Source organism: Klebsiella sp. S69 (assembly GCF_016516145.1).
GTDB classification, from domain to species: Bacteria; Pseudomonadota; Gammaproteobacteria; order Enterobacterales; family Enterobacteriaceae; genus Klebsiella; species Klebsiella oxytoca.
On record NZ_JACVUU010000012.1, the window covers coordinates 1 to 57,671 of the forward strand.

Genomic DNA, 57,671 nt, shown 5'->3' on the forward strand with positions numbered 1-57,671 from the left:
TTAAAGAGCAGTGCAACGCGGCTTTCGCTCACCGTTGCGAGGTGGCGTATATTACGCTTTCCTCTTTCAGAGTCAACCCTGTTTTTCAGGATTTTTTCTCTTCAACCAACCGGCTGTTTGTGTGAAGTGATTCACATCTGCCGTGTCAGTGGGAGCGCATTATAGGGAGCTGCCGGGATATAGCAACCCTAAAAATACAAAAAACTTATCAAGCGCTCATAATTTAAACTTTTCACGATTAACCTTTGCTACGAAAAACCGTAAGAACCCAGGAACTACAAGGCCTGCAGCGCATTTTAGCCAAAAATGAGATTTTGCAAAAAACGGCGTTACCCACTTCAGGTTTTCCCTCTTTTATGGTGCCGTTAGTTCAGATGATGAATTAAGCATCAGCCTTGACCCATGACAAAGCGGCTTGAGGGTGCATATTTCTATAATCAGGCCCGTTTCTTCTTATTGGTATAAACCTATGGCTTATCAACTCAACATTAACTGGCCCGAGTTTTTAGAAAAGTACTGGCAAAAGCAGCCGGTGGTATTAAAGAAGGCTTTCGCGAATTTCGTCGATCCGATTACCCCGGATGAACTGGCCGGGCTGGCCATGGAACCGGAAGTCGATAGTCGACTGGTGAGCCTTAAGAATGGTCAATGGCAGGCCAGCAACGGGCCGTTTGAACATTTTGATGGCCTGGGCGAAACCGGCTGGTCGCTATTGGCTCAGGCGGTAAACCACTGGCACATGCCCGCCGCTGAGCTGGTGCGCCCTTTCCGCGTACTGCCGGACTGGCGTTTAGACGACCTGATGATCTCCTTTTCCGTACCGGGCGGCGGCGTGGGCCCGCACATCGACCAGTACGATGTCTTTATTATTCAGGGCATGGGTAGCCGCCGCTGGCGCGTGGGCGATAAGCTGCCGATGCGTCAGTTCTGCCCGCATCCCGCGCTGCTGCACGTCGACCCGTTCCCGCCGATTATTGATGAGGATCTGGAGCCCGGCGATATTTTGTACATTCCGCCGGGATTCCCGCACGACGGAATCACTCACGAAACGGCGCTGAACTACTCCGTTGGCTTCCGCGGGCCAAACGGCCGCGATTTGATCAGCAGCTTTGCCGATTACGCGCTGGAAAACGATCTCGGCGGCGAGCACTACAGCGATCCGGATTTAACCTGCCGTGAACATCCAGGCCGGGTTGAAGAGTATGAACTGGAACGTCTGCGCGGCATGATGATCGAGATGATTAGCCAGCCGGAAGATTTCCGCCAGTGGTTTGGACGTTTTGCTACCACGCCGCGCCACGAGCTGGATATTGCGCCAGCTGAACCGCCTTATGCAGAAGAAGAGATTGTCGACGCACTCGAGGGAGGCGAAATGCTGACTCGCCTGAGCGGCCTGCGGGTACTGCACATTGGCGATGACTTTTTTGTGAATAGTGAACAGCTTGAGCCAACCGAGCCTGCGGCACTGGACGCGCTTTGCCGCTATACCCTGCTGGGTAAAGATGAGTTAGGTGAGGCCGCACTGCGCAATCCGGCCTTTATCGCCGAGCTGACCCGTTTGATTAACCAGGGCTATTGGTTCTTCGACGAATAGCGCTTCATCATCTGTTCATATAAAGAAGGCGCGAATAGCGCCTTCTTCTTTTATATCACTACGACGTTATTTTCCGAGCAGCGTCTCATACTGCGCCTGGAACTGCGGCGCGTTCCATGAACCATCAAACAGGGTGTAAGTAATATATCCTTTGTTGAGCCAGCCCGAGTCATTATCCCCTTCCGCCGGTTTTATCGCTTCCGGATTCATCGTCTGTTTTGCAGTGCCGTCCGCCAGCAGTTCATAACCAATCTGCGGCGCGGGGAACTGTTCATTCTCAATATAATGAACGCCCTTAATTTCAGCCGACGGCAGCGGCGGATAGTTAATGCTCAAACCGGACCCTTGCGGCAAAATCGGGCTTCCCGGTTTATGCGCGGCGTTAAGTTTATCAACCAGCGAGACAACGTAATCCACCGAGTCAGGCCAGTACTTATGCGTGCTCGGCCATTTGTTCTTCATCTCTTCTTCCGTGAATCGGTAGCCAATACTGGCGGCAATCGCCGGGAAGCCATAGCGAATGGCGCGGGCTGCAGCGCTAACGGTACCGGAGTTAACCTGCGCCATACCGGTATTGGGGCCGTCGTTAACGCCCGAGATCACCAGATCCGGCGGCGCGTCTTTCAGCACGCCCCACAGGTCGAAATCCAGCGCGTCGGCCGGCGTTCCCGGGAAGCAGTAGCGTTTGTCAGCGGCTTTTTTGACATCAAAGACCTTACCCGTCTTAAAGGTGATTGCCGACCCGATCCCGCTCTGATTCGTTGCCGGCGCCACCATCCAGACGTCATATCCTTTGGCCGCCAGTTTTTCCTGCAGCGATGTGGTTCCCACAGACTGGCAGCCATCGTCGTTAACCAACAGTATTTTCAGCGGTTTTTCAGCAGCCTGTACGCCAGCGGCAGATAACGCCAGAATGGCGGCAGTCAGAATTTTCGTTCTCATCATCACTCCTTGTTAGGTAGCAGAGGTATTTATCAGGCGCAAAAAAAAACCTAAGACTCCTGCCGCACGCCAAATTGGCGGACAGGAGTCTTAGGTTTTGCCTGTGGTCAGTAACAATCCCAGAGTGAAGCGAAAATAACGCCAGTGCGCGGCAGAGTCCAGAGCGGACATCATTATTTTGTGACGGAGATCAATCCCCAATAATTATTTAAGTCAAAAACTGCCAATTATTCTGAAAATTAAACTTAAGATACATCTCAACCAGCAAAATTACCTTCATGAAGACGATCACATTTATTGACAATAACAATAAATAGAGGGTGTCTTTTTGCATAATTAGTGCTAACGTCACCGCTGTTGGATTGTTACTGTCAAGAACAGGCGAAACCTACGTCATAGAGTTCGAGCGAACATAACTTTATTTATGCTTCGCGTCGAATATCTGACGTAGGTTTTTTTTTGCTTATAAAAAGACCATTCAGGTGGAGCGTTATATGAAGAAGTGGCTAATAGCATTAATGATGGCGGCAGGTGCGGCAACCTGCTCGGCAGCGGAAGTTAAAAACGACGATGGCGTGAATATCTATTTCGCTCGTCACGGCAAAACGCTGCTGAATACGTTTGACCGCGTACAGGGTTGGGCTGACTCCCCGCTTACTGAAGACGGCATTTGCGTCGCACGTTATCTCGGCGAGGGACTAAAAGGCATTCCATTTGATAGCTTCTATTCCAGCGATGCCGGACGTCAGCGTGAAACCATGCAGGTGATACTTAAGCAAGCCGGAGTAAGTGATTACAAACTTACTGAGCTAAGCGGCCTGCGGGAAGCCTTCTTCGGCGGTTTTGAAGGCGGCTATAACAAAGATATGGCCGACGCCGGCGCCAAACAGCTGGGGCTTAAAGATGGCGCTGCGCTGTTCAGCCAAATGAAAGCGGGCACCCTGGCCGTTGATACCAACCAGAATGCGCTGGCTGCAGCCGATCCCAAAGGCATGGCGGAAAACTATCAGCAGGTAAAAACCCGCACCCAGGCAGCGCTGCATACCATCATTGAAAACGCGCAGGCCCGGGGCGATAAAAACGTGCTGGCGATTTCATCCGGTACCGCAATGCAGATCATGATTTCCGACTTAACGGACGATAACGCGAAAAACAAACCGCTTGCCAATGCCGCGGTGGTTAAAATTGTTTATAAAGACGGCAAATATACCGTTCCTGAAATCGGCACTATGAAATATGTCGAAGCCGGAAAACAGGCTCTCGATAAAAAATAATACCCACGCTTAATTATTTATTACGGCAGACTTCATGCGAAAACACCTCGCCTGGATCGCTGCGTCCCTACTCTGGGGTTTATTATGAAAATCAATACTACAACAGTCGCCATTATGCTGCTGGCTATTCCCGCCAGCGCCTGGTCAGCTTCGACCACTAACAGCCTGAAGGAGCGCGATTATATCGATACCGTGCTCGACGATCCGTTATTCAGCCAGTCTCATCTGAATTTATCCTTTAAAAACTACTGGAAATATCTTAAGGAAGAAGAGACCGAGCCGAAGAAAGTCCATAATGCCTGGGGTCAGGGCGTCGCCGTCGATTATCAGTCCGGCTATTTTGCCGATATTATTGGCTTTGATGCCACATACTACGGGGCGGTAAAGCTCGGCGCCAGCGATTACTTTAACTCCCGCGGCGTACTCTATAACAACGGCAGCGGAAATAACAAAAGCAACGCTGAAGGCTTTTCCAAATTTGGTCAACGCAATATCAAGCTGCAGTATCGCCTGGCGGACACTCATCTGAACGCCCGCTGGGGCTGGCAGACGATGAAAAACTTTGGCGTCATCTCCAACTCGACCCGCCTCTCTCCAACCACCTACCTGGGCTGGACCGGCGCGGTGAACTACGGTCCCTTCACGCTGCGCGGCGCGTACATCGAAAGCGCGATGGATCGTAACTCGCCGGATAAGAAACGCTTCCAGACCAACAGCGGACAGTACATTAACCATATCGCCAGCGGCGATATTCTGTGGCAAAGCGAGCACCTGAACATGCAGTACGGCTATGGTGAAAGCGACAACTATCTGCGCCGCCATATTCTGTTTACCAATATTAAGCCGATAAAAGCGCTGAACATCGGTACTCAGGTCTACGCCACTCACGCGCTGGACGAGTATAAAGCGATGCCGGCAAATAAGCGTGACTTTGACGATGATGCCTGGCACATCGCCATGGATGTGAAGTGGCAGGCGGACAACTGGAGCACCAAGTGGGGTCTGGGCTATACCGATGCGAATAAGGCCAATGAAGTGGGCTTCTACCCGCGCCATATGAGTAAAAACTCGCGCGGGACCTTTATCTCAATGGCTTACGCCGGCAACGACTATATGCGCGACGGTGAACTGGTTCTCTCTAATATGTCGGACTATAACCTGACGCCGGAGCTGGCTATCGGTCTCGCCGGCAACATCGCCCAGTTTAACTACCGCGGCAACCACGTCCGTACCGGGGAAATTAACGCCTTCAGCCGCTGGGTGCCGACGCACCCGAGACTGAAAAATCTCACCGTCTGGGCGATGTTCGGGCCGGGCTGGTCCTATAAGATGAATGGCAAAACGCCGGTGCTTACCGACGGCCATTACAGCCGGGCCAACTCGCTCTCTTCGGAAGTGATTATCGAATATAAATTTAATCTGTTCTGATACGCCCGCCCCGCCGGTCATGGCGGGGCAACCCTCCCCGGCTACTTCTTCACCTCATTAAGCTCATCGTTATAGCTTTCCCGCGTCACGCAGACGCACAGGATGGTAATTAGCGCCATGCAGGCGAGAAACAGCGAGATGGGCCACGATGCGCCACCGGACCACACCAGCAGTAAGGTACCGATCATCGGCGTTAAGCCGCCGACGATATTCGCCAACTGGAAGCCGAGCGACACGCCGGTGTAGCGCACGCTGGTGTCAAAAAGCTCCGAAAAGAAGGCGGGCTGGACGCTGAACATCATGCCCAGCCCCACGGAATAGCAGAAGGTGGTGGCGAACATAAACATCTTCACCGAGCCGGAGTCGATCATCCAGAACAGCGGGAAGGCAAAGATCAGCGTGATCGCGGCGCCGGCCAGATAGACCGGTCGGCGGCCAATTTTATCGGACAGCCAGCCGAAGAAAGGAAAGGTAAAAATGCCGACAAAACTGGCCAGCAGCAGCCCGTTCAGCGCCGTTTCGCGAGTAAAGTTGAGTTCCCGGGTCACGTAGGACATAAAGAACGCCACCGTCAGCCAGCCCAGAACAATCTCCCCCATGCGCATACCCATCGCCAGGAATACCGCTTTACGGTGATGTTTGAGCACGGTGAGAACAGGAAACTTCTGCTCGGCCGTTTTCGGCGCGTTCTGCTGCTGCTTCTGATTCTCCTGAAACACCGGCGTCTCTTCGATCCTTGAGCGGATAAACATCCCGACGAACAGCAGCGCGATGCTTAACAGGAAAGGCACGCGCCAGCCCCAGGACATCAGGTCATCCTCCGGCAGCATCACCACCAGCGCAAAAACGCCGGTGGCGATAAACAGGCCAAGCACGTTGCCCAACTGAACAAAGGTGCCAAAAAAGCCCCGGCGATGGCGCGGCGCATACTCGGTGATGAGCGTCGTCGCCCCGCCCCATTCGCCGCCGATGGCAAAGCCCTGGCAGAGGCGCAAAAAGATAAGTATCAACGGCGCGGCGTTGCCTATGGTGTCGTAGCTGGGGATTAACCCTATGAAAAACGTCGAAATCCCCATAATCATCAGCGACAGAACCAGCGATTTCTTGCGGCCGATCTTATCGCCATAGTGACCAAATACGATGGCACCGATGGGCCGGCTAACGAAGGTAATCGACAGCGTCAGGAAGGATACCAGCAGCGCCATCAGCGGCGAGAGGTTAGGAAAAAACAGCGACGGAAACACCAGCGCGGCGGCGGTGCCGTAGATAAAAAAGTCATAGAACTCAATCGTTGTGCCAGAAAGACCGGAGCCCAGCACGGTGAGCAGCTTTCTTCTTTCATGGGTTTGTTGCGATGTTTGTTCATTTTTTGCAGGGGCAATGGCGGGCGAGGTAAGCAGGGTCATCATTAAATCCTCTGTCCTGAATCATTATTGTTTAGTCGGGCAGCGCCTGGCTAACATCGTTGGCGAGGGAAAATCACCAACAAGCTAACTCGAATTAGCTAATTATAACAAGATACAGAAATTCACAACGTAAATGCTAAAAGAGTGTGACCAGGATCGGTTAAATTTTAACACTCCTGTCAATCACCCCAGACAAAATGCTCAAACGGAAAAATAAATAATTCAATAATTTCAATTCATTAAATATCAAACCTGAATTTACCGTCCTCGCTGCGCTTCCCGCCCGCCTTTCTGCCCGCCTTTAAACCGCCTCAGCAAACTTTCCTCGTCACTTCACCCCACCTTTTAAAATAATGTTTTTAAAATTAATTAGTTAAAAATTTCACATTGATAGCCATCACAAATCCCCGGCAAAGGGTTTGTCCCTGTCTTTTTTTTATCCTAATTTGCTAATTCGAGTTAGCCATAGAAATCAGTCTGCCTGAAGCGGCTGATGCGGCGCTAATCCCTGCGCAGAACGATCAACGATAACTAAGCGACCTACCCCCTACAGGAGAAATTCACATGTTGAATTTAACGTTACCCGCCGAAGCCGGGCTTATTACCCCACAGCCAGGCGAAGTCTTGATGGTCACCAATGCGGATCTCCGCGAACCGGCTAACGTCACCTGCTGGCCCACGCAGAAGCTGTTTGAACAGCGTCTGGAAACGGCGCTGGAAACATTAGGCTACCGCCTGCGCCGCGCCCATCCGGTCAACGAACGCCGCGGCCACGGGTTTATCAGCAGCCAGAAAGAGGGTAGCGAGCTGTTCGCCGGGATCGATCCGGATGCGCCGATTATTGTCCTGCTTACCGCCTGGCAATACTCCCATCACCTTGCGCCTTCGCTGGTACATCATCGCGGCCCTATTTTGCTGCTCGCCAATTTTGACGGCACCTGGCCGGGCCTCGTCGGCATGCTCTGTATGGCAGGCTGCCTCACCAGCCTGGAGCGCAACTACTCGCGGCTGTGGTCGGAAACCTTCGCCGACGAGGCGTTTATTCGTGGCCTGGACACCTGGCTGCGCGACGGCCATCTCAGCCATAAGCTCGGCTATCTGCATCCGGTTGCGCCCAGCGCGCCGCTGCTGGCCAGCGAAGCCGGACAGATCGGCGTGAAGGTTGGGCAGTCGATCCTCAAACACAAGGCCATTGTCGGCCTGTTCGATACCTTCTGTATGGGGATGATCAACGGCGTGTTCCCGCAAAAAGCGATGATCGACGTAGGGATTCCGGTGGAGTCGCTGTCGCAATCGGCGCTGCTGGTTGAAATGAACAAAGTGCCGACCGACCTGCGCGAAGCCTGTCTCGACTGGTATGAGACCCGCGGCATGCGCTTCCGGTTCGGCGCCGACGGGACGAAGGAACTGACCCGGGAGCAGGTGCTGGAACAGTGCGCGATGATGATCGCCATGGCGCGCTTCGTGAAGCGCTTCGGCCTGACGGCGGTGGGCGTGCAGTATCAGCAGGGGCTCAAAGACAGCTGCGCCGCCTCGGATTTTGCCGAAGGCGCCATCGGCAACGCGGAACGTTTCCCGATCCCGGATGAGAACGGCGAGATCGTCTGCCCGGACGCGCCGATCCCCTGCATCAACGAGGTGGATATGGGCAGCGCCATCCCACAGGTGATGCTGGCGAAGCTGCTCGGCGCACTGGGCATGGCGAGCGAAACCACCCTTCACGATATCCGCTGGGGTAGCGAATACAACGGCACGTTCTACTGGGATCTGGAGATCTCCGGCGCGGTGCCGTTCGCCCATCTGAAGGGCGGGATCGCCGGGGCCACCGGCTATCGCCAGCCGGCGATGTTCTTCCCCTACGGCGGCTCGACCATTGCCGGTCAGGGCAAAGCCGGACGCTTTATCTGGGCGCGAGCGCATTACGAAGGTACCCAGGTGATCCTGCATATCGGCACCGGCACCGCCGTCGAACTGCCGCATGACGAATTCGAACGCCGCCGCCGGGCAACCAACTACGAGTGGCCATTACTCAACGCCGTTCTCGACGGGGTTTCGCGCGACGATTTAATGGCGGGCCACCAGAGCAACCATCTCAGTCTGGCTTATGTAGAAGAGGAGGTATTATCCGAAGTGCTGAACGCCTTTATTGCCCAGGCGCTGACGCAAAATATGAAAGTCTTTATCGCAGGCGATGCGCATTTATTAATGAAATAACAACTGATTCGCTTATGTAATTTTTACGTTGTTAGCGATCCTGGCAAACATCCGCTTCATTCGTCTCTTTATCGCCCATAAAGAGCGGATTAACGCGCATCTGTCCGGGCGGGCCCTCCGCCTGCCCGGATAAGAGAGGATTATATGTATCAGCAGCAACATATTGAATTTATTATCCAGAAGGCAAAGAAACGGCTCGATCAGCAGGAGGCCCCCGGCTGCACCAAAGCGGGATGGCTAATGATCACCGCATTATTAATTGAGTCATGGGATATTTATTCCATGGCGTTTATTTTATTCGCCCTGAAAGATATTTATGAGCCCAGCAGCTGGCTGCTTGGTTTTACCGCCGCCGGCACCCAGCTTGGCGCGGTGGTCGGCGCGCTGCTCGGCGGCTGGCTGACCGATAAGCTCGGACGGCGTAAAATTTTCCTCTGGTCGATGATCCTGTTCGCGATCTTCGCCGTTCTTCAGGGCCTGGCGCCCAATATGTACTGGCTGGCGATTATTCGCTGCCTCGCCGGGATCCCGGTGGGCGCGGACGTGGCTAACGGCTTTACCTACATCATGGAGGTGATGCCGAAGGGCAAGCGCGAAGTGATGGCTAACCGCTGGCAGTTTATGTTCGCGCTGGGGATTATCGCCGCCATTCTGCTGGTCACCACGCTGGTGGCGCTTGATGTTCACCCGGATATGATTTGGCGCATCGTGCTGGCGGTCCCGGCGATCCCGGCCTGCCTGCTGCTGTTTATGCGTCGGGAGCTGCCGGAGACGCCGGCGTGGTTCGTCGAACGCGGCCGCTTTATCGAAGCGAAACAAGCCTCCCGTGACTATTACGGCGAACAGGATGGCCGTCTGCTGGACGACATTCTGCCCAACGAAAACGTCACCATCGCCGACCCGACGCTCAAAGAGACGCTGCACGATCTGTTCCGTCGTCCCTTTACCCGCCGCACCACCCTGTTCGGCTGGTTCTCCTGCGCCGTACAGTCGTTTGAAAACTACGCCTTCTCCTTCTTCCTGCCGCTGATCCTCGTCACCATCGGGATTTCCGGGCAGATCCAGAATAACCTCGCCCTGCTGGCGGTGAACTGTATCGCCGCGCTCTCGGCGTTTGTCGGCCCGCTGCTGTTGCCGAAGCTCGGGCATAAGGGGCTGAGCAAATACGGCTTCCTGCTGGTCACCATCGGCATCTCAATTTCGGCGTGGGGCGTCTACAGCAGCAGCTTTGGTTTTATCATTTTCGGCGCGGCGCTGATGCTGTGGGGCCATTACTGGGATTCCGAAAGCGGCATGACGGTGATCTCGCTGGTGGCAAAACCGCGCTATCGCGGCGTGGCCTCCGGTATCGGCTACACCATCGTCAAGGTCACCGCCTTCGTCACCACCCTGGTCTTCCCTGCCCTGTTTGAAGCGGTCGGCGTACCGGTCGCCTCAATGATTATCGCGATCGCGCCGTTCTGCGCCTTCCTCGCCTCGATCTTCCTGCTGCCGGAAGTCTTCGGTCATGCGGTGGGCGACGAGAACGATCGAGAACATGATGCCAGCCCGGCAATCGCCCTGGAGGGGCATGAATCCCCGGCCTCCAAACATTAACCGCCCGGGCCGCAGGGGCGGCCCCCGCTGAACCCATAAAGGAAGGAATCAGATGAACAGCACAAAAATGCCCGTGATTGAAAATATCGAACTGATGACCGCCCGCGTTCCGCTGCCGGAAGGCCCGTGGGGAGATCAAATTCACCACGTCACCGATATCGAAGTGGCGATAGTTGACGTCTACGGTTCTAACGGCCACGTCGGCACCGGCTTTAGTCACACTTCCGGCTGGTGCGGGAAAACCATCTCTGCGTTGATTGCCGAGATTATCCCGGACGTTATTGGCCAGCCGCTCTCCCCGCGCGGCCTGTGGCATCGCTCGTATAAACACGTACACGACGTCGGCGGCGCGGGCGTCACCACCCATGCCCTGGCGGCGCTGGATATTGCCTACTGGGATCTGTTAGGTAAAACCCTCAACGCGCCGATTATCGACATTCTTGGCCGCGTGCGCGATCGCGTTCCGCTGTACGGCAGCGGCATCAACCTACATCTGTCCATTGAGGAAGTGATCGACCAGGTCAAGCGCTGGAAAAGCACCGGCTATCTGGCGGCGAAAGTGAAAGTGGGCAAACCGACGCTGGAAGAGGACGTGGAGCGGCTGCGTAAGATTCAGGAGGCGGTGCCGGGCTTCCCGCTGGCGGTGGACGCCAACCAGGGCTGGAACTTCCCGCAGGCGCTGCGCGCGTTCAAGCTGTTCGAACCGCTTAACCTGCTGTGGATTGAGGAGCCGCTGCCCTCCGACGATATCGCCGGCCACCTGCGGCTGCGCGAACGCAGCGCCACGCCTATCGCGCTGGGAGAAAACGTCTATAACTTAAACCAGTTTACGCAGTACATCGAGAGCGGCAGCGCGGATTACATCCAGGCAGATCTCGGCCGCGTCGGCGGGATCACCGGCTATCTGGATATCGCCGCCGTCGCCCGCGCGCACAACCTGCCGATGACGCCGCATTTTGTCATGGAGCTCAGCGCCAGCCTGCTGGCTACGGTGCCGAATATCTCATACGCCGAGATGACCGACGGCGGGCGCTGGAAAGATCTGCGCATCATCGCCGAAGCGGGCGAAGAGGTGGACGGCTACTACGTGCCGAGCGAAAGGCCGGGCCACGGCATTATTCTCGATCGTGATTACCTCGCAACCCACAAAATCTAACCACGCAGTGAGGGGAAAGGACAATGGAAGACACGTTATTCTCGGTTAAAGACAAGGTCATCATTGTGACCGGCGGCCTTGGACAGCTGGGGGCGCAGTACGTGAAGACGTTACACGAACGCGGCGCGAAGGTGGCGGCGCTGGCTACCCGCGTCGATGCCGCGCGCGTCGACCGCGTGCTGGGGGCGATTAAGGACTCCGACCGCCTGCTGTGCGCGGAAGTGAATATTACCGATAAAGCCAGCATTAACCGGGTGCTGGACAGCATTGAAGCGAAGTGGGGCGTGCCGGATGGCCTGGTCAACAACGCGGGCGTCGATACCCAGCCCAGCGCGCCGCCGGAAGTCTCCGGGCCGTTTGAGGAGTTCCCGGAAGAGGTGTTCCGCGAGGTGGTGGAAGTGAACCTGGTCGGCACCTTCCTGATGACCCAGCAGGTCGGCAAACGCATGAAGCAGGCCGGCAAAGGCGGCTCGATCATCAACGTCGGTTCGATCTACGGCGTGGTCTCTCCGGTGCAGGATATCTACAGCTACAAAAAAGAGGACACCGGCATTCCGTTCGTCAAACCGGTGGCCTATTCGGCGGCAAAGTCCGGGCTGTATAACTTTACCCGCTACTGCGCCACCTACTGGGGGCGCGACGGCATTCGCGTCAATACCCTGACCCTCTCCGGCGTCGAGCGCAGCGATCAGGACCCGCGCTTTCAGAAAAACTACACCCACCGTATTCCCATCGGGCGGATGGCGAAAGCCCACGAGTACAACGGCGCGGTGGTGTTTTTGCTCTCCGACGCCTCGGTCTATATGACCGGTTCCAACGTGGTGGTGGATGGAGGCTGGACCGCATGGTAAGCGATAAATGGCAGCGTTTTCGCGGCATTATCTCCGCGGTGGTGACGCCGATGCACGCCGATGAGTCGGTGAACTACGCGGCGCTGGACGCGCTCGCCCGCGCCCAGCTGGCGCGCGGGGTTGAAGGCTTTTACTGCTGCGGCTCCTCCGGGGAGGGACCGTTGCTGCGTTTCGATGAGCGCAGGCAGGTGCTGGCGACGCTGGTGCAGTCGGCGGGCGGTCAGGTGCCGGTGATCGCCCACGTCGGGACGCCACGCACCCGGGACGCCGTCGAGCTGGCGAAGCACGCCGAGCAGGACGGCGCCAGCGCGGTGTCGCTGGTGCCGCCCTACTACTACAAATATAGCCGCGAGGAGATTATCGCCTACTACCGTCGGGTGCTGGACGCCATTTCGATTCCGGTGATTTTGTATAATATTCCGCAGTTTACCGGCGTCGAGCTGGATGCCCAGAGCGCCGACGCGCTGCTCGGCGAAGAGCAGGTTCTGGGGGTGAAGCATACTTCGCATAACCTCTATTCGCTGGAACGCATGATCGCCCGCTACCCGGAGAAAGTCTTTTTTAACGGTTTCGATGAGATCTTCCTTTCCAGCCTCGCGGCGGGCGCGACGGCCACGGTTGGCACCACGGTTAACCTGCAGCCGGAGCTGTTTCTCGCCCTGCGCAGCGCTTTTCAGCAGGGCGACATCGCCCGGGCGCAGCGCCTGCAGCAGCAGATCAACGAGGTGGTGGAGCAACTGGTCGCGCGCGGCGTGTTCCAGTCGGCGAAGTATCTTACCGCGAAAGAGACCGTCGATACCGGCCCCACCCGCGAGCCGTTTGTGGCGCTGACGGCGGCGCAGAAAGGCGAGCTGGATGACCTCTATCTGCGCTTACGGAGGTATATCGCCGATGCCGGACAATGACGCGTTCTGTCCCCAGGTCCGTCTGAACGATAGCGTTATATGCCAGCAGGTCGCGCGGTTTTTACAAGAGACGGAAAGCGATGCGCGAACCCGGGGGCTGGCAGTGGCGGTTGTCGGGCCGGAGGGCGAGCTCATCGCCTTTGGCGCGCACGCTCGCTGCCCGCCGCTACCGCGCCAGCTGGCGCAGCGCAAGGCCTGGAGCGCCCTGCGCTTTCGCCGTCCGACGGCAACGCTGGCGCAAGAGGTCAGCGACGGCGCCCTGCAGCTGGCGGTATTTAACGACCCGCAGCTGCTGGCGATGCCGGGCGGTGAGCCTGTGATAGTTGAAGGGCTGGCTATTGGCGGCGTCGGGATCAGCGGCCTGCCACCGGAGCTGGACGCCGGGCTGGCGGCGCGGTTTGTTCAGCGATTGACTTGATGAGGGATCGTTAAGGGTTCCCGGATTGCGGCGCCCGCGCCTTATCCGGGCTACCTGCGCGCGCAGGATGCGGTATTTGTAGCCCCGGCCAGCATAGCGCGGCCGGGGATTGACGTGTTCACACAAGCCGTGTCATTTACTGGCTCCGCTGCTTCTCTACCGACAGCGGGCGATGAATCAGGGTCATCGGCACAGTGATCTTCACATCGGCATTTTCCCCCTGCAGCTTCTGCTGCATCAGATGAAACGCGTGCTGCGCCCAGGCGTCCTCATCCTGGCGCATCGACCACACCGCGTTCGGCAGAAATCCCAGCATCTGGTGTTCATCGAAGGTGCCGATGGGAATATCCGACGGAATAAAGCCGTAGGTTTCCCGCAGCGCGCTCAGCGTCCCTTCCAGAATGGGCAGGGAGGAGGCGATAAACGCCTTCGGCGGCTCGCGATGCTGACGGAGAAAATCGAGCATCAGCTGCTTGCCCTCTTCCTGGCGGTTATGGCTGGCGGACAATATCCACTCCTTCCCCGCGGGCAGCTCGCTCAGGTAGCCCTGCAGACGACGCTGGATCGACGGCTGCTGGGTATCTCCGGCGATAAAAAAAATCGGCGAGACGTCCACCGCCTGGGTCATCGCCTGCACCAGCTTTTTGCTGCCGTTATAGTTATCACTCACCACCAGCGACACGTCGCTCTCGCCAAAATCGCGGTCGAGCAGCACCAGCGGCCGCTTGCGCGCCACCTTCTGGTGATGCAGCTGCGTTTCCCGGGTAGAGGGCACCACGAAGAGCCCGTCAACGTTGCGCGCCAGCAGTCCTTCAACCAGACTGTTTTCATGCTCGCTGTCGCTGTAGGTGCAGGCAATCATTAGCTGATACCCCGCCTGACGGCAGCAGGCTTCGAGCTTTTCCGCCAGGGTGGAGAAAAACAGGTTGGATAAACGCGGGATCACCAGCCCTAAGGTCTCGGTTTTATTGAGCTTCAGGCTGCGGGCGATATGGTTAACGACCAGCCCGTTTTCGGCGATGTAATCATTAATACGCTGCTGCGTTTTGGCGCTGATGCGATACTGCTCAGCTTTGCCACCCAGCACCAGGCGCACGGTGGTAATCGAGATTTCCAGCGCCCTGGCGACTTGCTCAACGGTTTTGGCCATAAACTCATTTTCCATAACGAACAGAACGGCTTAATCATAAACTAATTCGAGTTAGCAATACATTAGCCGCGCTGTTATTTTGAACAAGGCGTCAGTTTTCTGCCGCCTCTGCCGCTCTCGATCGCGATCCTGCTACGCTGACGATCGTTAAGATCCTTCTCCGCCCTCTCTGTCGACGTCTGTGCCGGGAGAGATTCTGGCCGTGCTATTTCACTTTACCGGTTTAACCTCGGTCACCCAGGTGGGGAGATCCCATGTCCCGCCGAGGCGAAGATAGCGGCACATCCCGGTGGTCGCTTCACGGCTTTTGCGGAACGTTGTGCCATCCCAGAGCCAGCTTGCCGTCCCCCAGCAATCGCCGAGCCCTCGCCCTTTCTGGCTCATAAAAATCTCGCCGTCACCATACTCAGAACCGGAGACCGTGATAAGCGTCGGATTGCCCTCAAGTTTGCTATCCACAACCCAATAGCCATATCCCTCGTTATAGGCCGCCCGCCAGCACAAGGTCGAAGTCAGGGAATGGGCGTGATCCAGCGGCGTCAGGCTAATAGTTTCAGCCTTCTCACCCTCCTCAGGCTGGAGGCGATCGCACCAATCATCGTTCTTTAGCGTGGCCAGAAGCTTCGGCTTGAGCACCGCCAGCTCAGGCGCGGTTAACGCTCTCTCCTGCGTTTTCTCAGGAATGACCCGGTGAATAACCGGGGCGGGAATCGCTGCCCGGACGCTGCTTTCCGGCCTGTCGCCTTTTTTGGTCAACGCCCCTGGCGTGCCGATTCGCCCCTGAACATCGTCCATTTTCAGCAGTACCGCGTAAGCGCCTTCGCCGGAAAGCACAAACGGCGCCTCCGCGCCTGTAAATTCGACCTTCCCGCTGCCTTTGATAGCGTTAACGATCGCCCGGGCCTGTTTCTCCGACAGCGGCCAGCTCTCTTTTACGGGCTTCACATCGCCTGCCGGCTGGCCGTTGATCCACAGCGTCAGTTTGCCCGGCAGAACGTCGCCGTCGGTCACCTCCGCCAGCATCAGCTCTCCCGAGACGGCAGTGCCCGCTCCGGCCTGGCGGGTCAGCAGCACCGAACCTCCGCTTCCTTCTTCAGCGCTGTATCCCGCCGCCCGGCAGGTCAGCGTGTTATCACACACCACTTCCCAGTCTTTGTGGCTGAATGAAACGCCTGTTTCCGCCAGCGCAGGGAGACTAAGTATGGCCAGTGCCAGCACGCCTCTCCAGCGTTCCTTTTTCATAACTTCTCTCCTTAATCGGTCATTCGTGTAGTCTGAGTAATCCACCTCGCCGAGAGAAGCGTTTTCCCTTGCCACGACTTTTTTTCAGACAACGACATGGATGCCGCACCGCTTTACGCTTCGCTGGACATATTCCCGCCCGTTCAGCTCGGCTGAAAATAGCGGGCAGCGAGTCTGATTACCTCATTCAACATCATTTCTGAGATCACAAAATAACATCCGCCGTGATGTTAAATCATCTTGTGATATTCCGCGCGGCTGCGACCGGCTAACTCTTTTTACGCTCTCACTTCATCTTTGCGATTCATAGGTGAATTCCGCTCTGATTATTCAGGGGGTTCTTTTATGCATCGATTCATCTTCTCTGTGACGTCATCAACAACATGAAGCTATTCAGAATATTCAGCGTATTACCGTCGTTATTTTTTACCGCCGCGTGCGCTGCCGGGTTATCCCACGTAGATAATTGTGAAGTGGGCTGTCCGACCGGTGGAAGCGACCAGACGCTGGTTCGCGAAGCCTATACGCTCAATAACAACAGCCACCGCAAATTCGCCAATTGGGTGGCGTATAAAATCACCAAAGCCAGCCTGGCCAGCGGGCGTTCGCGCAGCTGGAAGCGCGATCCGGATTTACCCGCGGCGGATACCCTTGCCCCCGCGGCATACAAAGGGGCCAGCGCAGCATTGGCGGTCGATCGCGGGCATCAGGCGCCGCTCGCCGGGCTCGGCGCCAGCGCAGACTGGCAGGCGTTAAACTATCTTTCCAATATCACCCCGCAGGCCTCCGCCCTGAATCAGGGGGCGTGGGCGCGGCTGGAGGATAAGGAGCGCGCCCTCGCCGAGCGCAGCGACGTGGCGGCGGTGTGGTCCGTTACCGGGCCGCTGTTCGAACGGCATATCGCCACCCTGCCCGCCGCGCCCGAGGTGGAGCTTCCCAGCGGCTACTGGAAGATTATTTTTATCGGCTCCAGTCCGGATAAGGGCGAATACGCGGCGTTTTTGCTGGATCAGGCGACGCCCAAAAGCGCCAGTTTTTGTGATTATCAAGTGACGGTGGAGGAGATTGAGCGGCGGACTCATCCGGCGCTCTCGTTCTGGTCCACCCTGCCGGCAGGTATCGCCCGCCGCCTGAAGTCCCGGAAGGGGACGCTGGCAAAAGAGATGGGGTGCCCGTAATTAGGTATGGGCATCCTGTTGCGCGCATTATCTCGCTTTTATTTTTTTGAATCTGCTTTGCGGTTATTTCAGCAATATCAGGAAAGTCATTTTCAACAGGCGCTAATTAATAGCATCACGTATTCTGTTAATTCTTAATTTGCGGTTAAAGGCGTTTATTATGTCCGATTAAAGTCTGGACTTTATTTTTATTACTGGTTAGGTTTACAGGTGTTATTTAGCGCGGTGCGAATGTGCGCCAACACACCCGCACCGCTGATCACAATTACTATTTCGCGAGAATAGCAACCATGACTAGTGCTGATTGTATTGTAGATTCTTTTGATCCAGAAGTGTCGCCGAAAAATAAGCGTCAGTTGACGGTGAGTTATGTGAGACATTTGCCAGATCGTCGTCTTATTCCGGCGCTGATCATGAAGGGCGAGTGGCTGGCGGCGGCAGGGTTTTCGACCGGCACCCGGGTGGAGGTGCGGGTGATGGAGGGCTGTATTGTGCTGGCGGCGGTTGAGCCGGAACCGGAGCTGGAAGCCGCGATGCGTAGGGTGGTGAAGCTGTCGGCCAGGAAGCAGAAGCAGGTCAGAGAGTTTATCGGGGTGATTGGGGGACGAGGTTGAGAGGTCAGGATTGCGGTGACAGACTGGATTTGTATGTCATGCTCTGTTGACTGAGATTCATCGTCATCCCGGGCCTGTACTCATCCATCAAATCCGTACAACGTTCCTTTTAGATAACGGATAAATACCTGTTAATACGACTGAATGAGGAAACCATCATGGAGACTTACCGATTACATCGCGGCAGGCTTATCGACCATATCCAGCTTGTGGTAAATGATTTCGAGGCCAGCAAAGCGTTTTATACAGCCGTGCTGGCGGTCCTTGAGATCCCTGTCGTGAATACCTACGATGATTATTTTTGGGCTGATGAGCTTGTTGTTTCATCCATTAATAGCCCCGGTTCCACAGGTAAGCCGACAGGACGGCATCACCTGGCTTTCCAGGCCAGGGATCGTGAGACGGTGGATGCTTTTTACCAGGCGGCGCTGGCACACGGCGGCAGTGATAACGGCGCCCCCGGTGAGCGAACTTATCACCCGGGGTACTACGCGGCCTTTGTACTCGATCCCGATGGTAACAACATCGAAGCGGTTTACCATGGCGAGGGGGAACGCAGTGCGGCATCGGTGGAGATTGGCTTCAGTCTTTAAGTATAACGGCCTCCGGGCAGGGGCCGTATTGGGCGGTTGGCATTAAGTCAGACCAGGAATTAGCCATATCGAAGCCCTCATAATAATGAGGGCTACATAAAATAAATTCAGTGTTGTAAATTCATTGCGTATTCATTTTATAAAGGAATAACGATGGGAGCTATTAACGAGATAGATATTGCAAAGCTGGTTTTGCTACCCGCGATTTTATATGTGGCTAAAAAGATCATCGACTGGGCGGGAAAAGTGATGTCCAGCCCGCAAACGAAGCGAAAAATTCGCTTTGAAAAGGTACCTATTGAAACCAAAATAGAGGTGCTGAATAAAATCGCTGAGATAGCGAACGCTGACATACCCGACACCAAACTCTCGAGGACGCATCAGACCGTACAAATAAAGTTTTTGTATGAGCAGATCGGGATTACCCTCCCTGTCTGGCACGCCCATCAGTTGATCGCGTTTATCGCTGATAAAAATATCGGCTCATATGATGTACGATTAATAAGTTTCCTTAAAAACCCATCCTTATATCGTTGTGAAGAAAATCATTTTTCTGTAGATGCTAAAAAAATTAAAACTTTTCACCTCGTTAGCGGGGGTTTCTGGCTATTTTCAATAGTTATTTTCGCTTGCGCCTGGTGGACGACAATACAATCGTTACTGGCCAGCGGGGGCGTAAATTCAGCTATCGCATTTTCACTGTTTTACTTTATTTCCGCTATTGTAGTCACTGGCTTTATCTTGAGCCAGGTTGGAGAAACCTGGCAAAGCGCCAGATTCGCCAGGCTGTTTGAAAGGTGGTGTGAGGATGAAGCGGGGGTGGAAAGTGGGGAGAGTGCTGTGCTAGCCGCATCGGAGCCAGAAGAACAGAGGCCTCAATAGGAGGTTTTCAAATGATGAAATGCAGATACAAAAAAGTATTTTAGTGGACTGATTGGGGGATTTGGTGCGAAGGCCGGACTCATGGTTTGAGGCAAACCGGCTGATAATTATAGATTTCCTGGTTGGCTTTGTTCAGCGATATACGATAAAAGTCCGTGATTTTCGAAAAAGCTTTCATCTATCTCAATCACAGTGATGCCGGTATAGGCTGTCCAGCCATGCAAGTGTTTCACATACTGCATCACCTCCGCCGGAACTTTGGGAGAGAAATTAAGCACAATTTCTTCTTCCTCACCATGCCAGAGCGGCAGCGTGGTCACTTCCACATCCGGGTGAATGTGCTGCCAATCAGTTATTTTTAAACCGCAGATTTGCAGCAGGCTGAGTATATCGCCATTGTCGTCATCGAATGGCAAAGTCTCAGGGATTATGTCCACTTCAATATATTCTGGCTTAATCTCAGGTAGCTGTTTTTTTACTAACCGCTGCACACCAGAAAGTAACTTACCGGAATTAAATATAGGTTTAAACCAGTGTAACACTTCACGCCGAAAATTATCGAGACTAAAATCGTAATATTCTACTGATATTTCCAAACCAACACTCCCTTCATCAAGAAGATCATTAGAAGAATGCATTTCATTTACTGAAGGAGAGAAAATGAATTCAGTTTTTTTATTTGACATAATTAACCTCAGAGTGGTTTAAGAGTACAAATGCCGACCAATTAAATATAACCTATTATTCGTAAGATTAGAATATAGTCAATAAAAAAACAATTGGTTATCGAACTTCACGCTTTATAAGTTCGATGCCATAATAAAAATAGTAAATCTTAATAGAGAAGAGAGCACCATGCCGGTTCCTACCTACGATAACTTTATTGAGCCCGTATTACGGGTATTACAGCAATCACCTGCGGGAGTCGCCGCAAAAGAGGTTTATGAGGGAGCAGCCAACTTACTGCATCTCGATGATAGCCAGCGCAATGAACTTATCCCCAGCGGCCAATCGGTTTACAAAAATCGGGCCGGATGGGCTCACGACCGGCTCAAACGTGCAGGCCTATCCCAAAGCCTGTCACGTGGTAAATGGTGCTTAACGGAAGCAGGCTTCAACTGGCTTAAGCAGCACCCTTTTCCCCTGAGTAAAGCGCAGGTTGATCATCTGGCGTTTGATTTTATGAACGTCCGACTGACCACTCCTACGGATGCGGTTATGCTGGACGATGATGGTGCACCAGACACGGCTATATCTCCCCAAACCAGCAGCCCGGATGACCGCTTAGCGGAAGCTCTGGCAGAGATCCGTAGCGCTGTCGCCAGCGAATTACTGGAAAATTTACTGCAGGTTTCACCGAATCGCTTTGAAGTGATTGTCTTAGATGTGTTGCATAAGCTTGGTTACGGCGGCCATAGGGACGATCTCCAGCGTGTCGGCGGCACCGGTGACGGCGGTATCGATGGCATTATTTCTCTGGATAAACTTGGGCTAGAAAAGGTCTATGTCCAGGCGAAGCGTTGGCAAGGCACTGTTGGTCGCCCGGAACTGCAGGCTTTCTATGGCGCACTGGCGGGGCAAAAAGCCAAACGCGGTATCTTTATCACCACCTCAGGCTTTACCGCCCATGCGGTGGAATTTTCCCGATCCGTTGAAGGTTTAGTGCTAATTGATGGCAACCGGCTGGTTAACTTGATGATGGATAATGAAGTGGGGGTTACCTCACAACAGATTAAACTGCCCAAAATCGATATGGATTATTTTGAGCAGTAATATTCACCGCTGGATTATGTTATTACAGCCCACCAACGTGGGCTTATTTTAGTGAGAAGTCTTTTTAGCGCGTTTTTTTATCGTACCAGCCGCCAGTTTTTCAGCGGTGATTTTTTCCAGCAACGCTTCCGCACTATTAAGCCCGCTAATCAGCTCGGGATTTTCCTCGCGCCATTGGGCGGTTAATTCACCGCGGAAAGCTTTGGCTAGGATCGATTGAGTTAGATTATTTACTCGTGATAATGAATCAACAATCTCATTTTCAAGAGAGTTAATAAATGAAAGAATATTATCTACTTTATGAGCTATTTTTTCTTGCTCATCTAACGAAGGAAGATTTATATCTATAGATAAGATATGTTTAGAACCAACATTTCCTTGATTCACCCCCCCAGTTTCCCCTTTGAAAAACTCATTCCTGAATAATTCAGATCGGATAAACAAGTATAAAAAACTTGGTGAAACAATATTTTTCAATGGAATAAACCTACCGACCCGCTGGTTTATTACAAAATTATTGACAGAGTCCTTTATAAGACATGCAAATCCATAATCTTTTTTAAATCTCGTTCCAGTCATACTAATAAGTATGTCACCTTCATCAGGCACATAGGAATCATATTCATTAAATAAGTCTGAGCTTATATATGATGGCGAGTTTTGAAGAAATAAATACCCATCCCTAATATTTGCAAGCTTAATAACCTGATGAACCCCATCCTTAGAGAAACAATCACTTTTAAATGCATACCCATTTTGAAATCTGCATATATCAGACAATTTTACTTTAGAAAATGATTTATTTTCCGCCCCATAATTCAGCGCAGAACTCAACACCGACTGCCTAAATTTTTTCAAAATTTCAGGGATATTTTCCAGCCGGGTTTTAATACTCTCCACGCGAGCCAAAAGGTCATCGAGTTTATCAGCGATGATTTTTTGCTCAGCTAAAGGTGGTAGCGCGATCATATAAGACTGAACATCACTGGATTTTGCAGCAGGATATAATGCCCCCTGAACTGCTCCAGTGATTGATTCAATGAAATGCCGAGAACGAACAGTTGAAAAAATATAACGGCTTTCAATCATTATTGGTCTAATCACTTCAAAACCAGTAGATGCAATTTGCCCATCATATTTACCATCAACTAGCGCAACTGCATTCAAGTTCGGCCTCGTTAATGAAACGAGTACATCACCTGTTTTTAAGGATTTTCTCGCCCTACTGGGTGCATTTCCACCATTAATATGCTGTGGACTGTCAATTCTTTTAAGTTCTCTGTCGATACTGCCAATATCGATATAAATAAATTCTTCATTATCTCTTGGTACTCGCTGGGCACATTTAACAGAGATATCTTCTATCGTTGTCTCAGTCCAGCCTTCAGGCAATTCCCTTGTACTCATGCCTTTACCTCACCAAATACTTCATTCAGCAATTGGCGCTGCACATCCGCCTCTTCCCCTGCTCCTAACTCCCGCATCAACGCATCCAGCTCACCAATAGCCTGTACCAGTTCACTCATGGCTTCTCCGGCTAATACGGCGGGCTCTGGCAGGCTGGCAGCATCCACGCTGCTATTATCCCGTAGCCAGGAGATATCCAGTGAGTCGCCTTTGGTATCGCGGATCCACTCTCTGGTAAAGACTCGCCAGCGGCTGGTTGTGAGGCGCTCGGCCACATTGTTATTTTCAGCCGTATCAGGGGCCTCAATTTCTTCAGCGTTAAAGCTCCACTCTCCTTCTTGGCGCGGGCTGCTGCCGGTAGGCGAGTCACCGAAAACGCCTTCAAAAGGTTTTAAATGGTTTTCATTGAAAGGGGTACGCTTGCCAAAGCTTGGCATATTGGTACGCAGGTCATAGACCCAGATATTTTGCGTACAGTTTTCTTCCTGGTATTTATCCGCTTCAGTACCTTTGGTGAAAAACAGTACGTTAGTTTTCACGCCCTGGGCATAAAAAATCCCGGTAGGTAAGCGCAGGATGGTATGCAGATTACATTTATTCATCAGGTCCCGGCGCACATCAGTCCCGACCCCAGCCTCAAATAATACGTTATCTGGCAAGACCACGGCCGCGCGGCCACCCGGTTTTAGATTGCGGTAAATATGCTGCAAAAAGGCCAGCTGCTTATTACTGGTAGGATAGGTAAGGTCGTCCCGGGTAATACTGGCTTCGCCCCCTTTCGCGGTGCCAAAAGGCGGGTTAGCCAGAATAATATCGGCTTTCGCCAGAGACTGCCCGGCCATCCCTAAGGCATTACCTTGATGAACCACACCTTCATCATCCCCCTCCATACCGTGCAGCAGGCAGTTCATCAGCGCCAGACGGCGGGTTGAGGGCACCAGTTCAACACCGACAAAGGCTTTATTTTTCTGAAACTGATGCTCTTTGGCCGTTAAGTCATAGAGATCATCGGTGTGAGACTTAATATACTGGTCGGCAGCGATTAAAAAACCGGCGGTGCCTGCCGCTGGGTCTTGCACCACTTCCCCCGGCTGGGGTTTGATGCAGTTAACCATGCTATTAATCAGTACCCGCGGGGTAAAGTACTGCCCGGCCCCGGATTTGGTTTCACCGGCGTTCTTTTCCAGTAAACCTTCATATAAATCACCCAAGCCGTCTTTCTGGACACTAAACCAGTCGATTTGATCCAGAGAGCGGATCAGCTGTTCCAGATGGCGCGGTTCACGCAGGCGGGTTTGTGCATCGGCATAGATAGCGGTAATCAGCGGATCGGCATGCACCAGGTTGCCTTCCGCATCTTTACCGGTAGAGAGTTTCAGCAGAATTTGTTTGTAGTCATTCAGCAGGTTAATACCGGATTTCGCGTTTAAATCGGTCCAGCGACAGCCCTCTGGCAAGGTATGTTTATCCAGCGTTTCAGCTTCAGTGTTCTCATGCACCATCTTGATAAACAAAAGTAATACCAGCTCAGTGACATAGTCGCTGTAGTTAATGCCGTCATCACGCAGCACATCACACAGGTTCCAGAGTTTCTGGACGATTTCGTTATTATTGCTCATAGGTATTCCGAAGAAGGCCGGTAACCCGGCCTGTTTGCTGAAAAATTACGGGAAAGGGTAGCACGATCAGGCGGTTTTTGGAGCCCACAAGGTGTCGTTTATCTGCTCGAGAATACTGTCTAACTGGTCATCCAGTAACACATTGATTCTCTTCGCGCCACCGGCATCAGAAAAGCACTGATTCACGAAGTGCTTATCCAGCACCACTTCATGTACCAGCTGTTTAGCCAGACGCTCCAGCCACTTTTTCTGCACAGTGGTCCAGCGATGCTGGGAATAAATGCCATCCAGTGCCTGCTTAACGCGCTCTTCAAACGGCACCAGGGATTCCCCCAGGGCCGCCTGGCGAATATGGCCGATAATGGTGGCGGCAATATCCTGGTTGCTCTCCGTGCGAATAGCAGACCGCAGGCTAGCCTCACTGTAGCCCGCCTCATCCAGTAATAGGCGGATCTCTTTGAGCTGCTCTCGCGTCAGATCGCGCGGGCGATTTACCACCACCGATAAGGCTGCGGACTGGTTGAGGTTATTTTTAATAAACTCGGTAAAACTCTGCAGATAGTCTGCCGGTTTTTGATAGCGCCCGTAGTTTTGCTCTCTACTGATCAGCTCATCTTTGTGGTCAGAGATCACCGGGCGATATTCACTGCCCAGCAGTGCCCCCACATCTTCCAACTGCGTAATCAGATTGCGGTGCTGTTTCAGAAAGACTGAGGCTTGCTGAGGGCCAATTTTATGCAGATGCTGATGCAGGTTTTTCGGTTCCACGCCCCATAAGGCTTCCAGCTCGTTTAATTTTTCACGTACCTCCGGCTGCCTGTCGGCTTTGCTTTCGGCTTTACGTAGCACCCGCATCACTTTCTGGCTCAGCTGATTAAGCAAGCTATCTGCTTGTGTTTCCGTGGCGCTATCCCCCGGCGTGTTGAGGGCGGTGGCCAGTACATCATCATTGGCGAGCTCTTGCACAAGCTGTTCAATACTAACCCCGGCATTTTTGACCAGCGGTTTCATGGTGTTGACTTCTTCCAGCGTGGCATAGAGATCCACCGGATCGTGGATCCAGAATACGGTTTTCCCGATCTCATCGCAGCGCCGTGTCGCCCGGCCAATCATCTGTTCATAGAGGATGCGGGACTTCACACGCCGCAGGAACACCAGATGCGTGATAGGCGGGACATCAATCCCGGTGGTCAAAAGGTCAACCGTAATGGCAATACTCGGATAACGTTCATTTTTAAAGCATTTAATCAGCTTGCTCACCTGATCGCTTTTACCAGTGATTTTTTGTATCGCGGCCTGGTTAAAATCAGGGTGGACATTGGCCATGGCAGTATCCAGCAGACGTTTGACCATATCCGCATGGGCATCGGTAGCGCAGAAAATCAGCGTCTTTTCATTCCCGGCAGGATCGATCTCTTTCGCCAGCTCTTCACAAATCACCCGATTAAACTCTTCGGTAATTACCCGGCGGTTAAAGGCCTCAATATCAAAATCGAGTTCATCTTCCAGTTCACTGATATCCACTTCACCGGTTTCGGTATCAATCGCGCTGACCTCATCCCCTTTATCAAAGTGAATACCATGCTTACTGAGCAATGTGGTATAGCGAATCGGCGGCTCATAATCGATTAACCAATCATCTGCCACTGCTTCACGGTAAGAGTAGATATAAACTGGATATCCAAAAATCTCGCGAGTATGTTGCGCTGGTGTGGCCGTTAAGCCAATTTTTATCGCATCAAAGTAGTCCAGCACCCGACGATAGCTGGAAAGATACTGGGCATTATCGCGGATAGCCAGTTCGCCCTCGGTCATCTCCTGATCGAGGGTATATCCCCGGTGCGCCTCATCGATAATAATGCAGTCAAAGGTATCCACCGAGGGCGGATTACCTGAGCGATAGATACGGCTGACCATCGCCTGCACTGTGGCCACCTGAACACGAGTCTCCGCCTCGGCCGCCATATCACCGAGTTCAGCAATATTATAGATCTGCGATAAGGTCTGGTTCTGCTCTAACGAGGCCTCTTTGAAGGCATCCTGAGCCTGTTCACCCAAGGCTGAACGGTCAACCAGAAACAGAATACGTTTAAAGCGCTCGGCTTTTAAAAAGCGATAGATCAGGCCGATGATAGTCCGGGTTTTACCGGTGCCGGTGGCCATCGCCAGCAGCGCTTCTCGTGCCCCGTCTTCCAGAGCCGATTCCACAGCTTTAACCGCTTTTTCCTGATAATCACGTAAGCCAAGGTAGCCAAAAGGTTCATTATGCAGTTTGGCTTCAGCTTCGGCCCGGCTGCGATGGAGGCGGTCTATCAGCCCCTCAGGGGTAATAAAATTTTCTAACGAGTAGCGAGTATTATCCGGAGAGCGGACATCCCGGAACCAGGTCCCGGAAAACTCTGCCGACTGCTTAATATAGGGACGTCCATTGCAGGAGAATACAAAGGGGATCTGAAATACCTCTCCGGTACCGTCATCCCAGCCTGCCGTTAACCCCTCTTCCTTCCAGGCGGGCGTTAATGAGGCATCAAACTGAAAACCTTTGCTATAACGCTCAGCCTGAGGAATTTTCCCGGCGACATTTTCATTTTTCTTTTTCGCTTCAACTGTCGCTATAGGGATAAGCCCGCAGAATAAAACGTAATCGGCTCTACCACGCTCACCGTTCAAGGAGGTGGGCCATTCCGCAATGGCTTTATTAACCCCTTTTTCTGGGCGAGCACCTTTTTGGTAGGTCAGTTCCTGCGTATCGGCCAACCAACCCCACTCATTCAGCTGTTGGTCAATCAGAATACGCGTCAGCTCTTCGGTCATCACCTGCTTACGGGCTGAACTGGACTTACGATTAAACGCTTTACGCTGAGCGGTGACTGCCTGTTGCGCCTGTTGGGCAAGCTGTTCCTGAAGGGCCTTTAACTTAGCGTCATACTCTTTTTGCAAGCGCAGTAAATCTTGCTGATTGATTTCCAGCAGGGTTTGCTGTTCCCGCGCTTCTTGATCCATCGCCTCGGCCAGTTGGGCATACTCTTCTTTCTGCTGTTTGAGTAGCGCCTGTAGCTGTTCGCTGCTTTCCAGTTTTTGATTGGTGGCCAACAACGTCTGTTTTAGCTTTTCAATGGCAAGCTGGGACTGGGTTAACTGGGTACTGGGATCGTGAGGCGCAGTAAAGGGGCCGGGATTAAACCCGCTCCCTGTGTTTCCAAAGGTTTGATGAAACCAAATGGCTAAGGCACGGGCGATGCGTAATGCATCCATGGCTTCCCGGTGTTTGGTCTGGAACTGATGAGTAGCTTTATTCCCTTCGATACGTAAGGTATGAAACAGCTGGCGAATAGCAGGGTCGAGCTGTAGTTCTCTGTCCAGTCGATAAAGCAGTTCTTGTTGGCTGGGATTATCTTCCAGACCGATATTTAACCGCACAGCAATATTCTGGGCAAGAACTTCACCAAATTGCCGCAGTTTCATTAGCGTGGTGTTCGGGTCGCTGGCAAACACCTGCTCAGCCGTTGCGGTGATCTGCACAAACAGCGGGTCATATTCTTCCAGAAAAGCAAAGTTCGCTGATAAAGGGGGGACCGGGGTGGTCAACGTCAGGCTCCTCTCGCAATCACCCGTCACTTATTGCTGCCAAGCACCGGCTGAAAAGTTCGATTTTGGGAAATATCTCTCAAAATCATAGCGCTGTGCTGTTTTTAATCAAGGGATAAACCTTACTTAAGTATCAATATCGTAGGAAATAATACAAAAGGTGATCATTGCCCACTATATTTCCCGGCAGAGCCCCCGTTTTTATCGATAAACACGGCAAGACAAAGCCCTGTGAGTAGAAGTGAAAATCTTTGATTAACAATAAATTAAGTTTATTCCCCAGATTGTGCGCCTATAGGGAAAGAAAATGGGGAATCACATAGTGACGAGGTTGATTCCCCGTATAGTGCTTGATTCACTGCACGGGGAGAAAGAAACGACAGGAAGCGTATCACCTTAAGGGGTTGGCCTGAGACCATCGGCTAAGAGAAAAATGACTCAGATATGAAACGCGATGCGCTTCCCGGTGGTCCAGACTGAGCTTACCGCCCATCGCTTCAATATAGTGTTTCACTATGGCAAATTTCAGGTCATTACCCCGCTGCTCCAGCTGGGTGATCGCTGACTGGCTAGCGGCGCATGCGGCGCAAATCTAATAAGCAAAACGCCTCACGGCAGGGCAATTTATTGTCCGGTCGTGAGGGGTTGGCCAACGAATGCAATGAGGCGGCAGGAAAAAACCTCTATCTCACGAAAAGCTGATATATCTTACATCTCAACTGCCCGAGAAAAGATACTCATGTTAGAAACATATATGATAAAATTTACTATCCTACGGGTAGTAGTTCTTCATCAATTTCTATCAACATCCCATCATCAATAAATTTTTTCACCCATCGATCATAGTGCTTAATCTCAATCCCCCGTTGCTTCAAATCATCACGAAGCATTTTTTTAGTACATACACCACCATTTGAAAAATTATTATTAATAATCTCCCATACAGCTTTATGGTTATCAGTCAGATTTGAAACATTTGACAATTCAGGGTATAGGTTTATTGACTTTGCCGCATAATCAATTACCGCCAGAGAAGAAATCCTTTCACCATCATTATCTATAAATAACTCTGATTCATGCAGTTTATAAGCATGGCATTTTGGTTCTTCAGCATCTTTCATTTTGGTACAGGACAAAATTAGCGATTGATTTTCTTTGTCTTTTTTAACATTAAATTCAGCATCCAGTGCTGCTTTTAATGAACTTGAACCTCTGGCGCCTTTCGTTTCATCTTTACCAGAATGATGCACAAGAAGGACACTGGCTGATGTTTCATTTTTTATAGCATCACATCCAACAATCAATCGTCCCATATCTTGCGAGTTATTTTCATCCAAATTGCCATAGCAACGTGCTAGCGTATCAAAAATAATCAATCTGACAGGTAATCGGCATTTACCTTCAACGTATTTTATTCCATTAAGTAAATCACGCCGCTCTGAGAGATCGGCAGGAAACACCGGCCGATTGACTAACATGAGGTTACTGACTTTTTTATTGTATATGTTTTCCCAGGCTTTTACTCTTCGACTGACACCGATCCCGCCTTCACCGACGATATAAATCACTACGCCAGGATTAACTCTATTACCAGACCACTCAATACCGGTTGCAATATGACACGCCCAAGATATAGCAAGGAAGCTTTTATAAGATCCACTAGGCCCGTAAATACTACATAAAGAATTTTCTGTTATATAGTTTTTCATTACATAGCTATTTTGTTTATCATAGCCATCCGATCCCACACTGATTGGTAGTTTGTGAATTACGTGCTCATGCCTGCTTCTGTTCTTTTTTACCTGACTCATTTTTGATACCCATATAAAAGCAGATTATATTCTGGCAATAGTTACCCACTGCCAGAAATGACAGTTATTTTTTGGAAATTAAATTATCTTAAAGAGGCTGTTATCTTATTTTGAATCCAGTCATTAACCTCACTCTCAATAAAAGCGACTTTCCTTGCTCCTATTTTTATTTTTCTTGGGAATAAACCCAGCTTAATCAATTCGTAAATACGCGGCCTTGAATAACCAGTTCTATTAATAACTTCATCAAACGTCAATAACTTATCCATGATTTACCTCTCTATAAATAAACTACTTGTTAGTTTCAAAAGAGTATGGGTGGTGATAGTCATGGCTGATTTTTTCTAGATAATCAGACCACCACTGCATCATCCTTCTTCTTTCCGGAATAAGCTCAGCTTTATGGATATAAGCCGCACGAACATTATTTCTTTCCTGATGACTCATCTGCCGTTCAATTGCATCCCGACTCCATTTTCCTGACTCAATAAGTGCGCTACAAGCCATAGTCCGGAATCCATGAGAGCAGACTTCTTTTTTGGTGTTATACCCCATCGTTTGTAATGCATGGTTAATTGTATTTTCACTCATCGGTTTTTTCGGAAAATGATCACTAGTAAAAACGAATAGTCGGTTACCAGTAATTTCTTTAATACCTTTAAGGAATGTAAGGGCCTGATCGCTTAATGGTACTATATGAGGTGTTTTCATTTTCGAACCACGATAAGAAAATTTCACATCGGGTATTTTCTCCCTAATCGAGGGAATAGTCCATATGGCATTTTCCAGATCAAACTCATCCCAGCGAGAAAACCGCATTTCACTCGATCTGACAAAAGTATGCAGCAGGAATTGAATTGTCAGTTTCGTCAACTCCCTACCCTTATATTCATCAATTCGCTTCAGTAACTCGGGAATCTGTTCTAACTCTAAAGCCGGGCGATGGACTGAATTTTTCTTAATTAATGCGCCAGATTTATGGGCAATTGGATTAAATTCTAATAATCCATTATCGACCGCCAGCGTCATAATAGAATTAATACGCTGATAAATACGCGAGGCTAATTCTAAACGCCCTGATGTCTGAATGACTTTCACGGGATGTAATAGCTCCTGCGCATTAAGGGATTTAATACTGCTTTCACCTAAGTGAGGAAAAACCTCATCCATCAGGGATTTCAAAATACGCCGACCATGCTCTGGTGACCACTGCCTATTACTATCGTGCCACTGCATGGCCACTTCTCGGAAGGTTAATATATTTTCCTGGCCCTTTATTCCGCGAGGATCAATTCCTCTTGCAATATTGGTTTTATACTCTTCTCGCTTTTCACGCGCCAGAGCTAGGGGAATATACTTATACTCACCAAATGAGGTCAAACGATCTTCACCTTGAAAGCGATAACGTAGCCTCCAATAAGCGCTGCCGCTGGATTTGATTAGTAGATATAATCCTCCACCATCGGACAAGCGAATTTCCTTTTCGATACTCTCTCCAGCAAATTTTTTAGCGTTTATTTCTCTGAGCTGTTTTTTTATAAATGCATCTGTCAGCAACATTATTAATTCTCCGATTGTATTTTTAGATATCACAGGATCTGTTAACAACTGACCACATATCCAAGCTACTACGAGTGTTGTTAGGGCCGAATAGCACTTTTAAAAAATAAATCAGAAAATGTTGATTAATTAAATTATTTAGATATTTAATTCAAAAAACCAATATTTTACAGAATATAAAACAACCAAAACAACTAAAACAATGAAAAAAAAGAGTTAAATTCTTTTCATCTCAGGTATATTTTTGTGATTTCTGCCCTAAAATGGCCCAATTCCTGACTCACCACTTCCAGTGACTCGTCATAGGAACATCCATAATCCTGTAGCTCCGCCATGCGCTCCTGGGCATAGCTGTGCCGCGTTCCATGACTCCCTGCTGACCATCCTAATGCTCTGGTGCTGGCATTGCTGAATGCTCTACTCCAAGTCTGGCCCGCAGAGATCGCATAGAATTGCTGATAATGAATACCTCGGTCCGTCACTGTTACCGGTTCTGCTAATCTCCTGCTCTCCAATATTTCTGCTAATTCGACTGCCAATTTGATCTCGCGGACTAATCCACCTTTTCCCTGCACTGTGTATGATGTGCCGACCCGCCCCATAAATTTCTTACCTGAAGCAGGTCTAGGGCTGGGTTCGCGAGACCTCAATTCCCGCAGAGAAAATAGCTCGTGACTGCGTAGCCCTGCGTTATAGGCGATACGTGTTGCTAAGCGGTTTTTGTCAGACAGGTGGGATGCAATGATTTCAATCTGTTCTGGTGTATAAGACCTGGATGATAACGACTGTTCTTGCAGAGAACGGACGACTACCAATTTTTGGCCATCGGATAAAACTTGAGTCAGGTGTATCATCATCGCCTGTAAGGCCTGACGCTCCAAATCCAGGCTTTTTTGCCCCACATCAGCAGCCCGAATATCGAAATAGCGGCTCGCCATTTCAGGCGTGATGTCCTGTAGGTTCACTCCACCATTTATTCTGAAATAGAGAGCAATACGTGTGAGTGCGGACTGATAATTTCTGACTGTACCGACAGACTGGAAAATATGCCCCTGCATATATTTCATTACGTTAGCAGCCTGACGTTTTGCAATTTCACGGTCCGGTTTTTTAGCTGAAAATCTAGTCATTATTTTTCTCCAGCCAGCGTGTAACTGTCGTTAAAACGACACAAATTCGTTTTTGTCTCAACCAACGCTGAATTTCAGCGGCAGAAGCGCCGTGATGTTTTAATGCAAGAATCTCTACCCGAAATCTGTCCAGACGCGATTGGTTACGCCGGTAAGGCCGCTTCCTGCGCAACCGGGTTTCCTGCCGCAATTTCATCACTGTCGTTTTTGCATCAAACATGTAGATTCCTGCTAACACTGGGTTGTAAGAACATCTGACCTATAATGCTTTAGCCAGCGACCACCATAGATATGATCATCTATAGCGCCTATTCGCCCCGGTTTGCCTGATTCAGACGGGCTCGGACTGGTCTCGCCCTAAAATGTATAATTGTGAAGTTTTATCGCAGGAATGAATCCCTATCAGATTTGGGGTCTGCGTTAGATTTAATAGATTTAAGAAAATGCTTATAAAACATCATTATATTGAAAAATTGGTACAATGAGGGTGCATCTTCATAGATTTGATAGAGTTAAGGCATGTATTCGTAACTGACTGAAAAGTTAGAAATGCCATAGATTTGATACCTGTTTTGGCCAGGTTTTGCCGTTACAGCGAAGTTATTTGTCTGTTGTCGGCCAGACTTTGCCATCAAAAGTTAATGTTGTCAGTATTAGCCCTGACAGCTCTCGTGAGCGGCTTGCATGCTTTATAAGTTAGTAAAAAATAATAACAAAATCAACGTTGCATCAATTAAGTTGCGCATTTTTCCTTCTAACCCTTGCCCCTCAAGGCCTTCAGGCCTTTTCTTTATATAACGCATAGCGTCATAGGGGGTAAAAACCTTGATAGAGTGAGCCTTCAGACGTATGAAATTTTTTTCATCGGCGACCTATAACACCATGATGTTGAATGGCAGCGATTTGAGGCTCATTTGCATGTTGAATGACTGTCATTTGGAAGTCATTTGAAGGTTATCTGAGCCTTTGTCAAAGAGGTGGGGGACTGCTTTGAGCGAAGCGGAAGTTCGTAATTGCTCACTCAATGGATGCCGTGAACTAATCAATGGAGAACAGAGCAGAGTGTCTTCACAAGTATTAAATGGGGATATTTAGTCTTCAAGATCAAATAGGCTTGTTACATCTGCCTCGCGTGCAGTTCGCGCCACGAATAGACCTAGAATGCTTGCACCAGGTAAGTGTCGGCGTAGAAATTGTTTCATCGCTTTAAAATGGCTGCCAGCAGTAAGAACATCATCAAAAATGATAATGTTACCTCTGATCCCTGCAAGCAGACTGGAATCAAGGCTATAGTTTCCCATGATTTCATCGGGTGTCGGGCGGTTTGCTGTTGAAGCATGGGAAGCAACCGTTGACTGATTCTGCAGTACCAGCTCTCTGAAATCCAGAGACGAGTTCATAGCCTGAGCCGTACGAAGAATGGCCGTCATCCTGTCATCATAAGCTGCGTCAGTCCGGCATTTGGAAGGTGGTACGGGGACAAACGTATAATCACTAATATTACCAATTGTGTGGGTGATCATTTGTGCAACGCGATTAATTGCAACCCCTTTATAGTGGTAGTCCTGCAACCCGCGACGCTCGTTACCCTTCTTGAGGTTCATGATCAGCTGATTGGTTTCGCTGTAGGCTGCGCGTTGTCTGGCGGTATATTCGCCGAAAAAATAGCATAAGTCACCAGCATCAAGGTGATAGTGCTGCCCCCGGATCAACTCATCAATCTGCGTCAACCTGAATGTCATCCGAGATTTTTCCTAATGTCTTCGTAATCCTTCACCCGTATAGCACCCAGTGCCTCAAACTTCGCGGGCCACGTAATGGACGGGTTATGGAAACAGGATTCCAGGATGAATAGCATACGGCCCTGAGCCAGCGCTGCACGAGCCTGAGTCAGCGTACCTGACGTTTCTGAGGCTTCAATGATGATCGTGGCCTCTGTCAGCGCAGACATGGTGATATTTCTCTCCGGGAAGAAAATCCGATTACTGCGGTAATCCTGATCCAGATAACGCTGGAATGGCACCTGGCTGATAAGTAGATAATCATCACGAATTTTGCGCTGCAACTCGCTATTCTGCTTCGGATAATTGTGAGAAAGCGGTGTACCGATAACGGCAATGGTCTTTCCGCCAAGCGTCAGTGCGGTCCGATGGGCGTTAGTATCCACACCCTCAGCAAGCCCTGAGACAATGGTAAAGTCATCTTCCACCAGACACTTCACCAGTCGACGGGTACGGCGAGCGCCTTCTTCCGATACTTTTCTTGAACCGACAACAGCGACTGACCGGGTGTTTACCAGATCCCACCACCCCTGATAGTAGAGGACTTCGATCGGGTGATGAGCGTCTCTTAGCTTCTCTGGATATTCGCTAGCACCATGAATCCGGATACCGATATTCTCGAGAGAGTAGCGTGACATGATTTCTTTCAGTCTGGTCTTGAAGGCTGCAATCGTGCTATCAGAGACTAAATCAGAAGGAACCGCGCCTTGCGGAGCCTGACGGAACTTATCGGCGATAGTTTTGAAGGTCGCCCCTTTCTCGGTCCACAGCGCTTCGTACGCCGCCATCTCCTCAAAAGGGGAAATCGCACGTTCGAAAGGGTTCTGGCTGCCGAAATCAAGTTGTGACATAGGTTCTCAGGTAATTAGTCGTTGAAGATCTGAACACCTTTAGTTTACCCGCTTTATCCTGGCTGTAAACCATCAGCAGGATTGTATGGGGCCTTTCAGCTTCAGGAGCATACGCATGCCCTATACCAGATTAATTCTGTTGGTCAGCAATACAGTCGTCAATGACCATTATCATTTTGTCGATTACATAGCCGGTGCTGCTGTGGTTAGCTCATGCTCACTCAGGAAGTTCATATTCTAGCTATTGGTTTTGGTGTATTTCAGGTCTATGTGTAAATAACGTCCGCTTATGGCTGTACGTTCACCGGGTCGATGCAACGCTACCCATAATCACTAGTGCACCGAAGTGGTTTACCAAACAGGTGTCATACATGCTCTTGAACTATCGGTAGTACCAATTATCACTACTCGGGCCTTTGCAACCCCAAAGCGTCAGAGGTCGTTTTTTAATCAAAACTGTATACTGCCTTAAATCGAACTTGGGATATACACATTTATATCCCGCTTTATGCGATATACCCGCAGATACCATCAGATACGAAGAGAATGAAAAATGAGCAAAAAAGAAGTAATTCACTGATTTTAGACATAAAAAAAGCCACCCTGAGGTGACTTAATTTCGCATATGGTGCCGAAGGCCGGACTCGAACCGGCACGTATTTCTACGGTTGATTTTGAATCAACTGCGTCTACCGATTTCGCCACTCCGGCACGGAAAGGATACGGAAAACGTTCTGGATTATACCTGTCACTGGCTGCTGCGCAAGCGGCAGAGTGCGATTGCCGCGCTAAGTGTTGAAAAAAACAGCGCAAGCCGCATTTCGGTCAACATTCAATACGTTCCGCAAGTAAACCTCTCGTTCTCACCTTTCCCACTCGCGGTTTCCTCTTTCTCCGAGTCTGCTCGCAAAATCCTGCAAACGGCTCAATTCGGTTTACATTTTCGGCAATTTGTTATCAGATCCTGTTATTAGTACGCGTAATAACGCCGGTACTTTCCCAAAACAGGATTTCCGCAATGCGCTTCTATCAGATCGAACCAACGCTGGAGAACTACTGGCGCGGCATTATTCTTTTTGGCAAAAACGTCGCCTCCTATAAGTTTGCGCTGGCGCATGCGCTGTACGATATCCGCCACGATGGTAGCGATCTGATACGCCTCGAGGAGCTGGCGGTGCCGTTCAGCCGGCATCTGTGTCGCCATCTTGAGCACGCCCCCAAACAGATCACGTCGCCAAAAAGCCAGTTTCTCAGCGCTTGCAGCCGCTTCAATCGCCAGGAGATAACCCAGGATCAGCTCATCGCGGCAACGGTCAAGCTCGGCTTTAGCGTGGTGCTGGATAAATTTCATAACGTGAACCAGGGCGAAATCGCCAGGCGCTTTTTTATCGACGAGCGTAAAACGCATCAGGGCATCCGCCTGACCGACGACTTTTATTCTCTGACGGAGCGCCAGCAGTACCAGAACCTGATCCACGAAACGGACGCCCGCTGGCGTCTGGTGGAGCAGGCGTGGGCGATGAATATCGCCAGCAACCTGATCGCCGTGGAATATGATGCCGCCGAACAGCAGCTCTTTAGCACCCTGAATACCCGACGGGTTGCCATCTCCAGCTGTCGCGACAGCCTGAACGGCTACCAAAAAGGCCGCTGCTTTTACTGCTATGCGCCGATTAGTCTCGAAAGTGGGGATGAGAACCTGGCCGACGTTGACCACTTTATCCCGTGGGCGGCGCGCGGCGAGGTGGCGAATATCAACGGCGTCTGGAACCTGGTTCTCGCCTGCAAGAGCTGCAACCGCGGGGAGAAAGGCAAGTTTATGCGGGTACCGTCGGCAAAATTGCTGCGCCGCCTGCGCGACAGAAACGAATATTTTATTACCAGCCACCTTCCCTTGCGTGAAACCTTAATCCGTCAGACCGGCAACACGACCGCCCGCCGCGATGACTTCCTCGCCAAAATCTGGAACACTGCGCGCATTACGCTCCTTCATGAATGGGAACCTCAGGCCGCCGGAACGGATATATTCTGATGACAATTAACTACTACCAGCAGAACGCTGACAGCTTTGTGGCTTCAACCGTCGCTGTCGATATGACCTCTCTGTACGCGCCTTTTATCGGGGCGATTGAACCGAACGGGCTGATCCTCGATGCGGGGTGTGGCTCCGGACGCGATGCCAAAGCCTTTGCCGATATGGGCTACCGGGTCGAGGCGTTTGACGCCTCACCGGCCATGGTCGAGCGGGCTGCGCAACACAGCGGACTGGCCGTGCGTCAGGCGACTTTTCAAAGTATCAGCGAAAGCGCACGATATGACGGCATCTGGTGCTGCGCTTCGCTGCTGCACGTTCCCGCCGCTGAGCTGCCGGGAGTGATGCACAAACTGGCTACGGCCCTCAAACCCGGCGGTGTCTGGTACGTCTCATTTAAATACGGTTCAGGCGAGCGAGAAAAAGAGGGGCGGCGGTTTACCGATCTCGATGAAGCAGGGCTGACGACGCTGGTCGAACCGCTGGCGGATATCCGTCTCGCCAACATGTGGCAGACGGTGGATAAGCGCCCGGAGCGGAGCGAAATCTGGCTCAACGCGCTGTTGCTCAAAAGCTGAACTATCGCGATGGCTTCTCTCTCGCGGAGAAGCCGGCTTGCGTAAGCTTCCCCCCTCCTTCTGCCAAGCGTCCCCTCGCCCCATGCTCTACACTTCCTTCTTAACTACGCCAAACCCAAGGAAACTGTCATGAGCACTATTAAAAGTTACGCCGCCAAAGAAGCGGGCGCCGATCTGTCGCTGTGGGAGTACGATGCCGGCGACCTTAAGCCGGAAGATGTCGAAGTGCAGGTGGAGTACTGCGGGATCTGCCACTCCGACCTGTCGATGATCGACAATGAATGGGGCATGTCGAGCTATCCGCTGGTGGCCGGTCACGAAGTGATTGGCCGGGTGGCGGCCCTGGGCAGCGCGGCGCAGGATAAGGGGCTGAAGGTTGGCCAGAAGGTCGGCATTGGCTGGACGGCGCGCAGCTGCGGCCACTGCGACGCCTGTATCAGCGGCAACCACGTGAACTGTCTGGAAGGCTCGGTGCCCACCATCATCAACCGCGGCGGCTTCGCCGATAAGCTGCGCGCCGACTGGCAATGGGTGATCCCGCTGCCGGAAAACGTCGATCTTGAATCCGCCGGGCCGATGCTCTGCGGCGGCATCACGGTCTTCAAACCGCTGCTGATGCATCATGTCACGGCGAACAGCCGCGTCGGCGTCATCGGCATTGGCGGCCTCGGCCATATCGCCATCAAGCTGCTGCACGCGATGGGCGCGGAAGTCACCGCCTTTAGCTCTAACCCGGCGAAAGAGCAGGAAGTACTGGCAATGGGCGCCGATCGCGTGGTGAACAGCCGCGATCCCGAAGCCTTAAAGGCACTGGCCGGCCAGTTCGACCTGATTATCAACACCGTCGCCGTCGACCTCGACTGGCAGCCGTACTTTGAAGCGCTGGCGTACGGCGGCAACTTCCACACCGTCGGGGCAGTGATGAAGCCGTTCCCGGTCCCCGCTTTTACCCTGATTGGCGGCGACCGCAGCATCTCCGGCTCGGCCACCGGCAACCCGTCCGAGCTGCGCAAGCTGATGAAATTCGCCGGACGCAGCAAAGTCGCGCCGACCACCGAGCTGTTCCCGATGTCGCAGATCAACGAGGCGCTGAAGCACGTTCGCGAGGGCAAGGCCCGCTACCGCGTGGTGCTGAAAGCCGACTTCTGATCGTTCCTCGTCATGCTTCAGGCCGCAGCCGCGCGGCCTGAACGCCACTGACCGGGGTGATGCCGGGCGGCCCGTCTGCCCGGCGCTTGTTTCCCTGGTCATTAAACCGTCATCTCCCCGCCATACGTTTGCAGTCAATCCTTCTCACAATCCGGGCTTCTACAAACGCCTGAATGAGACGTCCGCCACCATGAGAAAAACCTGGCTTCCCTGGCTGATACTGTCGCCTTCCCTGCTGTTTTTATTACTGTTTACCTGGTTTCCCCTCGGGCGATCGATTTATGACAGCCTGTTCGATACCCGCATGGTCAGCGACGGCGGCCAGTATGTCGGGCTGGAGAACTTTAGTCGTCTGTTCGCCGACAACGTCTTCTGGCAGTCGCTGGTGAATAACCTGCTTTATATCCTGCTGACGGTGGTACCGGGCGTGACCCTCGCCCTGCTGCTGGCGGTCGCCCTGACCGAGAATCACCGCGTCAACCGCTGGCTGCGCACCGCCTTCTTCTTCCCGATGATTATCCCGATGGTCAGCGCCGCCGCGCTGTGGCTGTTTATCTTTATGCCCGGCCTTGGCCTGCTCGACCACTATCTGGCGAAGCTGTTTGGCCCGATGAACAACAACTGGCTGGGGCGCAGCAATAGCGCGCTGCTGGCGCTGGCGCTGATTGGCGTGTGGAAGTTCGCCGGTTATTACATGCTGTTTTTCCTCGCCGGGCTGCAAAGCATTCCGTCCTCCACGCGCGAAGCGGCGATCATGGAAGGCGCCACCCGCACGCAGGTGTTCTTTAAGGTCACGCTGCCGCTGCTGCGCCCGACCCTGAGCTTCGTGATAACCACGGCGCTGATCTACTCCATCACCCAGATCGACCACGTGGCAGTGATGACCCGCGGCGGGCCGGATAACGCCACGACAGTGCTGCTCTACTACATCCAGAACCTCGCCTGGGACACCCATGATTTAGGTAAAGCTTCCGCCGCCACCTTCCTGACGCTGGCCGGGCTGTTTGCCTTCTCGCTGATTAACCTCAAACTGCTGGAGAAAGGAGCGCACTATGAGCGCTGAAATCTCGCCGCTGGCGCTGCGATCGCACAGCGCATCGCGCCCGCTCTGGCTGCGCCTGCGCCGCTCGCAGCCCTTTACGCTCACGGTATTAATGTGCTGCCTGGCGCTGCTGTGGATGAGCCCGTTTTTATGGATGCTGGCGACCTCGTTCAGCGCCACGACCTTCGGCGAGGATATGGCCTCGCTGCTGCCCCGTATGCCGCTGACGCTGGATAACTTCCGCGATGCCTGGGCCAGCGCCGACTGGCTGAGCCTCTACGCCAACACCCTTATCTTCACCTTCGGCACCTTCTTCGTGCAGCTGTTGACCATCACTACCGCCGGCTACGTCTTCGCCTGCCACGAGTTTCGCGGCAAGAAGACGCTGTTCCTGATGTTCCTCGTCCAGCTGATGATCATGCCGGTGGTGATGATGGTGCCGAACATGCTGACCCTGAAAACCTTCGGCCTGCTCAACACCCTCACCGGGGTGATGATGCCCTACTTCACCTCGGCGTTCGGCGTGTTCCTGATGCGTCAGGCGTTTCTGGCCATACCCAAAGAGCTGGAAGAGGCGGCGCTGATGGAGGGCTGTCGCTGGTGGCAGGTGCTGTTCCGCGTGCTGCTGCCGATGTCCTGGCCGTCGGTGCTGGCCTTCGCCACCGTCAGCATTACCTACCACTGGAACGAGTATCTGTGGCCGCTGATGATGCTGAACGACCCGGACAAACAGGTGCTGACCGTGGGGCTGGTCTCGTTCGCCATGGGCGCCGAATCCGGCGGTCAGTGGGGCATCATCGGCGCCGGCACGCTGATGGTCTGCCTGCCGCTGATGCTGGCGTTTATCCTCTTCCAGAAACAGTTCCTGCGAAGCTTCGGCTTCTCCGGGATCAAATAAGGAGCTCTTCATGCTGTTAGCGCAAATTTCCGATACCCATTTCCGCAGCCGCAGCCAGAAGCTGTACGGCTTTATTGACGTCAACGCCGCCAATGCCGACGTCGTCTCCCAGTTGAACGCCCTGCAGGAGCGTCCGGACGCGGTGGTGGTGAGCGGCGATATCGTCAACTGCGGCCGCCCGGAAGAGTATGAGGTCGCCCGCCAGATCCTCGGCAGCCTGAACTATCCGCTGTATCTCATTCCCGGCAACCACGACGATAAAGCGCTGTTTCTGGAGTACCTGCATCCGCTGTGCCCGCAGCTCGGCCGCGACGCGCAAAACATGCACTACGCGGTAGACGATTTTGCCACTCGCCTGCTGTTTATCGACTCCAGCCGGGCGGGTACGTCGAAAGGCTGGCTGACCGAGGAAACCATCAAATGGCTGGAAGCCCAGCTGTTTGATGGCGGCGATAAACCGGCGACGGTATTTATGCATCATCCGCCGCTGCCGCTGGGCAATGCGCAGATGGATCCTATCGCCTGCGAAAACGGCCATCGTCTGCTGGCGCTGGTTGAGCGTTTCCCGCCGCTGACGCGCATTTTCTGCGGCCATAACCACAGCCTGACCATGACCCAGTATCGCCAGGCCATCATCTCCACCATCCCGGGAACCGTCCACCAGGTACCCTACTTTTATGAAGATACCCGACCGTACTACGACCTCTCTCCGGCGTCGTGCCTGATGCATCGCCAGGTCGACGAGCAGTGGGTGAGCTATCAGCACCCTCTGACCCACTACGCCGGACCCTGGATGTACGACGAAAATATCAGCTGCCCAACGGAAGATTGCTAAACGCCATGCTTAGTCTGCAAAACATCAGTAAACAGTTTGACGGTAAACCGGCCCTCAGCGCCCTGTCGCTGGATATTCGCGAAGGGGAATTCGTGGTGCTGGTGGGCCCGTCCGGCTGCGGTAAAAGCACCCTGCTGCGCCTGCTCGCCGGGCTGGAGCCGGTCAGCGAGGGGGAGATCTGGCTGCACGATGAGAACATCACCGAAATGTCGCCCAGAGAGCGCAACTTCGCGATGATCTTCCAGAACTATGCGCTGTTTCCGCACCTGTCGGTGCGCGACAACATCACCTTCGGCATGAAGGTGCGCAAAGAGGAGAAGACCAGCTGGCAGCCGCGGGTGGATAAAGTCGCGCAGATGCTGCAGCTGGATACCCTGCTCGATCGCAAACCGGCGAAGCTCTCCGGCGGCCAGCGGCAGCGGGTGGCGATGGCGCGGGCGATTGTGCGCAATCCGCGCCTGTTCCTGATGGATGAGCCGCTCTCCAACCTCGACGCGCGCCTGCGTAGCGAAGTGCGCGACAGCATTATGGATCTCCACCAGCAGCTCAGAACCAGCACCGTCTACGTCACCCATGACCAGACGGAAGCGATGTCGATGGCCGATCGCATCGTGGTGATGAACGGCGGCCACGTACAGCAGGTCGGGCGACCGGAGTATCTGTACGCCAACCCGGCCAACCTGTTTGTCGCCGGGTTTATCGGATCTCCGGCGATGAATCTGCTCTCACTGCCCTGCGCTGATGGTGAGGTATTACTGGGTGAGCTGCGCTATCCGCTGCCGCCGCGCTACCGTGATGAATCCCGAGTGTGGTTAGGCATTCGCCCGGAACATATCAGCGACCGCGTGGAGGAGAACCATCTGCGCTTGCCCGCCACCGTGCTGCAACGAGAACTGATGGGAGCCGATTATTTGCTCCACGTCAGTACCCCCATCGGCACCTTACGCTTTAGCCGTCGCCATCGCGGCGCGGTGCCGGAGAAAGGCGATTCGCTGATCCTCGGCTTTTCACCTGCCGATGTGCATCTTTTTCATGCTGAGAAACAGCATAATTTACTGATGGAGACAGACCATGTTTAAACCTCTCACCGCTCTCGCGGTTGGGCTCAGCCTTGCCCTGAGCGGCGCGGCGCTGGCGAAAGAGAAGATCGACTTCATGTTTCCGGCGCCGGTGGACGGCAAGCTGACCATGGAGATGACCCGCGTCATTAAGCAATTCAACGAGTCGCAGCAGGATGTCGAAGTGCGCGGGATCTTTACCGGCAACTACGACACTACCAAGATCAAAGCCGAATCAGCGCAGAAAGCCGGGCAGCCGCCCGCGCTGGTGATTATGTCCGCCAACTTCACCACCGATCTGGCGCTGAAAGATGAGATCCTGCCGATGGACGAACTGTTCCAGTATGGCGATCAAAAAGCGGGGGATTTTCTGGTGAAGGCGTTCTGGCCCGCAATGCATAAAAACGCCCAGGTGATGGGCACCACCTATGCGATCCCGTTCCATAACTCGACGCCGATCCTCTACTACAACAAAACGATGTTCGATCGGGCCGGGATCAAACAGCCGCCGCAAACCTGGGCTGAGCTGCTGGCGGATGCCAGAAAGCTGACCGACGAAAGCAAAGGCCAGTGGGGGATCATGCTGCCGTCGACCAACGATGATTACGGCGGCTGGATCTTCTCGGCGCTGGTGCGCGCCAACGGTGGGAAATACTTTAACGAGGACTATCCGGGCGAAGTCTATTACAACACGCCAACCACCATCGGCGCCCTGCGCTTCTGGCAGAACCTGGTCTATAAAGACAAAGTGATGCCTTCCGGGGTGTTGAATTCGAAACAGATCGGCGCCAGCTTCTTCTCCGGCAAAGTCGGAATGGCGATGCTGAGCACCGGCGCGCTGGGCTTTATGCGCGAGAACAGCAAAGATTTTGAGCTGGGCGTGGCGATGCTGCCGGCTAAAGAGCAGCGGGCGGTACCGATCGGCGGCGCCAGCCTGGTTAGCTTCAAAGGCATCAACGACGCGCAGAAAAAAGCGGCGTATCAGTTCCTGACGTATCTGGTGAGCCCGCAGGTCAACGGCGCCTGGAGTCGCTTTACCGGCTACTTCTCCCCGCGTAAGGCCGCCTACGATACGCCGGAAATGAAGGCGTATCTGCAGCAGGATCCGCGCGCGGCTATCGCCCTCGAACAGCTGAAGTATGCCCATCCGTGGTACTCCACCTGGGAGACCGTTGCCGTGCGTAAGGCGATGGAAAACCAGCTGGCCGCGGTGGTCAATGATGCCAATGTTACCCCGGAAGCCGCGGTGCAGGCGGCGCAGAAGGAAGCCGATGCGTTGATGAAGCCCTACGTCGATAAGACCGCGCTGGCGGAAGTGAAGTAGCCCTTTCCCTCGCTATCCCCGTCGATAGTTGAGGTATCTTCTGTCATACCGTACGGAAGCAGTGTACCCCCTCCCCCTGTTTCAAGGGGGAGGGGATCGTTCGATACGGCTCATTAGCCCGGGCCGTACAGACCGCTGAGTACCTATCCAGCATCGCAGATACCGCTCAGCGTTACACTTTATTCGCCTGCGATTCAGCCACTATTCGCCGGGCCCTGGCGGCCTGCCCTTCTTCACTGGTGTCCAGCTTATCCCGCAGATAGTGCTCGATTTGTTCAAGACTACGGTGGCGAGTTTCCGGTACGCATTTAATGACGAATATCGCGCCAAATACGCCAATACCGGCGAAGATAAAAAAGGTGCCTGAAAGCCCTAACCACGCCAGCAGTATCGGGAAGAACAGGGAGATCAGGAAGTTGGCAATCCACATTGAAAATACCGCCCCCCCCATAAAAATACCGCGCAGACGGGTTGGGAAAATTTCCGACATAAGCAGCCAGGTCACCGGCGACAGCGCCCCCTGCTGAAAGCTCAGAAACAGTAACATCCCTGCCAGAACCATATAGGCACGCAGCGCATCAGGCTGGCCGTTAACCGTCTCCGGTAACAGATAGCTGACCGCACCGATAAAGACCAGGCAGGCGGTGCAGCCGAACTGACCAATCATGGTCATCGGGCGACGGCCAATTTTGCCAAGCATCCAGATGCCAACGAATGTCATCAATACTGAGACTACGCCGTTGGCGATAGTGGCAAACAGTGCGGCATTATCAGTCATACCAACCGAGGTCAGTACCGTGGGGGCATAGTACATAATGGTATTTACACCGGTAAGCTGTTGAATAACCGCTATACCAATACCGATCATAAACAGCTTGAACAACCACGGGGTCATAATCTCGCTGAACCGGGGCTTACCGAGATTGCGCTGTTCATCCAGCGTTTCGGTGATTTCCAGCAGCTCCCACTCAACATCATCTTTATGCCGGGTGCGCTCAAGCACGCGACGGGCTTCCGCCAGGCGCCCTTTCATCGCGTACCAGCGCGGTGAATCCGGCATAAACATCATGCCAAACCAGAGCAGCACGGCGGGTAGCGTCGCCACTGCCAGCATCCAGCGCCAGGTGCTTTCCCCGCCCCAGACTTCATGGAACGTGGCATTAGAAATATAGGCCAGCAGTTGACCGGATACGATCATCAGTTCCTGCAAAGTAACCAGCTGTCCGCGCTTATTCGCGGGAGCTATCTCGGCAATATAGACCGGAACGGTAGCCGCCGCCCCGCCGACCGCGACGCCGAGAATAAGACGAAAGAAAATCATCCAGTTAACGTCCGGCGCTATAGAGGTACCTATCGCGCCGATGGCAAAAAGCACCGCCAGCCACAGAATAATTTTCTTTCTGCCCGCCGCATTCGCCAGATTGCCAGATAGCAGTGCGCCAAAGGCGGCACCGAACAGCAACGAGCTGGTGACCAGGCCGGTGGTAAAGGGAGTGAGATGAAGCTCGGTGCCCATAAAGAGTAAGGCACCGGAAATCACCCCGGTATCATAGCCAAAAAGTAAACCGCCAAGCGTCGCGATCAGGGCGACAACTTTTACAAAGGGCGTTGTCGGGGTATCGCTATTCGGTCCCGACGCTTTATTGAGTGTAAGATATTGTTCCTTAGACATAATAGACTCCAGTAACCCGCCTTGTTTGAGGGAAGATTTGCTCTAGTCTGAATGCAGAGGCCGAGGCCTCACCGACGTGTTGTTTTCGTTCTACGTCTTGAGCTACTGCTGAGTGATGGGGCAAAAAAAGCAGGCCATACGGCGTATGGCCTGAAAATGAAACAACGATTAGATTCCTGCCGTCTCGCGGATGTATTTGCGCGCTTTTACGGCGTATTCGAATGGGTTAGCCAGCGCCGGATCCTGCTCGGCCTCAACCACCATCCAGCCTTTATAGCCATGCTCGTCCAGCAGTTTAAACACCGGACGGAAATCAATGACGCCGTCGCCCGGCACGGTGAAGGTCCCCTTCTTCACGCCATCCAGGAAGGAGAGCCCTTCGCGGCGCACCTGCTCGATCACCGGCGGACGTACGTCTTTCAGGTGGACATGGTTAATGCGCGGCAGATATTTTTTCAGAATCGCCAGCATCGGCTCTTCGCCGCCTTCGGAATACCAGGCGTGTCCGGTGTCGTAGAGCAGGAAGACCTTGTCATCCACCAGCGACATAAACTTGTCGATCTCTGCCGTCGTCTGAATACCGGTACCCATATGGTGGTGCAGACAGACCTGCATGCCCTTTTCCGCCGCCAGGCGACCGAGGGTGTTATAGCCTTCCGCCACCCGCTGCCACTCTTCTTCGCTAAAGCACGGTTTCTCATTCTCCAGGATAGGCTTTTCCAGCCCCTGAATACTGCCGCTCTGCTCCGAGCAGCCGATCACTTTCGCGCCCATAGCATGCAGGAAATTCATGTGGTTAACGAATTCATCAATAGTTTTTTCCCGCTGGCCGTTAGCAAAAAAGGTGCTGAACCAGGCGTTGCAAATCTGAATGCCGCGGATATCCAGCATCGGCTTGAGAACCGCCGGATCGCGTGGATATTTGCTACCGACTTCGCTGCCGGTAAAACCCGCCAGCGCCATTTCGCTGACGATTTGCTGAAAAGTATTCTCGCTGCCCAGCTCCGGCATATCGTCGTTAGTCCAGCCAATCGGGGCGATAGCCAGTTTTACGTTATCTTTGTTCATAGTAGGGGGCTCCTGCCGCTGCGCCTACCGGCGCAGCAATTCACGTTCGATGAGTTCACGGGTTTCCACTGCCTGGTATTTCATTTTTTCCGGGTAGCCGAACAGCGAGGTGGCCACGATAGGCTCACCGCCGACCTTGAAGGTCTGCTCGGCAAATTTCATATCGCGCAGGGTGCGGAACAGCGCGTCGAAATCAACATCCCCTTCCCCGACGCCCACGTGCTGGTGAACGACGGCATCTACGCCCGGTGGGTTAACGATATAGCGGCAGTGTTTTGTATGGTTGCGGGTATCCGCGATCAGCACATGGGAGAGATCGCTTCCCGCGTAGCGCAGCATCTTCTCAACGTCACCCACGCCTTTGTCATAGAAGAAGGTGTGCGGGACGCTGTAAACGTACTTAACGTTATCGCTGCGGAACGACTTCACGATATCGACGGTTTCGTTGTTCTCTTCGCAGAAGTCCCACGGATGCGCCTGAATTTCAACGCGGATGCCTTCGCGCTCAAAAATCGGCAGCAGCTCTTCCATGGAGCGATAGAACATCTCATCGCAAATCTCCGGCTGGTTAGGATCGCCGGAGAACTCGGTGTTGATCACCTGTACACCCATTTCAACCGCGATTTCGATCAGCCGTTTCCAGTTTTTTACTGCTGCCTGACGGCGCAGCTCATCCGGACCGGACCAGCGGTAGACGCAGATAAACGAAGAGAGCTCTACGCCGGTATCGCGCAGCGCCTGCTTGTACTCAGCCATAATTTCCCGGCTGGCGCGCGGGTGCTTGTAGAACGGGTTGATCTGCGGGTGCGGCGATTGCTCAATGTACTTGTAGCCCCACTCCGCCACCTGATGGACCATTCGGGTGACCCCGAGGTCTTTAATGACATCAACGTCAAAAGCAATTTTCATCGTCGTTACCTGTGCAAAGAAGTTCCGTCAGCAAAGCGGGATTAGCGTTTGTAGAAATCAGGGCACTCAGGCAGCGTCACCTCAACCGGCTCGCTGGTGCCCTGGGCTTTGATACAGGCGTCGGCTGCAACGGATGCCGCGTAGCCATCCCATGCCGATGGGCCGTGCAGCTGGCCGGCCTGAACATCATTGATAAAGGCCTGCAGCTCAACGTCATACGCTTTGATAAAGCGATCCTTCCAGTCGGTCAGGATAGCGGTCGACAGGTTAGCGGCTTTGCGCATCTGCACAGCCGACGGCTCAGGCAGGCGGGCAATACCGGTTTCCCCCACCACTTCACACTGGATGTCATAGCCGTACTGACAGTTCACAAAGACTTCCACGTCGATCAGCGTGCCTTTTTTCGTTTCAAACGACACGATCTGCGGGTCTTTCAGGCGCGCATGGGTGTGGGAAGTGGAGCGCGGAAAGCGCACCTGCACGGAAACATAGTCGTCATTCAGCAGCCAGCGCAATACATCCAGCTCGTGAATCAGGGTGTTGGTGATCGCCATGTTGGTGATGTAATCCTCACCTACCGACTGGTTGCGGTGCGCGCAGCGCAGCATCAGCGGCGCGCCGATATCGCCGTCATCGATCACTTTTTTCAGCGCCAGATAGCCTTCGTCATAAGGACGCATAAATCCGACCTGCACCAGGCGGCGACCGGCTTTCATTTCCGCATCAACGATGCGGCGGCAGCCTTCCGCGCTCATCGCCAGCGGCTTCTCGCAGAACACCGGCTTCCCGGCGGCGATGGCGGCCAGCGTGTACTCTTCGTGGGTGGGGTCCCATGAGGTAACCAGAATGGCATCCACATCGCTGGCCTTAATCACGTCATGACCGTCGGCGTACACTTCGGCATGCACGCCCGGCAGCGCAACCGCGGCGCGCGCGTTCTCTTCGTTGATATCCGAAACCGCCACTACCGTGGCTCCCTGCAGTACCTGAGTGCAACGACGGATATGTTCTTTACCGATAGCGCCGGCACCGATGACACCTAATTTGAGTGACATAGTTGGTTTTCTCCCGAGATTTGTAGGGTTCAGGGTTTGTGTTCTGTTTTAGTAATCCCGCGCCTGAGCGCGTTTTTCATTGATCATTTGCGCAACCTTACGGATCCGCTCGGAGAGCGCAGACTGCGCGACGCCGACGTTCCACCAGCTGCCATATTTGTGCACCATGGTTTTCGGCAGCACTTTAATGTCTATCAGGGTGCTGACGGTTTCGCGGCGCGCGGCGTCCAGCGCGTGGCGTAGTTCTTCTAGCGTCGTGACGCGCCAGGTTTTGCAGCCGTAGCCGGCAGCGACGGTGGCGAAATCTACCGGTACCAGGCCGCCCTGCAGCTGGCCCGATTCGGCGCAGCGGAAGCGGAACTCGGTGCCGAAGCTGTCCATACCGTGTTCCATCTGCAGGTTGTTGATACAGCCGTTGGCCATGTTGTCGAGCAGTACGATGTTGATCTTCGCGCGCTCCTGCAGGGAGGTCACCAGCTCGGAGTGCAGCATCATGAATGAGCCGTCGCCCACCAGCGAATAGACCTCGCTTTGCGGTTGGGCTAACTTCACGCCCAGCGCGGCGCTGACTTCATACCCCATGCAGGAGTAGCCGTATTCAACGTGATAGGTGTTGGTGGCCCGGTTGCGCCAGACGCGCTGCAGGTCTCCCGGCAGGCTACCTGCCGCCGCCACAATCACCGCATCCGCCGGCAGCGTTTCGTTGAGTACCCCAAGGACGCTGCTTTGCGTCAGGGTGGAGTCGGTTATCTGGCGAAATTCGCGATACACCGATTCCCGATCCAGATGGTCGTCGATTTCCGGGACGAAAGCGGTTTCCTGCCATACCGCCTGGTAAACGCGCTGGGTCTCTTTCAGCTGGCGGCTCTGCACGCTTTCAATCTGCTCGCCCCAGCCTGCTTGCCAGGATTCGCCGGACAGGGCGTCATCGAGGGCGGTGAGGGCTTCGCGGGCATCCGCCAGCATCGGAATCCCATCCAGCTTCCAGGCATCGAAGTTGCTGACGTTAATATTGAGGAAGCGCACGCCCGGGTGCTGGAAAATCCATTTTGACGAGGTGGTGAAATCGCTGAAACGCGTGCCGAGACCGATGACTAAGTCCGCCTCTTTCGCCAGCAGGTTCGCTGCCAGGCAGCCGGTTTCGCCGACGCCGCCCACGTTATACGGATGCGAAGAGACAACGCTGCCTTTACCCGCCTGGGTTTCGGCAAACGGTACGCCGTAGCGTTCGGCAAAATGGGTCAACGCTTCGCCGGCGCCGGAGTATTTCACCCCGCCGCCGCAGACGATCAGCGGCTTACGGCTGGCTTTAATTGCCGCCACCGCATCCGCCAGCTGTGCGGCGCTGGCCGGACGGCGGTCAAGGCGGTGTACCCGACGGGTAAAGAAGGACTGCGGATAATCCCAGGCTTCGCCCTGGACATCCTGCGGCAGACAGAGCGTGACCGCACCGGTTTCCGCCGGGTCGGTTAACACGCGCATAGCGTTGATGCAGGCGCTCATCAGCTGTTCCGGACGGGTGATGCGATCCCAGTATTTACTCACCGCGCGAAACGCGTCATTAGTGGTAATGCTGAGATCGTGGCTCTGCTCAATTTGCTGTAACACCGGGTCAGGCTGGCGGGTCGCAAACACATCTCCCGGCAGCAGCAGCAGAGGGATGCGGTTGGCGGTCGCGGTGGCGGCAGCGGTAATCATGTTTGCCGCGCCGGGGCCAATGGAGGAGGTGCAGGCAATAATCTGACGACGCAGGGACTGTCTGGCAAAACCGGTGGCGACATGCGCCATCCCTTGCTCGTTACGCCCCTGATAGACCCGCATTTCACCGCTATCTTGTTCAAGAGCCTGGCCCATTCCCAGCACGTTGCCGTGGCCAAAGATAGCAAAGATGCCTTTAACGAACTTATGCTCTTCGCCATCGACTTCCAGGTACTGGTTATCCAGGAACTTCACCAGCGCCTGCGCCATTGTCAGTCTCAGTTTGCCCATGTTGCCCAATCCTTATTGTTCAGTATTTGCGTGTAGGTCAGCGTTTTACCCCGCCCAGCGTGACAAGCGATGGGCCAGGAAAATCGTTAACGCCACTGGAATACTTCTGGATTATAGGCAAACATTTTTTTCATTAAATAGAAATACAGAAGAAATATTTCATTTTGCGAGAGGGATCAAACTCTCTATGCATTTCACCCGTTTCATTCACATCCTGTATCCGGGATGACACGCAATTTACGCGGTACTGCTCTTAATATCCCCTTAAAAATCATAGGTAAAGAGTGATAGTAAATGGCCGGTAGTTCAGCTTTACCTCGGCGCGCAGGATCTGAGGCAGAATGGGGCTCGGCGCGGCAGAGTGGTATATCCCTCACATTTTTGGTTTTTTAATTTCGATCTAGTTTGCAAATGAAATATTTATTTCTCAAACTAGGGATAACCAATAACCCTCAGGCTGTTTTCGGAGACGCTGTCGGCATCCCGACTCTTCCGTACAGCAGAAATGCAAAAGGAAACCCTAGCTATGAATGCAGCAGTAAAGCGACTCGACGTCATCTGTATTGGCCGGGTGGCAGTCGATCTCTATGCCCAGCAGATTGGCGCGAGGCTGGAAGATGTTGCCAGTTTTTCTAAGTACCTGGGTGGCTCTTCCGGCAACGTCGCCTTCGGCACCGCTATACAGGGATTAAAATCGGCGATGCTTGCCCGCGTGGGCGATGAGCACAATGGTCGTTTTTTACGCGAAACGCTCAGCCGCGCCGGCGTCGATACCGAATATCTGATCACCGATAAGCAGCGCCTGACGGCGTTAGTGATGCTGGGGATTAAAGATCAGGAGACATTTCCACTCATTTTTTACCGCGATAACTGCGCCGATATGGCCCTTTCGCCAGAAGACATTAAGGAAGAGTACATCGCCTCCTCCCGGGCGCTGGCGGTAACCGGTACCCACCTTTCGCACGCCAACACGCGTGAAGCGGTGCTGAAGGCGCTGGAGTACGCCCGCCGTCACGGCCTGCGTACGGCGCTGGATATCGACTATCGTCCGGTGCTTTGGGGGTTAACCTCTTTAGGCGACGGCGAAACGCGTTTCATTGAGTCCGGTCAGGTGACCAGCCAGCTGCAGGAAGTCCTGCATCTGTTCGATTTAGTGGTGGGGACTGAAGAGGAGTTTCATATTGCCGGCGGCAGTACCGATACTCTGATCGCGCTGAAAAACGTGCGTAACGCTACGAAAGCGACGCTGGTTTGCAAACGCGGTCCGATGGGCTGCGTGGTGCTGGAAGGCGACATTCCCGACAGCTGGGATAGCGTGCCGCTGCAGCAGGGCGTGCGCGTAGACGTGCTTAACGTCCTCGGCGCTGGCGATGCCTTTATGTCCGGCCTGCTGCGCGGCTGGCTTAACGACGAAGGCTGGGAGCAGGCCTGTCGCTACGCTAACGCCTGCGGCGCGCTGGTGGTTTCACGTCACGGCTGCGCGCCCGCGATGCCAACCAAAGCCGAACTTGACGACTATCTGTCGCGAGCAGAATCTGTCCCGCGTCCGGATATCGACGCTCGCCTCAACCATCTCCATCGCGTCACCAGCCGCCGCCAGGCGTGGCCGGAGCTGTGCATTTTCGCCTTTGACCACCGTAAGCAGCTGGCAGACCTGGCGCTGGAAACCGGGCGTGATGAATCCTGTATTCCGCAGCTGAAGCTGCTGCTGCTGGCGGCCGCGGAAGCCGCCGCAGACGAAGCCGGTCTTGACGGCCGCAGCGGCATTCTCGCCGATGGCACCTACGGCCAGCGCTCGCTCAATGCCATCACCGGCAAGGGCTGGTGGATTGGCCGGCCGATTGAAATGCCAAGCTCGCGCCCGCTGCGCCTGGAACATGGCAACATCGGTTCCCAGCTTATCGACTGGCCGCTGGAGCACGTCGTGAAATGCCTGGTCTTCTACCACCCGGCCGACCCTGCCGAACTGCGCGCTGAACAGGATGCGCTGCTGCTGGAAGTCTGGCAGGCGTGCAACAAGTCCGGGCATGAGCTGCTGCTGGAAATTATTCTGCCGGAAAACGGCCCGGATAAAGATGAACGCCACTACCACGACATGCTGGAGCACTTCTATCAGCTGGGCATCCAGCCGGACTGGTGGAAGCTGCCGCCGCTGTCGAGCGCGGAATGGGAAAGGATTGGCAAACTGATCGCGCGCGAAGATAGCTGGTGCCGCGGGATCTTAATCCTCGGCCTGGACGCCCCTTCGGACCGTCTGCGCGCCGGTTTTGCCGAAGCGGCGAAGCATCCGATGATCAAAGGTTTTGCCGTAGGACGCACCATTTTTGGCCAGCCTTCACGGCGCTGGATGCAGGGAGAGCTCAGCGACGAGGCGCTGATTAACGAAGTGAAACGCAACTACCTCACGCTCATCGGCTACTGGCGAGAAGCCCGCGGCTGATACTAACCAGGCCCGCATCCTTTCCCCAAGATGCGGGCTTTTTTCTGGATCTTCGTGAAATGAATCGCGTATTTCATCGTAGTAAATGAAAAATTCGCTTCATTTGATACACTGGAAATTATATTCCTTTCATTTTCTCAGAGCGCAATCTATGGCCAATAATCCGACCCAACTTACCATCTTGCAGGATGAAATCAGGCGTCGCTACGATACGTTAAGCAAACGCCTGAAACAGGTAGCCCGCTATATTCTCGATAACAGCAATAGCGTGGCTTTCGATACCGTGGCCTCTATCGCGCAACAAGCTGACGTCCCCCCTTCCACGCTGATCCGCTTCGCTAACGCCTTTGGTTTTAGCGGTTTCAACGAAATGAAGCAGATGTTCAAGCAGCACCTGATGGAAGAGACCGCTAACTATACCGAGCGCGCGCGTCTGTTCCGCCAGACCACCACGGATGACGCAACCCCGCCGGAAACGCCGACCGAAATCCTGAATATGTTCACTATGGTTAATACTCAGGCGCTGCAGCAGCTGGCGATGCAGACCTCCGGCGACGATCTGCAGCGTGCGGTCGCGCTGTTGGCGGAAGCGGAAAATATCTACGTTATCGGCCTGCGCCGCTCTTTTAGCGTCGCCTCCTATCTGACCTACGCCCTGCGCCATCTGGACCGTAAAGCGTTCCTGATTGACGGTCTGGGCGGCATGTTTACCGAACAGCTCAGCCTGGTCGGGCCGAAAGATGTCGTCGTGGCGGTGAGCTTCTCTCCGTATGCGCGGGAAGTGGTTGAACTGGTGGAGCTCGGCGCGCAGCGTAAAGCACGTCAGATAGCGATTACCGACAGCCAGGTCAGCCCGCTGGCGGCCTTCAGCGACGTCTGCTTTGTCGTGCGCGAGGCGCAGGTTGATGGTTTCCGCTCGCAGGTGGCCTCCCTGTGTCTGGCTCAGACGCTGGCGGTCTCGCTGGCGCTGAACAGCAGCAAGGATGCAGAAACGAAGCAGCTGGCTTAAATTTTTCATTATTCCCGGATTGCGGCGTAAACGTCTTATCCGGGCGACTTGTCCGCAGACGACGGTAAACCCGTAGCCCGGCTAAGCGCAGCGCTAGCCGGGGGTGTGGCAGAATTGCGACGACGATCTTATTCGGGCTACAGGATCAAAAAGGCTGGCTAGCATGGCTAACCGGCCTTTTTGTCTTCAACTGTTGTTAATCGTGGCGGGGATAATCAGGGCTGTTGATCCACGCGTGATCCTCTTCCCAGGTAAACATCCATTTGCGATCCGGACCGGCCATCACGTTCAGGTAGTAGCTGTCATACCCGGCTATCGCCGCTACCGGATGGTAGCCGCGCGGTACCATGACCACATCGTGGTTGTAGGGAGCCATACAGGCATCAAGGCTACGGTCATCGGTATAGACGCGCTGGAAGGCAAAACCCTGCGGCGGATCGAAACGGTGGTAGTAGGTCTCTTCCAGCTGAGTTTCCTGACCCGGCAGCGCCGTGTCGTGCTTGTGCGACGGCCATGAGCTGGTCGCTCCTTCGTCAGTGTAAACCTCTACCACCAGCAGGCAGTCCGCCTGCGCGCTATCCGGCAGAATATTGTGCACCAGCCGCTGGTTACGCCCTTTACCGCGATGCTCTACGCCCACGTCCTGCGGGGAGATAACTCGAGCCGGTAAAGTTCCTTTACCCGGGGCGCTGCATACCGCCAGCTCAAGGTCAGAATCTGCCGTCACTTCGACTTTATCCTGCGGCGGCACGTAAACTGACCAGGGCGGGGTCCGCTCAAACGGCGACATACGCTGGCCCAGATTCGGAAAATCGGCCTGCGAGGTTTTTACCGAAGCCAGCCCGGCGACCAGCACCAGGCACAGCTCGCGATCGCCGCTTTCCAGGGTAACGGTTTGCCCTTTCTTTAACATCCAGACATCAAAACCAATGTACTTCCACCCCGCGCTCTGCGGGGTGATGTGCTGAATCTGCCCTTCTTTTTTTGCTTTAGCCAGTAAAGACATGGCATTCTCCTTCGCCGATTAGCCTAACGTCGGCATGCTGAATTCAGATACGGTTTGCTGACCCTGCGGCCAGCGGACGGTGGCGGTTTTCATACGCGTATAGAAACGCACGCCATCCGGCCCATGCACGTTCAGTGCGCCAAATACGGAGCGTTTCCAGCCGCCAAAGCTATGGAAGGCCATTGGAACGGGTACCGGCACGTTGACCCCAACCATTCCGGCCTGGACATCATGTACAAACTCACGCGCGGTGTGGCCGTTGCTGGTAAAGACGGCGCTGCCGTTGCCGAACTCATGGCTGTTTACCAGCTCCAGCGCGCTGTGGTAGTCCGCCACGCGGACAATACCCAGTACCGGGCCAAAAATCTCTTCGCGCCAGATAGTCATTTCCGGCGTCACGTTGTCGAACAGCGTTCCGCCAACGTAGTAACCCTCTTCGAAACCGGCAACTCGCAGCTTGCGCCCGTCAACCACCAGCGTCGCCCCTTCGCTGACGCCTTTATCAATATATCCCAGCACTTTTTTCTGATGCGCCTCTGAGACGACCGGACCCATTTCGTTCTCTTCTTTTCCGCGCATACAGCCCGGGCCGACCTTCAGGGACTCCACCAGCGGCTTGAGGCGCGCAATGAGTTTATCTGCCGTTTCATCGCCCACAGCGACGACCACCGGCAGCGCCATGCAGCGCTCGCCCGCAGAGCCGAACGCGCCGCCCATTATCGCATTCACGGTGGCATCAAGATCGGCATCCGGCATCACAATCGCGTGGTTTTTCGCCGCGCCAAATGCCTGAACGCGCTTACCATAAGCGCTGGCGGTTTTATAAATATGCTCCGCCACGCCGGAAGATCCCACAAAGCTTACCGCCGCAATACGCGGATCCTTGTACAGCTGCTCAGCATCTTCATTGCTGCAGTGCACCACGTTAAAGACGCCGTCCGGTAGCCCCGCTTCTTTCAGCAACTCCGCCAGGCGCAACGCAGCGCCAGGGGCCAGCGCTGGCGGCTTAAGGACAAAGCTGTTGCCGCAGGCCAGCGCCAGCGGGAACATCCACATCGGAACCATCGCCGGGAAGTTGAACGGCGTAATGCCCGCCACTACGCCCAGCGGCTGCATCAGAGAATAGCTATCGACGCCGGTGCCGACATCCGATGAGAACTCGCCTTTGATCAGGTGCGGAATCCCGCAGGCAAACTCAACGACTTCCATGCCGCGCGTCAGTTCGCCCATCGCATCGGAAAAGACTTTACCGTGTTCGCTGACGATAATCCCCGCCAGCTCTTCAGCGTGCTGTTCAAGTAACATTTTAAAATTAAACAGCACGCGGGCCCGGCGCAGCGGCGTGGTACGCGACCAGCCATCAAAAGCATCATGCGCCACCTGAATCGCATCGGAGACTTCCTGCGCGGTCGATAACGTGACTTCGCGGACCACTTTGCCCGTCGCGGGGTCGAAAACCGGCATTGTATTGTTGCTGCCGCTGGTAACGGTCTTCCCGCCAATAAAGTTTCCTGTGATAGTCATGCTCTCGCCTCATATGTATGGGGTATCGGGGGCCAACGCAGTACGGCCCATTACTGGATCTGCTGTGTTGTACCGTAGTAAAATGAAATTAATATTTCAATATTCATCATTAATGAAATTGTATTTTGGTGATGATGGTCGCATTTTCTTGTAAGGAAACGCTGTCTTACAGGCAAAGCCCCCATAAAAAGAGAACAGGCGTAGCGCCTTCTGGAACCCGCCGCAATGAAAGAAGCCAAGAAAAATATTTTGCGAGTCGGCTCAAAAATTCGCCATTTCATGCATTGCTAATTTTGGAATAAATGTTTTGACTATGGGGTAATCGAACGAAGCCGAACTATCTATTTCAGGAGAGTCAAAATGGCTATTGCAGCACAGCGTTTCTGTATCAACCGCAAGATTGCCCCTTCCCTCAGCATTGAGGCCTTCTTCCGGCTGGTGAACAGCCTCGGGCTAAACAAAGTCGAGCTACGTAACGACCTCCCCAGCGGAAAAGTGACCGACGACCTGAGCCACCAGCAGGTTCGTGAACTGGCTGACCGCTACCATATTGAGATCCTCACTATCAACGCGGTTTATCCTTTCAACTGCCGCACCGCAGAGGTTCGCAGCCTGACGGAGTCCCTGCTAAAAGAGGCCAAAGCCGTCGGCGCGAAATCGCTGGTGCTGTGCCCGCTGAACGATGGTACCGAGGTTCCGGCGAGCGAAACCCTTAACGCCCTGCGCGACCTGGCACCGCTATTCGCCTTCTATGGCATTGAGGGACTCGTCGAGCCGCTCGGCTTCCCGCAAAGCTCGCTGCGCTCCTCGGCGCAGGCGCAAACGCTGATTCACGACGCACGGGTGCCGTTTAAGCTGCTGATCGATACCTTTCACCATCATCTTTATCCGCAGGCGGAGCAGGAGTTTAGCCAGGTGGATGTCGGCGAAATCGGCCTGGTGCATCTTTCCGGCGTAGAAGATACCCGCCCGCGCGAAACCCTGACCGACAACGAACGCATTATGCTGACCGAAAAAGACCAGCTGCAAAGCTGCGAGCAGGTCAAAAACCTGGAGGCCCGCGGCTATCAGGGCGTATATGCGTTCGAGCCCTTCTCACCGGAGCTGGCAAACTGGAGCG

At 53.5% G+C, this 57,671-nt stretch carries 47 protein-coding genes, 1 tRNA gene and 1 pseudogene (1 of these 49 running past the window's edge); 25 read left to right on the forward strand and 24 right to left on the reverse strand.

Annotated elements, in window-relative coordinates; all coding sequences use genetic code 11:
* The first annotated feature begins 469 nt into the window (after positions 1 to 469).
* A complete protein-coding gene (locus IAE27_RS13055; RefSeq protein ID WP_032728844.1) occupies positions 470 to 1,594 on the forward strand; it encodes a cupin domain-containing protein in 1,125 nt (374 codons plus the stop codon).
* Between the two features lie 66 nt (positions 1,595 to 1,660).
* Here IAE27_RS13055 and surE read toward each other — a convergent pair whose 3' ends face one another.
* Positions 1,661 to 2,536, reverse strand: a complete 876-nt coding sequence (surE, locus tag IAE27_RS13060) for a 5'/3'-nucleotidase SurE (RefSeq protein WP_200092552.1) — start codon at positions 2,534 to 2,536, stop codon at positions 1,661 to 1,663.
* A gap of 494 nt (positions 2,537 to 3,030) precedes the next feature.
* Here surE and IAE27_RS13065 point away from each other — a divergent pair, with 494 nt between their 5' ends.
* Positions 3,031 to 3,810, forward strand: coding sequence for a histidine phosphatase family protein (locus IAE27_RS13065; RefSeq protein WP_154022614.1), 780 nt, complete (start codon positions 3,031 to 3,033; stop codon positions 3,808 to 3,810).
* Between the two features lie 84 nt (positions 3,811 to 3,894).
* Complete coding sequence (locus IAE27_RS13070; protein ID WP_024273672.1) at positions 3,895 to 5,238, forward strand: OprD family outer membrane porin; 1,344 nt, start codon at positions 3,895 to 3,897, stop codon at positions 5,236 to 5,238.
* Between the two features lie 41 nt (positions 5,239 to 5,279).
* Here the strand turns inward: IAE27_RS13070 and IAE27_RS13075 are convergent, their stop codons facing one another.
* Entirely contained in the window at positions 5,280 to 6,644 is a 1,365-nt protein-coding gene (locus IAE27_RS13075; RefSeq protein WP_032725825.1) for an MFS transporter, read from the reverse strand.
* 564 nt (positions 6,645 to 7,208) lie between these two features.
* On the opposite strand from IAE27_RS13075, the gene IAE27_RS13080 reads away from it, so the two are divergent.
* The 6 genes from IAE27_RS13080 to IAE27_RS13105 all read left to right on the forward strand — a co-directional run bounded on the left by IAE27_RS13080 (position 7,209) and on the right by IAE27_RS13105 (position 13,784).
* A complete protein-coding gene (locus tag IAE27_RS13080) occupies positions 7,209 to 8,858 on the forward strand; it encodes a signal transduction protein (RefSeq protein WP_032728841.1) in 1,650 nt (549 codons plus the stop codon).
* A gap of 144 nt (positions 8,859 to 9,002) precedes the next feature.
* A complete protein-coding gene (locus tag IAE27_RS13085) occupies positions 9,003 to 10,454 on the forward strand; it encodes an MFS transporter (RefSeq protein WP_004117633.1) in 1,452 nt (483 codons plus the stop codon).
* Between the two features lie 52 nt (positions 10,455 to 10,506).
* Positions 10,507 to 11,610: a mandelate racemase/muconate lactonizing enzyme family protein gene (locus IAE27_RS13090; RefSeq protein ID WP_004108723.1), complete on the forward strand. Its 1,104-nt coding sequence runs from the start codon at positions 10,507 to 10,509 to the stop codon at positions 11,608 to 11,610.
* 23 nt (positions 11,611 to 11,633) lie between these two features.
* Positions 11,634 to 12,461, forward strand: coding sequence for an SDR family oxidoreductase (locus tag IAE27_RS13095; RefSeq protein WP_004108725.1), 828 nt, complete (start codon positions 11,634 to 11,636; stop codon positions 12,459 to 12,461).
* The gene (locus tag IAE27_RS13100; protein WP_123830115.1) at positions 12,455 to 13,366 is read left to right on the forward strand and encodes a dihydrodipicolinate synthase family protein; all 912 of its coding nucleotides are present in this window, start codon (positions 12,455 to 12,457) and stop codon (positions 13,364 to 13,366) included. Before IAE27_RS13095 ends, IAE27_RS13100 begins: the two co-directional genes overlap by 7 nt.
* Complete coding sequence (locus IAE27_RS13105) at positions 13,353 to 13,784, forward strand: GlcG/HbpS family heme-binding protein (protein WP_123830114.1); 432 nt, start codon at positions 13,353 to 13,355, stop codon at positions 13,782 to 13,784. Before IAE27_RS13100 ends, IAE27_RS13105 begins: the two co-directional genes overlap by 14 nt.
* A gap of 136 nt (positions 13,785 to 13,920) precedes the next feature.
* Here the strand turns inward: IAE27_RS13105 and IAE27_RS13110 are convergent, their stop codons facing one another.
* The gene (locus tag IAE27_RS13110) at positions 13,921 to 14,934 is read right to left on the reverse strand and encodes a LacI family DNA-binding transcriptional regulator (RefSeq protein ID WP_004117622.1); all 1,014 of its coding nucleotides are present in this window, start codon (positions 14,932 to 14,934) and stop codon (positions 13,921 to 13,923) included.
* A 210-nt stretch (positions 14,935 to 15,144) separates the two neighbouring features.
* Positions 15,145 to 16,176, reverse strand: a complete 1,032-nt coding sequence (locus IAE27_RS13115) for a DUF1176 domain-containing protein (RefSeq protein ID WP_154022613.1) — start codon at positions 16,174 to 16,176, stop codon at positions 15,145 to 15,147.
* 383 nt (positions 16,177 to 16,559) lie between these two features.
* On the opposite strand from IAE27_RS13115, the gene IAE27_RS13120 reads away from it, so the two are divergent.
* From IAE27_RS13120 to IAE27_RS13135, 4 genes are all read left to right on the forward strand, one after another.
* A complete protein-coding gene (locus IAE27_RS13120; RefSeq protein WP_224227700.1) occupies positions 16,560 to 17,354 on the forward strand; it encodes a DNA/RNA non-specific endonuclease in 795 nt (264 codons plus the stop codon).
* Positions 17,355 to 17,644: 290 nt separating this feature from the next.
* On the forward strand, positions 17,645 to 17,968 hold the full coding sequence (gene symE, locus IAE27_RS13125; protein ID WP_134883180.1) for an endoribonuclease SymE: 324 nt from the start codon (positions 17,645 to 17,647) through the stop codon (positions 17,966 to 17,968).
* A gap of 158 nt (positions 17,969 to 18,126) precedes the next feature.
* On the forward strand, positions 18,127 to 18,561 hold the full coding sequence (locus IAE27_RS13130) for a VOC family protein (RefSeq protein WP_032728836.1): 435 nt from the start codon (positions 18,127 to 18,129) through the stop codon (positions 18,559 to 18,561).
* A 153-nt stretch (positions 18,562 to 18,714) separates the two neighbouring features.
* The gene (locus tag IAE27_RS13135; protein ID WP_154022612.1) at positions 18,715 to 19,443 is read left to right on the forward strand and encodes a hypothetical protein; all 729 of its coding nucleotides are present in this window, start codon (positions 18,715 to 18,717) and stop codon (positions 19,441 to 19,443) included.
* A gap of 107 nt (positions 19,444 to 19,550) precedes the next feature.
* Here IAE27_RS13135 and IAE27_RS13140 read toward each other — a convergent pair whose 3' ends face one another.
* Entirely contained in the window at positions 19,551 to 20,129 is a 579-nt protein-coding gene (locus IAE27_RS13140; RefSeq protein ID WP_200092500.1) for a hypothetical protein, read from the reverse strand.
* Between the two features lie 169 nt (positions 20,130 to 20,298).
* Between IAE27_RS13140 and IAE27_RS13145 the strand changes: the two genes are divergently transcribed.
* Positions 20,299 to 21,216: a restriction endonuclease gene (locus tag IAE27_RS13145; RefSeq protein WP_200092502.1), complete on the forward strand. Its 918-nt coding sequence runs from the start codon at positions 20,299 to 20,301 to the stop codon at positions 21,214 to 21,216.
* 48 nt (positions 21,217 to 21,264) lie between these two features.
* Here the strand turns inward: IAE27_RS13145 and IAE27_RS13150 are convergent, their stop codons facing one another.
* The 12 genes and pseudogenes from IAE27_RS13150 to IAE27_RS13205 all read right to left on the reverse strand — a co-directional run bounded on the left by IAE27_RS13150 (position 21,265) and on the right by IAE27_RS13205 (position 35,674).
* A complete protein-coding gene (locus IAE27_RS13150) occupies positions 21,265 to 22,623 on the reverse strand; it encodes a restriction endonuclease subunit S (RefSeq protein ID WP_200092504.1) in 1,359 nt (452 codons plus the stop codon).
* Positions 22,620 to 24,242 carry an N-6 DNA methylase gene (locus IAE27_RS13155; RefSeq protein ID WP_200092514.1) on the reverse strand — a complete coding sequence of 541 codons (1,623 nt, stop codon included), beginning with the start codon at positions 24,240 to 24,242 and terminating at the stop codon, positions 22,620 to 22,622. Before IAE27_RS13155 ends, IAE27_RS13150 begins: the two co-directional genes overlap by 4 nt.
* A 66-nt stretch (positions 24,243 to 24,308) precedes the next feature.
* Positions 24,309 to 27,830 (reverse strand): type I restriction-modification system endonuclease, encoded by a 3,522-nt coding sequence (gene hsdR / locus IAE27_RS13160; RefSeq protein WP_200092517.1) that lies wholly within the window; start codon positions 27,828 to 27,830, stop codon positions 24,309 to 24,311.
* 438 nt (positions 27,831 to 28,268) lie between these two features.
* Positions 28,269 to 28,407, reverse strand: a pseudogene (locus tag IAE27_RS13165) (transcriptional regulator); the annotation flags it as partial.
* Positions 28,408 to 28,597: 190 nt separating this feature from the next.
* Positions 28,598 to 29,641, reverse strand: a complete 1,044-nt coding sequence (locus tag IAE27_RS13170) for a helicase RepA family protein (protein ID WP_200092519.1) — start codon at positions 29,639 to 29,641, stop codon at positions 28,598 to 28,600.
* An 83-nt stretch (positions 29,642 to 29,724) separates the two neighbouring features.
* On the reverse strand, positions 29,725 to 29,910 hold the full coding sequence (locus IAE27_RS13175; RefSeq protein ID WP_071703921.1) for a helix-turn-helix transcriptional regulator: 186 nt from the start codon (positions 29,908 to 29,910) through the stop codon (positions 29,725 to 29,727).
* Between the two features lie 22 nt (positions 29,911 to 29,932).
* Positions 29,933 to 31,201, reverse strand: a complete 1,269-nt coding sequence (locus IAE27_RS13180) for a tyrosine-type recombinase/integrase (protein ID WP_200092527.1) — start codon at positions 31,199 to 31,201, stop codon at positions 29,933 to 29,935.
* Between the two features lie 227 nt (positions 31,202 to 31,428).
* Positions 31,429 to 32,331, reverse strand: a complete 903-nt coding sequence (locus tag IAE27_RS13185) for a site-specific integrase (protein ID WP_200092529.1) — start codon at positions 32,329 to 32,331, stop codon at positions 31,429 to 31,431.
* Positions 32,324 to 32,551 carry a hypothetical protein gene (locus tag IAE27_RS13190; RefSeq protein ID WP_071703920.1) on the reverse strand — a complete coding sequence of 76 codons (228 nt, stop codon included), beginning with the start codon at positions 32,549 to 32,551 and terminating at the stop codon, positions 32,324 to 32,326. The genes IAE27_RS13185 and IAE27_RS13190 overlap by 8 nt, the downstream gene beginning before the upstream one ends.
* An 871-nt stretch (positions 32,552 to 33,422) precedes the next feature.
* Positions 33,423 to 34,061, reverse strand: coding sequence for a hypothetical protein (locus tag IAE27_RS29600; protein WP_227685265.1), 639 nt, complete (start codon positions 34,059 to 34,061; stop codon positions 33,423 to 33,425).
* An 8-nt stretch (positions 34,062 to 34,069) separates the two neighbouring features.
* Positions 34,070 to 34,963: a DNA-processing protein DprA gene (locus tag IAE27_RS13200; RefSeq protein ID WP_200092531.1), complete on the reverse strand. Its 894-nt coding sequence runs from the start codon at positions 34,961 to 34,963 to the stop codon at positions 34,070 to 34,072.
* A gap of 626 nt (positions 34,964 to 35,589) precedes the next feature.
* A tRNA-Leu gene (locus tag IAE27_RS13205) sits at positions 35,590 to 35,674 on the reverse strand.
* A gap of 307 nt (positions 35,675 to 35,981) precedes the next feature.
* On the opposite strand from IAE27_RS13205, the gene IAE27_RS13210 reads away from it, so the two are divergent.
* From IAE27_RS13210 to IAE27_RS13245, 8 genes are all read left to right on the forward strand, one after another.
* The gene (locus IAE27_RS13210; RefSeq protein WP_154022578.1) at positions 35,982 to 36,995 is read left to right on the forward strand and encodes an HNH endonuclease domain-containing protein; all 1,014 of its coding nucleotides are present in this window, start codon (positions 35,982 to 35,984) and stop codon (positions 36,993 to 36,995) included.
* Positions 36,995 to 37,573, forward strand: a complete 579-nt coding sequence (locus tag IAE27_RS13215) for a class I SAM-dependent methyltransferase (protein WP_108704274.1) — start codon at positions 36,995 to 36,997, stop codon at positions 37,571 to 37,573. The genes IAE27_RS13210 and IAE27_RS13215 overlap by 1 nt, the downstream gene beginning before the upstream one ends.
* Before the next feature lie 129 nt (positions 37,574 to 37,702).
* Complete coding sequence (gene ahr, locus IAE27_RS13220) at positions 37,703 to 38,722, forward strand: NADPH-dependent aldehyde reductase Ahr (protein WP_004108819.1); 1,020 nt, start codon at positions 37,703 to 37,705, stop codon at positions 38,720 to 38,722.
* Positions 38,723 to 38,912: 190 nt separating this feature from the next.
* The gene (locus IAE27_RS13225) at positions 38,913 to 39,785 is read left to right on the forward strand and encodes a carbohydrate ABC transporter permease (protein ID WP_142475451.1); all 873 of its coding nucleotides are present in this window, start codon (positions 38,913 to 38,915) and stop codon (positions 39,783 to 39,785) included.
* A complete protein-coding gene (locus IAE27_RS13230) occupies positions 39,775 to 40,662 on the forward strand; it encodes a carbohydrate ABC transporter permease (RefSeq protein WP_004108826.1) in 888 nt (295 codons plus the stop codon). Before IAE27_RS13225 ends, IAE27_RS13230 begins: the two co-directional genes overlap by 11 nt.
* A 10-nt stretch (positions 40,663 to 40,672) precedes the next feature.
* A complete protein-coding gene (locus tag IAE27_RS13235; RefSeq protein ID WP_154022577.1) occupies positions 40,673 to 41,497 on the forward strand; it encodes a phosphodiesterase in 825 nt (274 codons plus the stop codon).
* A gap of 5 nt (positions 41,498 to 41,502) precedes the next feature.
* Positions 41,503 to 42,576: an ABC transporter ATP-binding protein gene (locus IAE27_RS13240; RefSeq protein ID WP_154022576.1), complete on the forward strand. Its 1,074-nt coding sequence runs from the start codon at positions 41,503 to 41,505 to the stop codon at positions 42,574 to 42,576.
* The gene (locus IAE27_RS13245) at positions 42,569 to 43,879 is read left to right on the forward strand and encodes an ABC transporter substrate-binding protein (protein ID WP_004108836.1); all 1,311 of its coding nucleotides are present in this window, start codon (positions 42,569 to 42,571) and stop codon (positions 43,877 to 43,879) included. The genes IAE27_RS13240 and IAE27_RS13245 overlap by 8 nt, the downstream gene beginning before the upstream one ends.
* A 172-nt stretch (positions 43,880 to 44,051) precedes the next feature.
* On the opposite strand, the gene IAE27_RS13250 is transcribed toward IAE27_RS13245, so the two are convergent.
* From IAE27_RS13250 to iolD, 5 genes are all read right to left on the reverse strand, one after another.
* Positions 44,052 to 45,551, reverse strand: a complete 1,500-nt coding sequence (locus IAE27_RS13250; protein ID WP_115240048.1) for a sugar porter family MFS transporter — start codon at positions 45,549 to 45,551, stop codon at positions 44,052 to 44,054.
* 168 nt (positions 45,552 to 45,719) lie between these two features.
* The gene (gene iolE, locus IAE27_RS13255; RefSeq protein WP_004108838.1) at positions 45,720 to 46,619 is read right to left on the reverse strand and encodes a myo-inosose-2 dehydratase; all 900 of its coding nucleotides are present in this window, start codon (positions 46,617 to 46,619) and stop codon (positions 45,720 to 45,722) included.
* Between the two features lie 24 nt (positions 46,620 to 46,643).
* On the reverse strand, positions 46,644 to 47,528 hold the full coding sequence (locus tag IAE27_RS13260; protein WP_004098146.1) for a sugar phosphate isomerase/epimerase family protein: 885 nt from the start codon (positions 47,526 to 47,528) through the stop codon (positions 46,644 to 46,646).
* A gap of 41 nt (positions 47,529 to 47,569) precedes the next feature.
* Positions 47,570 to 48,583 carry a Gfo/Idh/MocA family protein gene (locus tag IAE27_RS13265; protein WP_004108840.1) on the reverse strand — a complete coding sequence of 338 codons (1,014 nt, stop codon included), beginning with the start codon at positions 48,581 to 48,583 and terminating at the stop codon, positions 47,570 to 47,572.
* Positions 48,584 to 48,631: 48 nt separating this feature from the next.
* On the reverse strand, positions 48,632 to 50,572 hold the full coding sequence (iolD, locus tag IAE27_RS13270) for a 3D-(3,5/4)-trihydroxycyclohexane-1,2-dione acylhydrolase (decyclizing) (RefSeq protein ID WP_004117570.1): 1,941 nt from the start codon (positions 50,570 to 50,572) through the stop codon (positions 48,632 to 48,634).
* Positions 50,573 to 51,098: 526 nt separating this feature from the next.
* Here iolD and IAE27_RS13275 point away from each other — a divergent pair.
* Both IAE27_RS13275 and IAE27_RS13280 read left to right on the forward strand, forming a co-directional pair.
* Positions 51,099 to 53,012: a bifunctional 5-dehydro-2-deoxygluconokinase/5-dehydro-2-deoxyphosphogluconate aldolase gene (locus IAE27_RS13275; RefSeq protein ID WP_049128372.1), complete on the forward strand. Its 1,914-nt coding sequence runs from the start codon at positions 51,099 to 51,101 to the stop codon at positions 53,010 to 53,012.
* 151 nt (positions 53,013 to 53,163) lie between these two features.
* Positions 53,164 to 54,021: a MurR/RpiR family transcriptional regulator gene (locus IAE27_RS13280; protein WP_004098142.1), complete on the forward strand. Its 858-nt coding sequence runs from the start codon at positions 53,164 to 53,166 to the stop codon at positions 54,019 to 54,021.
* Positions 54,022 to 54,217: 196 nt separating this feature from the next.
* On the opposite strand, the gene iolB is transcribed toward IAE27_RS13280, so the two are convergent.
* Together iolB and IAE27_RS13290 are read right to left on the reverse strand one after the other, a co-directional pair.
* Positions 54,218 to 55,027 carry a 5-deoxy-glucuronate isomerase gene (gene iolB / locus IAE27_RS13285; protein ID WP_004108848.1) on the reverse strand — a complete coding sequence of 270 codons (810 nt, stop codon included), beginning with the start codon at positions 55,025 to 55,027 and terminating at the stop codon, positions 54,218 to 54,220.
* Between the two features lie 18 nt (positions 55,028 to 55,045).
* A complete protein-coding gene (locus tag IAE27_RS13290) occupies positions 55,046 to 56,551 on the reverse strand; it encodes a CoA-acylating methylmalonate-semialdehyde dehydrogenase (RefSeq protein ID WP_070556570.1) in 1,506 nt (501 codons plus the stop codon).
* Positions 56,552 to 56,911: 360 nt separating this feature from the next.
* Here IAE27_RS13290 and IAE27_RS13295 point away from each other — a divergent pair, with 360 nt between their 5' ends.
* Positions 56,912 to 57,671 carry the 5' portion of a TIM barrel protein gene (locus tag IAE27_RS13295; RefSeq protein WP_108704281.1) on the forward strand. The gene runs 62 nt beyond the window's last position, so the window shows 760 of its 822 coding nt (coding positions 1-760); its start codon is at positions 56,912 to 56,914; its stop codon lies off the right edge, out of view.

Coding starts and splice junctions, on each gene's coding strand:
- IAE27_RS13055 (WP_032728844.1), top strand. CDS start 470: ATGGCTTATCAACTCAACATTAACTGGCCCGAGTTTTTAGAAAAGTAC.
- IAE27_RS13245 (WP_004108836.1), top strand. CDS start 42,569: ATGTTTAAACCTCTCACCGCTCTCGCGGTTGGGCTCAGCCTTGCCCTG.
- IAE27_RS13150 (WP_200092504.1), bottom strand. CDS start 22,623: ATGAGTACAAGGGAATTGCCTGAAGGCTGGACTGAGACAACGATAGAA.
- IAE27_RS13155 (WP_200092514.1), bottom strand. CDS start 24,242: ATGAGCAATAATAACGAAATCGTCCAGAAACTCTGGAACCTGTGTGAT.
- IAE27_RS13170 (WP_200092519.1), bottom strand. CDS start 29,641: ATGAGTCAGGTAAAAAAGAACAGAAGCAGGCATGAGCACGTAATTCAC.
- IAE27_RS13070 (WP_024273672.1), top strand. CDS start 3,895: ATGAAAATCAATACTACAACAGTCGCCATTATGCTGCTGGCTATTCCC.
- IAE27_RS13090 (WP_004108723.1), top strand. CDS start 10,507: ATGAACAGCACAAAAATGCCCGTGATTGAAAATATCGAACTGATGACC.
- IAE27_RS13265 (WP_004108840.1), bottom strand. CDS start 48,583: ATGTCACTCAAATTAGGTGTCATCGGTGCCGGCGCTATCGGTAAAGAA.
- IAE27_RS13230 (WP_004108826.1), top strand. CDS start 39,775: ATGAGCGCTGAAATCTCGCCGCTGGCGCTGCGATCGCACAGCGCATCG.
- IAE27_RS13085 (WP_004117633.1), top strand. CDS start 9,003: ATGTATCAGCAGCAACATATTGAATTTATTATCCAGAAGGCAAAGAAA.
- IAE27_RS13290 (WP_070556570.1), bottom strand. CDS start 56,551: ATGACTATCACAGGAAACTTTATTGGCGGGAAGACCGTTACCAGCGGC.
- IAE27_RS13250 (WP_115240048.1), bottom strand. CDS start 45,551: ATGTCTAAGGAACAATATCTTACACTCAATAAAGCGTCGGGACCGAAT.
- IAE27_RS13240 (WP_154022576.1), top strand. CDS start 41,503: ATGCTTAGTCTGCAAAACATCAGTAAACAGTTTGACGGTAAACCGGCC.
- IAE27_RS13225 (WP_142475451.1), top strand. CDS start 38,913: ATGAGAAAAACCTGGCTTCCCTGGCTGATACTGTCGCCTTCCCTGCTG.
- IAE27_RS13275 (WP_049128372.1), top strand. CDS start 51,099: ATGAATGCAGCAGTAAAGCGACTCGACGTCATCTGTATTGGCCGGGTG.
- IAE27_RS13280 (WP_004098142.1), top strand. CDS start 53,164: ATGGCCAATAATCCGACCCAACTTACCATCTTGCAGGATGAAATCAGG.
- iolB (WP_004108848.1), bottom strand. CDS start 55,027: ATGTCTTTACTGGCTAAAGCAAAAAAAGAAGGGCAGATTCAGCACATC.
- iolD (WP_004117570.1), bottom strand. CDS start 50,572: ATGGGCAAACTGAGACTGACAATGGCGCAGGCGCTGGTGAAGTTCCTG.
- IAE27_RS13235 (WP_154022577.1), top strand. CDS start 40,673: ATGCTGTTAGCGCAAATTTCCGATACCCATTTCCGCAGCCGCAGCCAG.
- IAE27_RS13190 (WP_071703920.1), bottom strand. CDS start 32,551: ATGTTTGATGCAAAAACGACAGTGATGAAATTGCGGCAGGAAACCCGG.
- IAE27_RS13120 (WP_224227700.1), top strand. CDS start 16,560: ATGAAGCTATTCAGAATATTCAGCGTATTACCGTCGTTATTTTTTACC.
- IAE27_RS13100 (WP_123830115.1), top strand. CDS start 12,455: ATGGTAAGCGATAAATGGCAGCGTTTTCGCGGCATTATCTCCGCGGTG.
- IAE27_RS13135 (WP_154022612.1), top strand. CDS start 18,715: ATGGGAGCTATTAACGAGATAGATATTGCAAAGCTGGTTTTGCTACCC.
- IAE27_RS13200 (WP_200092531.1), bottom strand. CDS start 34,963: ATGTCACAACTTGATTTCGGCAGCCAGAACCCTTTCGAACGTGCGATT.
- IAE27_RS13080 (WP_032728841.1), top strand. CDS start 7,209: ATGTTGAATTTAACGTTACCCGCCGAAGCCGGGCTTATTACCCCACAG.
- surE (WP_200092552.1), bottom strand. CDS start 2,536: ATGAGAACGAAAATTCTGACTGCCGCCATTCTGGCGTTATCTGCCGCT.
- IAE27_RS13065 (WP_154022614.1), top strand. CDS start 3,031: ATGAAGAAGTGGCTAATAGCATTAATGATGGCGGCAGGTGCGGCAACC.
- IAE27_RS13175 (WP_071703921.1), bottom strand. CDS start 29,910: ATGGATAAGTTATTGACGTTTGATGAAGTTATTAATAGAACTGGTTAT.
- IAE27_RS13180 (WP_200092527.1), bottom strand. CDS start 31,201: ATGTTGCTGACAGATGCATTTATAAAAAAACAGCTCAGAGAAATAAAC.
- IAE27_RS13260 (WP_004098146.1), bottom strand. CDS start 47,528: ATGAAAATTGCTTTTGACGTTGATGTCATTAAAGACCTCGGGGTCACC.
- IAE27_RS13130 (WP_032728836.1), top strand. CDS start 18,127: ATGGAGACTTACCGATTACATCGCGGCAGGCTTATCGACCATATCCAG.
- IAE27_RS13215 (WP_108704274.1), top strand. CDS start 36,995: ATGACAATTAACTACTACCAGCAGAACGCTGACAGCTTTGTGGCTTCA.
- IAE27_RS13140 (WP_200092500.1), bottom strand. CDS start 20,129: ATGTCAAATAAAAAAACTGAATTCATTTTCTCTCCTTCAGTAAATGAA.
- IAE27_RS13095 (WP_004108725.1), top strand. CDS start 11,634: ATGGAAGACACGTTATTCTCGGTTAAAGACAAGGTCATCATTGTGACC.
- IAE27_RS13075 (WP_032725825.1), bottom strand. CDS start 6,644: ATGACCCTGCTTACCTCGCCCGCCATTGCCCCTGCAAAAAATGAACAA.
- IAE27_RS13185 (WP_200092529.1), bottom strand. CDS start 32,331: ATGACTAGATTTTCAGCTAAAAAACCGGACCGTGAAATTGCAAAACGT.
- symE (WP_134883180.1), top strand. CDS start 17,645: ATGACTAGTGCTGATTGTATTGTAGATTCTTTTGATCCAGAAGTGTCG.
- ahr (WP_004108819.1), top strand. CDS start 37,703: ATGAGCACTATTAAAAGTTACGCCGCCAAAGAAGCGGGCGCCGATCTG.
- IAE27_RS13115 (WP_154022613.1), bottom strand. CDS start 16,176: ATGAAAAAGGAACGCTGGAGAGGCGTGCTGGCACTGGCCATACTTAGT.
- IAE27_RS13210 (WP_154022578.1), top strand. CDS start 35,982: ATGCGCTTCTATCAGATCGAACCAACGCTGGAGAACTACTGGCGCGGC.
- iolE (WP_004108838.1), bottom strand. CDS start 46,619: ATGAACAAAGATAACGTAAAACTGGCTATCGCCCCGATTGGCTGGACT.
- IAE27_RS13145 (WP_200092502.1), top strand. CDS start 20,299: ATGCCGGTTCCTACCTACGATAACTTTATTGAGCCCGTATTACGGGTA.
- IAE27_RS13105 (WP_123830114.1), top strand. CDS start 13,353: ATGCCGGACAATGACGCGTTCTGTCCCCAGGTCCGTCTGAACGATAGC.
- IAE27_RS13110 (WP_004117622.1), bottom strand. CDS start 14,934: ATGGCCAAAACCGTTGAGCAAGTCGCCAGGGCGCTGGAAATCTCGATT.